47 protein-coding genes (2 of these 47 running past the window's edge) are annotated in these 56,944 nt (G+C 73.9%); 24 read left to right on the forward strand and 23 right to left on the reverse strand.

Features of this window, described 5'->3' with window-relative positions:
- The 4 genes from LCH29_RS13510 to LCH29_RS13525 form a co-directional block, all read right to left on the reverse strand.
- Positions 1-1,988, reverse strand: partial view of an adenylate/guanylate cyclase domain-containing protein gene (locus LCH29_RS13510; protein ID WP_446462081.1) — the 5' portion only. Its footprint begins 1,117 nt before the window's first position; only the first 1,988 of its 3,105 coding nucleotides appear in the window; its start codon is at positions 1,986-1,988; its stop codon lies beyond the left edge, outside the window.
- Between the two features lie 64 nt (positions 1,989-2,052).
- Positions 2,053-3,552, reverse strand: coding sequence for an MFS transporter (locus LCH29_RS13515; protein ID WP_446461955.1), 1,500 nt, complete (start codon positions 3,550-3,552; stop codon positions 2,053-2,055).
- Positions 3,552-4,247, reverse strand: coding sequence for an iron-containing redox enzyme family protein (locus LCH29_RS13520; RefSeq protein ID WP_446461956.1), 696 nt, complete (start codon positions 4,245-4,247; stop codon positions 3,552-3,554). The genes LCH29_RS13515 and LCH29_RS13520 overlap by 1 nt, the downstream gene beginning before the upstream one ends.
- A complete protein-coding gene (locus LCH29_RS13525; RefSeq protein WP_446461957.1) occupies positions 4,244-5,599 on the reverse strand; it encodes a radical SAM protein in 1,356 nt (451 codons plus the stop codon). The genes LCH29_RS13520 and LCH29_RS13525 overlap by 4 nt, the downstream gene beginning before the upstream one ends.
- 195 nt (positions 5,600-5,794) lie before the next feature.
- On the opposite strand from LCH29_RS13525, the gene LCH29_RS13530 reads away from it, so the two are divergent.
- On the forward strand, positions 5,795-6,484 hold the full coding sequence (locus LCH29_RS13530) for a FadR/GntR family transcriptional regulator (protein ID WP_446461958.1): 690 nt from the start codon (positions 5,795-5,797) through the stop codon (positions 6,482-6,484).
- Entirely contained in the window at positions 6,481-7,371 is an 891-nt protein-coding gene (locus LCH29_RS13535; RefSeq protein ID WP_446461959.1) for an ABC transporter ATP-binding protein, read from the forward strand. Before LCH29_RS13530 ends, LCH29_RS13535 begins: the two co-directional genes overlap by 4 nt.
- Here the strand turns inward: LCH29_RS13535 and LCH29_RS13540 are convergent.
- From LCH29_RS13540 to LCH29_RS13550, 3 genes are all read right to left on the reverse strand, one after another.
- Complete coding sequence (locus tag LCH29_RS13540) at positions 7,320-8,570, reverse strand: SAV2148 family HEPN domain-containing protein (protein WP_446461960.1); 1,251 nt, start codon at positions 8,568-8,570, stop codon at positions 7,320-7,322. The genes LCH29_RS13535 and LCH29_RS13540 overlap by 52 nt on opposite strands.
- 94 nt (positions 8,571-8,664) lie before the next feature.
- The gene (locus LCH29_RS13545) at positions 8,665-9,975 is read right to left on the reverse strand and encodes a copper amine oxidase (RefSeq protein WP_446461961.1); all 1,311 of its coding nucleotides are present in this window, start codon (positions 9,973-9,975) and stop codon (positions 8,665-8,667) included.
- Between the two features lie 54 nt (positions 9,976-10,029).
- Complete coding sequence (locus LCH29_RS13550) at positions 10,030-10,839, reverse strand: Tat pathway signal sequence domain protein (protein ID WP_446461962.1); 810 nt, start codon at positions 10,837-10,839, stop codon at positions 10,030-10,032.
- A gap of 252 nt (positions 10,840-11,091) precedes the next feature.
- On the opposite strand from LCH29_RS13550, the gene glgX reads away from it, so the two are divergent.
- The 4 genes from glgX to LCH29_RS13570 all read left to right on the forward strand — a co-directional run bounded on the left by glgX (position 11,092) and on the right by LCH29_RS13570 (position 17,863).
- Positions 11,092-13,230, forward strand: a complete 2,139-nt coding sequence (gene glgX, locus LCH29_RS13555; protein ID WP_446461963.1) for a glycogen debranching protein GlgX — start codon at positions 11,092-11,094, stop codon at positions 13,228-13,230.
- Positions 13,231-13,372: 142 nt separating this feature from the next.
- Complete coding sequence (locus LCH29_RS13560) at positions 13,373-14,134, forward strand: class I SAM-dependent methyltransferase (protein ID WP_446461964.1); 762 nt, start codon at positions 13,373-13,375, stop codon at positions 14,132-14,134.
- Positions 14,135-14,209: 75 nt separating this feature from the next.
- A complete protein-coding gene (gene treY, locus LCH29_RS13565; RefSeq protein WP_446461965.1) occupies positions 14,210-16,609 on the forward strand; it encodes a malto-oligosyltrehalose synthase in 2,400 nt (799 codons plus the stop codon).
- 147 nt (positions 16,610-16,756) lie between these two features.
- The gene (locus tag LCH29_RS13570; protein WP_446461966.1) at positions 16,757-17,863 is read left to right on the forward strand and encodes a lytic polysaccharide monooxygenase auxiliary activity family 9 protein; all 1,107 of its coding nucleotides are present in this window, start codon (positions 16,757-16,759) and stop codon (positions 17,861-17,863) included.
- A 229-nt stretch (positions 17,864-18,092) separates the two neighbouring features.
- Here the strand turns inward: LCH29_RS13570 and LCH29_RS13575 are convergent, their stop codons facing one another.
- Complete coding sequence (locus LCH29_RS13575; protein ID WP_446461967.1) at positions 18,093-19,016, reverse strand: LysR family transcriptional regulator; 924 nt, start codon at positions 19,014-19,016, stop codon at positions 18,093-18,095.
- Between the two features lie 89 nt (positions 19,017-19,105).
- Here LCH29_RS13575 and lpdA point away from each other — a divergent pair, with 89 nt between their 5' ends.
- The 3 genes from lpdA to treZ all read left to right on the forward strand — a co-directional run bounded on the left by lpdA (position 19,106) and on the right by treZ (position 23,482).
- Positions 19,106-20,518 (forward strand): dihydrolipoyl dehydrogenase, encoded by a 1,413-nt coding sequence (gene lpdA / locus LCH29_RS13580; protein WP_446461968.1) that lies wholly within the window; start codon positions 19,106-19,108, stop codon positions 20,516-20,518.
- A 189-nt stretch (positions 20,519-20,707) separates the two neighbouring features.
- On the forward strand, positions 20,708-21,616 hold the full coding sequence (locus LCH29_RS13585) for a GNAT family N-acetyltransferase (protein ID WP_446461969.1): 909 nt from the start codon (positions 20,708-20,710) through the stop codon (positions 21,614-21,616).
- A gap of 96 nt (positions 21,617-21,712) precedes the next feature.
- Positions 21,713-23,482 carry a malto-oligosyltrehalose trehalohydrolase gene (gene treZ / locus LCH29_RS13590; RefSeq protein WP_446461970.1) on the forward strand — a complete coding sequence of 590 codons (1,770 nt, stop codon included), beginning with the start codon at positions 21,713-21,715 and terminating at the stop codon, positions 23,480-23,482.
- Positions 23,483-23,503: 21 nt separating this feature from the next.
- Here treZ and msrB read toward each other — a convergent pair whose 3' ends face one another.
- The 4 genes from msrB to LCH29_RS13610 form a co-directional block, all read right to left on the reverse strand.
- Entirely contained in the window at positions 23,504-23,911 is a 408-nt protein-coding gene (gene msrB / locus LCH29_RS13595) for a peptide-methionine (R)-S-oxide reductase MsrB (protein ID WP_123103251.1), read from the reverse strand.
- Between the two features lie 13 nt (positions 23,912-23,924).
- Complete coding sequence (murC, locus tag LCH29_RS13600; RefSeq protein WP_446461971.1) at positions 23,925-25,394, reverse strand: UDP-N-acetylmuramate--L-alanine ligase; 1,470 nt, start codon at positions 25,392-25,394, stop codon at positions 23,925-23,927.
- 152 nt (positions 25,395-25,546) lie between these two features.
- Entirely contained in the window at positions 25,547-26,032 is a 486-nt protein-coding gene (locus LCH29_RS13605) for an indole-3-glycerol phosphate synthase (RefSeq protein ID WP_446462082.1), read from the reverse strand.
- Between the two features lie 86 nt (positions 26,033-26,118).
- On the reverse strand, positions 26,119-26,916 hold the full coding sequence (locus LCH29_RS13610) for a pyrimidine reductase family protein (protein WP_446461972.1): 798 nt from the start codon (positions 26,914-26,916) through the stop codon (positions 26,119-26,121).
- A 66-nt stretch (positions 26,917-26,982) separates the two neighbouring features.
- On the opposite strand from LCH29_RS13610, the gene zapE reads away from it, so the two are divergent.
- Both zapE and LCH29_RS13620 read left to right on the forward strand, forming a co-directional pair.
- Complete coding sequence (gene zapE, locus LCH29_RS13615; protein ID WP_446461973.1) at positions 26,983-28,089, forward strand: cell division protein ZapE; 1,107 nt, start codon at positions 26,983-26,985, stop codon at positions 28,087-28,089.
- Between the two features lie 116 nt (positions 28,090-28,205).
- Positions 28,206-29,618 (forward strand): alkaline phosphatase PhoX, encoded by a 1,413-nt coding sequence (locus LCH29_RS13620; protein WP_446461974.1) that lies wholly within the window; start codon positions 28,206-28,208, stop codon positions 29,616-29,618.
- A 53-nt stretch (positions 29,619-29,671) separates the two neighbouring features.
- Here the strand turns inward: LCH29_RS13620 and LCH29_RS13625 are convergent, their stop codons facing one another.
- Positions 29,672-30,340 (reverse strand): ABC transporter, encoded by a 669-nt coding sequence (locus LCH29_RS13625; protein ID WP_446461975.1) that lies wholly within the window; start codon positions 30,338-30,340, stop codon positions 29,672-29,674.
- The gene (locus LCH29_RS13630) at positions 30,337-31,434 is read right to left on the reverse strand and encodes an ATP-binding cassette domain-containing protein (protein ID WP_446461976.1); all 1,098 of its coding nucleotides are present in this window, start codon (positions 31,432-31,434) and stop codon (positions 30,337-30,339) included. Before LCH29_RS13630 ends, LCH29_RS13625 begins: the two co-directional genes overlap by 4 nt.
- Here LCH29_RS13630 and LCH29_RS13635 point away from each other — a divergent pair.
- On the forward strand, positions 31,433-32,275 hold the full coding sequence (locus tag LCH29_RS13635; RefSeq protein ID WP_446461977.1) for an aminoacyl-tRNA hydrolase: 843 nt from the start codon (positions 31,433-31,435) through the stop codon (positions 32,273-32,275). The two genes, LCH29_RS13630 and LCH29_RS13635, sit on opposite strands and share 2 nt — an antisense overlap.
- A 304-nt stretch (positions 32,276-32,579) precedes the next feature.
- Here the strand turns inward: LCH29_RS13635 and LCH29_RS13640 are convergent, their stop codons facing one another.
- Positions 32,580-33,497: a class I SAM-dependent methyltransferase gene (locus tag LCH29_RS13640; RefSeq protein ID WP_446461978.1), complete on the reverse strand. Its 918-nt coding sequence runs from the start codon at positions 33,495-33,497 to the stop codon at positions 32,580-32,582.
- Between the two features lie 236 nt (positions 33,498-33,733).
- Here LCH29_RS13640 and LCH29_RS13645 point away from each other — a divergent pair, with 236 nt between their 5' ends.
- Complete coding sequence (locus tag LCH29_RS13645; RefSeq protein WP_446461979.1) at positions 33,734-34,822, forward strand: NAD-dependent epimerase/dehydratase family protein; 1,089 nt, start codon at positions 33,734-33,736, stop codon at positions 34,820-34,822.
- 201 nt (positions 34,823-35,023) lie between these two features.
- On the opposite strand, the gene LCH29_RS13650 is transcribed toward LCH29_RS13645, so the two are convergent.
- Positions 35,024-36,136 carry a sensor histidine kinase gene (locus tag LCH29_RS13650; RefSeq protein WP_446461980.1) on the reverse strand — a complete coding sequence of 371 codons (1,113 nt, stop codon included), beginning with the start codon at positions 36,134-36,136 and terminating at the stop codon, positions 35,024-35,026.
- A complete protein-coding gene (locus LCH29_RS13655; RefSeq protein WP_446461981.1) occupies positions 36,129-36,926 on the reverse strand; it encodes a response regulator transcription factor in 798 nt (265 codons plus the stop codon). The genes LCH29_RS13650 and LCH29_RS13655 overlap by 8 nt, the downstream gene beginning before the upstream one ends.
- A gap of 115 nt (positions 36,927-37,041) precedes the next feature.
- On the opposite strand from LCH29_RS13655, the gene LCH29_RS13660 reads away from it, so the two are divergent.
- Genes LCH29_RS13660 through LCH29_RS13670 form a run of 3 tightly spaced genes read left to right on the forward strand, consistent with a single transcriptional unit; the run spans position 37,042 to position 39,124 of the window.
- Complete coding sequence (locus LCH29_RS13660) at positions 37,042-37,767, forward strand: glycosyltransferase family 2 protein (RefSeq protein WP_446461982.1); 726 nt, start codon at positions 37,042-37,044, stop codon at positions 37,765-37,767.
- Positions 37,764-38,426: a TIGR04282 family arsenosugar biosynthesis glycosyltransferase gene (locus LCH29_RS13665; protein ID WP_446461983.1), complete on the forward strand. Its 663-nt coding sequence runs from the start codon at positions 37,764-37,766 to the stop codon at positions 38,424-38,426. Before LCH29_RS13660 ends, LCH29_RS13665 begins: the two co-directional genes overlap by 4 nt.
- The gene (locus LCH29_RS13670) at positions 38,423-39,124 is read left to right on the forward strand and encodes a methyltransferase domain-containing protein (RefSeq protein WP_446461984.1); all 702 of its coding nucleotides are present in this window, start codon (positions 38,423-38,425) and stop codon (positions 39,122-39,124) included. Before LCH29_RS13665 ends, LCH29_RS13670 begins: the two co-directional genes overlap by 4 nt.
- On the opposite strand, the gene LCH29_RS13675 is transcribed toward LCH29_RS13670, so the two are convergent.
- Positions 39,072-39,542, reverse strand: coding sequence for a hypothetical protein (locus LCH29_RS13675; RefSeq protein WP_446461985.1), 471 nt, complete (start codon positions 39,540-39,542; stop codon positions 39,072-39,074). The two genes, LCH29_RS13670 and LCH29_RS13675, sit on opposite strands and share 53 nt — an antisense overlap.
- On the reverse strand, positions 39,539-40,807 hold the full coding sequence (locus LCH29_RS13680; protein ID WP_446461986.1) for a molybdopterin-dependent oxidoreductase: 1,269 nt from the start codon (positions 40,805-40,807) through the stop codon (positions 39,539-39,541). Before LCH29_RS13680 ends, LCH29_RS13675 begins: the two co-directional genes overlap by 4 nt.
- A gap of 163 nt (positions 40,808-40,970) precedes the next feature.
- On the opposite strand from LCH29_RS13680, the gene LCH29_RS13685 reads away from it, so the two are divergent.
- Together LCH29_RS13685 and LCH29_RS13690 are read left to right on the forward strand one after the other, a co-directional pair.
- Positions 40,971-42,380 carry a hypothetical protein gene (locus tag LCH29_RS13685; protein WP_446461987.1) on the forward strand — a complete coding sequence of 470 codons (1,410 nt, stop codon included), beginning with the start codon at positions 40,971-40,973 and terminating at the stop codon, positions 42,378-42,380.
- 96 nt (positions 42,381-42,476) lie between these two features.
- Positions 42,477-43,805: a hypothetical protein gene (locus LCH29_RS13690; RefSeq protein WP_446461988.1), complete on the forward strand. Its 1,329-nt coding sequence runs from the start codon at positions 42,477-42,479 to the stop codon at positions 43,803-43,805.
- A 78-nt stretch (positions 43,806-43,883) separates the two neighbouring features.
- On the opposite strand, the gene LCH29_RS13695 is transcribed toward LCH29_RS13690, so the two are convergent.
- Positions 43,884-45,701 carry a transglycosylase domain-containing protein gene (locus LCH29_RS13695; RefSeq protein WP_446461989.1) on the reverse strand — a complete coding sequence of 606 codons (1,818 nt, stop codon included), beginning with the start codon at positions 45,699-45,701 and terminating at the stop codon, positions 43,884-43,886.
- Between the two features lie 577 nt (positions 45,702-46,278).
- Here LCH29_RS13695 and LCH29_RS13700 point away from each other — a divergent pair.
- The 4 genes from LCH29_RS13700 (at position 46,279) to LCH29_RS13715 (ending at position 51,394) form a co-directional block, all read left to right on the forward strand.
- Positions 46,279-47,583, forward strand: a complete 1,305-nt coding sequence (locus LCH29_RS13700) for a DUF692 domain-containing protein (RefSeq protein WP_446461990.1) — start codon at positions 46,279-46,281, stop codon at positions 47,581-47,583.
- A gap of 5 nt (positions 47,584-47,588) precedes the next feature.
- Positions 47,589-48,632: a TIGR04222 domain-containing membrane protein gene (locus LCH29_RS13705; RefSeq protein ID WP_446461991.1), complete on the forward strand. Its 1,044-nt coding sequence runs from the start codon at positions 47,589-47,591 to the stop codon at positions 48,630-48,632.
- 81 nt (positions 48,633-48,713) lie between these two features.
- Positions 48,714-49,526 (forward strand): TIGR04222 domain-containing membrane protein, encoded by an 813-nt coding sequence (locus tag LCH29_RS13710; RefSeq protein ID WP_446461992.1) that lies wholly within the window; start codon positions 48,714-48,716, stop codon positions 49,524-49,526.
- A gap of 110 nt (positions 49,527-49,636) precedes the next feature.
- On the forward strand, positions 49,637-51,394 hold the full coding sequence (locus tag LCH29_RS13715; RefSeq protein WP_446461993.1) for an alpha/beta hydrolase: 1,758 nt from the start codon (positions 49,637-49,639) through the stop codon (positions 51,392-51,394).
- 63 nt (positions 51,395-51,457) lie between these two features.
- Here LCH29_RS13715 and hemQ read toward each other — a convergent pair whose 3' ends face one another.
- The 3 genes from hemQ to LCH29_RS13730 are packed head-to-tail and all read right to left on the reverse strand — an operon-like array spanning position 51,458 to position 55,397.
- Positions 51,458-52,207, reverse strand: coding sequence for a hydrogen peroxide-dependent heme synthase (gene hemQ / locus LCH29_RS13720; protein ID WP_446461994.1), 750 nt, complete (start codon positions 52,205-52,207; stop codon positions 51,458-51,460).
- Between the two features lie 5 nt (positions 52,208-52,212).
- Positions 52,213-53,661, reverse strand: a complete 1,449-nt coding sequence (gene hemG, locus LCH29_RS13725; RefSeq protein WP_446461995.1) for a protoporphyrinogen oxidase — start codon at positions 53,659-53,661, stop codon at positions 52,213-52,215.
- Entirely contained in the window at positions 53,658-55,397 is a 1,740-nt protein-coding gene (locus LCH29_RS13730) for an IclR family transcriptional regulator domain-containing protein (protein WP_446461996.1), read from the reverse strand. The genes hemG and LCH29_RS13730 overlap by 4 nt, the downstream gene beginning before the upstream one ends.
- An 81-nt stretch (positions 55,398-55,478) precedes the next feature.
- Here LCH29_RS13730 and LCH29_RS13735 point away from each other — a divergent pair, with 81 nt between their 5' ends.
- The gene (locus LCH29_RS13735) at positions 55,479-56,669 is read left to right on the forward strand and encodes a 4-hydroxybenzoate 3-monooxygenase (protein ID WP_446461997.1); all 1,191 of its coding nucleotides are present in this window, start codon (positions 55,479-55,481) and stop codon (positions 56,667-56,669) included.
- Positions 56,666-56,944: the start of an IclR family transcriptional regulator gene (locus LCH29_RS13740; RefSeq protein WP_446461998.1), read on the forward strand. The gene runs 534 nt beyond the window's last position; the window shows 279 of its 813 coding nt (coding positions 1-279); it begins with the start codon at positions 56,666-56,668; its stop codon lies beyond the right edge, outside the window. The genes LCH29_RS13735 and LCH29_RS13740 overlap by 4 nt, the downstream gene beginning before the upstream one ends.

A 56,944-nucleotide genomic window follows, 5' to 3' on the forward strand; every position in this document is an offset into this window, starting at 1 on the left:
CGCGCCTCGGCGAGGGCGGTCCGTACGGCGAGCCCGGCGTGCGGCTGGGGTTCCGGGAGGGCATCGGTGAGGGCCAGCGCCCGGCGCAGCAGGTCGACGGCCCAGCGGACGTCGCCGCGGCCGAGCGCCGCGGTGCCCGCCGCCGCGAGGTGGTCGGCGGCGCGGGCGCCGGTGCTCCGGGCGGTGTCGTCGGCGGGGCCCAGGTCCAGCCGGAGCCGGAACGCCTCCTCCAGGTGGGTGCCGATGGTGTGGTGGCCCTCGGGGGCGCGTTCGGCGTGGTACTCCGCGAACCGCTCGTGCTGCCGGGCGCGCACCAGCTTGGACATGCCGCTGTAGACCTCGTCGCGGATCAGCTGGCTGACGAAGCGCCGGCGGGCCGCGCCGGGCTCCGCCGGGTCGGGCGCCCCGGCGGCCTCCAGCAGGCGGCGGCGCACCAGGGTGCGGACCGCGTGCTCGACCGGACCGGCCCCCGGGGGCAGCAGCGCGGTGAGGTCCGCGGCCGTGAACTCGGCGCCGGTGACGGCCGCGCACTCCAGCACCGCGCGTTCGGCGGGCTCCAGCCGGTCCAGCCGGGCGGCGACGACGGCCCGCACCGAAGGGGGGACGAAGCGGGGGTCCTCGCTCTCGCTGACCATCCCCACGATCTGCTCGACGAACAGCGGGTTGCCCTCGGAGCGGTGCACCAGCCGCTCCACGACCTCGTCGTGGGCGACGGTGGTCGCGTGCGGCACCACCTCGGGGTCGGCCGCGGGCTCGTAGAGCCGCAGTACCAGTTCGCGGCAGTCGTCGGCGGCGAGCGGCGGCACCACCAGTGCGGTGGCGTTGAGCTTGCCGCTGCCCCACTGGGGGTGGCGCTCCAGCAGATCCGGGCGGGCGACGCACAGCAGCAGCACGGGCGCGCCCTGGACCCAGTCGGCGAGGTGGTCGAGCGCGCCGAGCAGGTCCTCGTGCGCCCAGTGCAGATCGTCCACGACGGCGACCAGCGGGCGGGTCCCGGCCAGCGCGGTGCACAGCAGTTGCAGCGCCCAGCGCGTCTCGTCGAAGGACGTGCCGGAGACGCCGGTGCGGGCGAGCCGCGCCAGCGCGGTGGCGGCGTCCCGTTCGGCCTCGCCGCCGCCCAGCACCTCAACCAGCCGCGCCCGGGGGTTCGGTCCCAGCGCCTGCGTCAGCAGCGGGGCGAGCGGGGCCAGCGGCCCGGCGCTGCCGTACGGCGGGCAGTGGGCGCCCGCGACCAGCGCGCCGTCGCGTTCCGCCTCGGCCGCGAACGCGCGCGCCAGCCTGCTCTTGCCCACCCCCGGGTCGCCGAACAGCGTCACCAGATGGCAGGACCGGTCGCGCACCACCCGGGCGAACGCCATGCGCAGCTGGGCCAGTTCGTCGCCCCGGTCGACCATGGGGACGCCCGGCGGCCCGGCGAGCGCCCGCGCCTCGTCCCGTATCCCGGTCAGCCGCCAGGCGGGCACCGGCTCGGACTTGCCCCGGACGGTCAGCGGCTCCACTCCGGTGGTCTCGGCGTGTGCCGCGATGAGCCCGTGGGTGTCGGCGCCGATGAGGATCTGCCCGGCGGGGGCGTGCTGTTCCAGCCGGGCGGCGACGTTGACCGCCTCCCCGGAGACCAGGGCGTGGCCCGCGTCGGCGGCGCCCGAGGTGACCACCTCGCCGGTGTGGATGCCGATGCGCACCGCGATCCGGGCCCCGGTCTCGCGCTCCAGCTCCTCCCCCGACTCCTCGACGGCGGCCAGCATGTCGAGGGCGGCGCGGGCGGCGCGCAGCGCGTCGTCCTCGTGCACCACGGGGATGCCGAAGACGGCCATGACCGCGTCCCCGATGAACTTCTCGACGGTGCCGCCGTGCCGCTCCAGGCAGGCGCGCAGCAGGTCGTAGTAGCGCAGCATCACATGGCGCAGCGCTTCCGCGTCGAGCCGCTCGCTGAGCGCCGTGGAGCCGACCATGTCGCAGAAGACGACGGTGATGGTCTTGCGGCTCATGTCGTGCACGGCGCCCCCTTCGGCCAGGTCGAAGCTCAGAAGGTCGATGCTCGGAAGGTCGAACTCAGAACAGCACCCCGCCGATGATGGGCTCCCCGCTGTGCGCCTCCACCTCGTCGGCGGTGGCCTGGAGCCGCAGCTGTACGGAGATCAGCAGGTCGGCCTCTTCGTCGCTGAGCCCGTGGAGCGCCTCCCGCTGCCCCGGGGTGAGTCCGTCGACGGGGAACCCGGCGGCCCGCAGGGCGTCCAGGCGCTGTGTGTCCGGCATGGTGTCGGCCCTCCCGGTGGGGGGTGGTGGGGGTTGTTCATCGTCGCTGCGCGGGCTCCGGCGCCGTACGCGCAGCCCGTAGAGCCAGACCACCGCGCCGAGCGCCGCGAGCGCCGGTCCGGCGGTCAGGAACACGAAGCCGACGCCCGACCAGCTCGCGAGCGCCGCGCCCAGCGGCGGGGCGGCCAGCTGGAGCAGCACCGGGAACGCGTTGGCGATGGCGGTGACCCGGCCGGTCAGCTCCGGGGGCGTCTCGCGGTGCAGGACGTACGGGAAGACGACCATGATCCCGGCGGCGGCGAAGCCGAGCACCCCGGCGATCGGCATCCACAGCCAGACCATGCCGTGGGCGTCGAGGCCCAGCCCGGTGCCGATGCCGCTGACCGCCGCGCCGACCACGATCTGCGCCACGCCCAGCACCACGAACGGCCCCGCCTCCATGACGCGCCCGCTGATGGCGAGGGTGCCGAGGGCCGCGCCGAGCCCCACCGCGGCCACCACGTAGCCCAGGGACGTTTCGCCGACGCCCAGTTCGCGCATGGCCAGCGGGGAGAGGGTGTCGAAGGTGAGGACGAGGAAGAGGGTCGCCGCGACGCTGCCGATCAGCGCGATCAGCGCGGGGGTGCGGGCGATGAACCGCATCCCCTCGGCGATGTCGGCCCGCAGCCCGGTGGGCTCGCCCTCACCGGCCGGCGCCTCGGTCTTCGGGTCCGGCCGCCGCGGCAGCCGTACGGCGGACAGCAGCGCGGCCGAGGCGACGAAGGTCGCGGCGTCCACCACGAAGGCCGCCCGCACCCCACATCCTGCGATGATCAGCCCGCTGAGCGCCGGTCCGGCCACCTTGGCGGCCTGGTGGGTGAAGACCGTGAGCGACATCGCGGAGAGCAGGTCCTTCTCCGGGACGACGGAGCGCAGCGTGGACTGGTGGACGGGGTTGAACAGGGCCCCGAACGACACCTTGCACACCACGAGCACCAGCAGCACCGGCAGATTGGGCGCGGCGAGATAGCCGAGCGCCAGCGCCGCGCGGATCAGATCGCAGCCGACCAGCACCCGTATCCGATCGCTCATCCGGTCGGCGAGCGCCCCCGCCACCGGGGCGAGCGCCACCATCGGGACGGCCACCGCCACGCTGAGCGCGGCGAGCGCGCCCGCGCCGTGGCCCCAGGTGTAGGTGAGGAGGACGACGAGGGCGAGGTAGTCCAGCCAGTCCCCGACGCTGGAGATGGCCTGGCCGCCGTAGAGCAGCCGGAAACGGGGGTGGCGCAGGGCCGCGGTGAGCGAGAGCCGTTCCATCACGCGCTCCTGTCGCCGAGTGGTGTGAACCGGTCGGCGAGGGCGCCGAAGGCGGCGACCAGCAGCTGGACGGTGTTCAGGGCGGACACGCTCACCCCGCGCCGCAGCCGGGCGTCCAGCGGCAGGGTGTCGAGGAGTCGGCGCAGCGCGTCCCGGTGGCCGGGGTCCTCCTCGGCGTGGCGGGCGAGCGTACGGAACGCGGCGCGCGGATGGCCGGTGCGCGCGCTCAGCCGCTCGGCCGCCCGGGGGTGCGGAGGGTCGCCCTCCAGTACGGCGATGTAGCCGAGCAGACAGACCGGGTGGAGGCGTTCGATCCAGAAGTACTGGGCACCCGCCAGCGCCGCCACCGGGGCGGGCGGAATCCGCCGCCAGGGCTCGCCGGGGTCCTGGCCGAGGGCGGCCAGGTCCTCGCACACCCAGGCGTCATGGCCGCGCTCCTCGGGGATGTGGCGCGCCCAGTACGGGACGAGCGCGGCCGCCACCGGATCGGCCGCCCGGTCGGCCAGCTCCCGGCTGCGGGCGGCGGCCGCCTCCATCACGGGGACGGTCGCGCGGATGATCTGGTGCGTCAGATGCAGGTATTCGGGATAGACGGCGGCCGGGTCGGGCACCGCCCAGACCCGGGCCAGCGTCGCCCGCAGCCCCGGCCGCAGCAGCCCGATCCTGGCGTCGAGCGCGGCGGTGGTGGCGGTCACGGCGCACCTGCTTCGTGGCCGAGAGCGGCCAGTTCCCGATACCCCTCTGTCCCGTAGCGCCGCAGGAACGCCTCGGCTCCGCCGTCGCGTATGAGCCTGTCGATCCGCCGCTCCACCGCCCGCACCCCCGGCCGCTCCAGCAGCGCCCCGGCCCGCGCGCCGGTCCCGGGCTCGCCCAGGGCGGTCACGCACGCCGCGCAGTAGCCGTCGCAGTCGGCGCCCGCGAGCGAGGCCAGATGCCGGGGCCCGAAGGCCCGGATGCCGCGCAGCAGTTCGCGCTCCAGAAGCCGTTCGCGGATCGTGGCCCAGTCGTCGTGGGCGATGTGCCCGAGCCGCAGATGGGCCGGGAGGCGGCCGAGGGCGGCGGCGTCGACCACGTCCTGGTTGCAGCAGGCCGCCACGGTCCCGTCGAAGCACACGACGGGCCACGCGGCCAGCGAGCAGGGGGCGGGCACGGTGCGGTGTGCGACGGCCCCAGGTTCCGGTGCCGCCGCGAGCGCGGACACGGGCGCGGCCGAGGCGCCCCCGGGCGCGGACAGGACTTCTGGCCCGGCCACAGACACGGGCCCGGCCCCGCCCCGGGCGTCGGCCCCGGCTCCGTGCGCGGGCGCAGACGCAACTCCGGCCCCAGGCCCCGGCGCGGGCTCACCCCCGGCCACATGCGGGAACGTGTCGGCCCCAAGCGCGAGCCCGGGCGCGGCCCCTGGCGCGGGCGCACTCCCAGTCCCCGGCGCGGGCGCAATCCCCACCCCTGGCTCCGGCAGCCACGTACGGGCGCGCCCGGCGCTCCGTACGACGGTGACCAGGACCGGCACCCGGTCGTCCAGCTCACGGCGGATGTCCTCGGCGGCGTGCCGGAGATACGGGTCGTCGGGCGTGAGCCCGGTGAGCTGGACGCTGACGTCCTTGCCCTCGTCCAGGAGGCGTCGCAGCACGCGCAGCACCGCGGTGCGCGGTACCTCGCGTTCGTGGAACGCGTCGATGCTGGCGGCGAAGTGGTCGACCGCGTCGATGGCCCGCCGCACCGGCGCGGGGGTCCGGCCGTGGGCCGCGAAGAACATCCCGGACAGCAGCTGGGTCCGGCCGCCCACGTCCCGTACGCGCTCCGCGATCTCCGCGACCAGCCGGGGCCGCAGCAGCGGTTCGCCGCCCGTCAGCAGGACGTACTCGGGGCGGTCGGCCGGGGTGAAGGTTCCGACGAAACGCTTCAGCACGGCGGCCTCGATCTGTTCGCTCGCCATCGAGGAGGCGGTCGAGCAGTGCGCGCAGGCGAGCGGGCAGCGCCGGGTGACGGTCAGCAGGACCGCGGCCGCCGGTTCGGCACGGGCCGCGAGCAGGTCGAGCAGATGCACTGGACCACTCCCCCCGGTTCCGTGCTGGCATGTGACCCAACGGCAGCTTGGGCCGGACCGCTTGGGCGCCGGTTTGCGGGCGGTTGCGCACCTCTTGTGCCCCCTCCCCCACCCGACTCCTCAGACGTCTGAGGACTTCTGTTAGAGTCCGCGAGACCATCGGACATGATCAACAGCCCGCCGGGGGGGGACGAGATGGCGGAAACCTCACCGCTGCGGCACGGCCGCGTGGTGCCGCAGGTCGAGAGCGCACTGCGCGCGATGCTCGCCGAGGGGCGCTGGCGCCCCGGCCAACGCCTCCCCAGCGAGGTGACCCTCGCCGCCGAGCTGGGCGTCGGCCGCTCCTCGGTGCGCGAGGCCGTGCGGCTGCTGGCCCACGACGGCCTGCTGGACGTACGCCACGGCTCGGGCACCTACGCCGCCGAGGAGCCACGGGAGTCGCGCGACGTACGGCAACTGCTGCGCCGCGCCCGGCTGCTGGAGGTCTACGAGGTCCGCCGGGCGCTCGAGGTGGAGGCCGCCCGGCTGGCAGCGCGGCGGGTGCGCCCCGAGGACCTCACCCGGCTCACCGACGACCTCAAGCGCCGCCAGAAGGCGGCCGGAGCCGGTCCCGCCGCCTTCGTGGACGCCGACCTGGCCTTCCACCGCACGGTCGTGGAGCTGTCCGGCAACGCCGTGCTGCTCGGCCTGTTCACCTCCGTCCTGCCGGTGCTGCGCGAGGAGCTGGTCGAGATGGTCGTCCACGAGACCGGGCTGCCCGATCTGACCTGCGCCCATACGGCGCTGCTGGACGCCCTGGCGGACGGCGACCCCGAGGCCGCGATCGCCGCCACCGTCACGAACCTGGAATCCGTGATGACGCTCATCGCCGAGGAGGCACGATGACCGGCGCCCCCGCCCCGAACGCCCCGGCCCCGAACGCCCCCGTCCTGAGGGCCGACGACGTCGACGTGGTCCGCGACGGTGCCCACCTGCTTCGCTCGATCTCGCTGACCGTCCGCCAGGGCGAGCACTGGGCCCTGCTCGGCCCCAACGGCGCGGGCAAGTCCACCCTCCTCAGCCTGCTGGGCGCGCACGCCCACCCCACCCGGGGCGCGGTGGAGGTGCTGGGCCGCACCCTGGGCCGGGTGGACCTGCGGGAGCTGCGCGCGTACGTGGGCCATGTCGACCCCCGGCATCCGCTGCGCTCCCCGCTGCGGGCGCGGGACGTCGTCCTGACCGGGCTGACCAACACCATCGAGCCGGTCCCCCGCCGCCACCCCGACTCCGCCCAGCGCGAGCGGGCCGAGCGGCTGCTGACCACCCTGGGCATGGCCGACAAGCTCGACGCGCGCTGGCCGACGCTCTCCCAAGGGCAGCGCGGCCGGGTGCTGATCGCCCGGGCCCTGATGCCCCGACCCCGGCTGCTGCTGCTCGACGAACCGGCCACCGGCCTCGACCTGGCCGCCCGCGAACAGCTCCTGGACAGCCTGGACGCGCTGCGGCTCGCCCACCCGGAGCTGGCCACGGTCCTGGTGACCCACCACCTGGAGGAGCTGCCCGCGTCCACCACTCACGCGATGCTGCTGCGCGACGGGCAGTGCCTGGCGTCGGGCGCGGTGGACGAGGTGGTGACCACCGACGCCATCACCAAGTGCTTCGACCACCCGGTCCGCATCGCCCGCACCGACGGCCGCTGGACGGCCCGAACCGTGCGCGCCGTACGGGACGGCGCCAGGGTTCAGGACACCGGGCGGGAGTCCGACCAGACGCTCTCGAACTCCTCGCGGTAGGTGCCGAAGAGCCCGCCGTCGCCCTCGTTCGGGTCGCGCCCGTCGCGCACCACATCGCGGTCGCGGCCGCCGCCGCGCAGGACCAGGACCGGGGCCTCCATGCCGCGGGCCTTGCGCAGGTACGACTGGACGACCGCGAGGCCGTCGGTGCCGTCGCCGTTGACCAGGTAGGCGGTGAAGCGGGGGGTCTCGTCGAAGACGTGGATCTCGAAGGCGCCCGGGTCGCGCAGGGCGGCGCGCACCCGGCGCATGTGGAGGATGTTCATCTCCACCGAGCGGCTCAGCTCGCCCTTCTTCAGCCCCAGCTCGCGTTCCCGCCGCCGGACCGCGCTGCTCGCGGGGTTGAGGAACAGCAGCCGGGCCCGGCAGCCGGACTCGGCCAGGCGGACCAGGCGGCGGCCGGAGTAGTTCTGGACCAGGAGGTTGAGCCCGATGCCGACCGCGTCCAGCCGGCGGGCGCCCGCGAACAGGTCCTCGACGGGCAGCTGCCGCTGGAGCCGCACCCGGTCGGAGTGGACACCCACCACGTCCGCGTACCGGTCGCCGACCAGGTCCTCGACCGCGTCGATCGGGAGCCGGTCGGTGGCGGGGTTCCCGGTGCCGCTGCCGAGGATCTCCAGCAGCCGGGCCGAGGCGCGCTCGGCCTGGGCCAGCACGGTCCCGGACAGGGCGCGGTTGCGGGAGACGACGTTACGGGCGACCTCCAGCTCGTCCAGGGCCAGCTCCACCTCGCGCCGGTCGTCCAGGTAGGGCTCGAAGCACGGCCAGTGCTGGACGAGGAGTTCGCGCAGCTGGGGCAGGGTGAGGAAGCTGAGCACATTGTCGTCGGCCGGGTCGAGCAGATAGCCCTTGCGGCGGCTCACCTCCCGGACCGCCACGGCCCGCTGCACCCACTCCTGGCCGGCCGGTCCGGCGGCGGCGATGACCCAGTCGTCGCCGTGGACCGGTTCGTAGATCGGCCGGAGCACCGCGCCGACCACCGCACGCAGCCGCTGTTCGACCAGATTCAGCCAGATGTAGGCCCGTCCGGCCCGGCGTGCGCGCGTCCGCACCTCGTCCCAGGCCTCGGCGCCCCAGTCCAGTTCCGCTCCGATCTCCATCGGACGCACCAGGGACACCGCACCGGGGGGTGCCTCGGTGGAGCCGTCACCCCCGGGACCTCCGTCACCAGGGGGCAGCTCCAGCCCGCCCGAGCTCACCTGTGCACCGCCTTCCGCCCCCGCTCCAACGATCACCGCAGACTACTGCTCGGGCGGGGGCGGTGCGACACTCCGGTCGGCCCGAAGGTCAACCTTAGTCTTCCGTATGGCCGTTGTGACGGGAGAGTGCAGGGGGCGTAAGGGGACTCATCGCGGTCACGTCGCGGGGCGCGAGCTGGAAGCCCTGCCAGTGCACCGGCATCGGTTCCTGGTCCTCATCACGGGCGATGTGGTGGAACCCGATGTTGACCCACACCACGGGGTGGGTGAGCGTCTGGCCGTTGACCCACTTGTCGACGCTCTTACCGGCCCCGGCGCCGCAGTTCGCCAGATTGTTGCTCGCAAACTGTTCACATTTGTTGTACTGCGTGAAGTAGACGTCGTGCTTGGTGTAACTGCGTCCCTGGTACTTGGTGGTGTGGCCGGGCACGATCTCGTAGCTGCGCGGATGGCCGTCCTTGTTCTTGCCCGCCGTGCTCACCACGCGCCACCAGCGCGCCCCCGCCGCGTCGCCCGCCAGCTCCTTGCCGACCTTGGTGCGAGTGGTCTTGGTCGTGGGGATGCGGCCTGCGGTGGCCGTGGTCTTGGAGTCGTACTGCTCGACCTTGCTCTTGGCCGAGCCGTCGAGGCCGAAGTTCAACCGCCAGAAGACGTTGTGGGCGTGGCTGGTGGCGTAGTCCTTGGCGCCCTTGCCGATCGGCCAGCCGCGGCCGTCGCCCGCGTCGTAGTCCATCGGGGAGAGCGTGCCGGTGGCGCCGACCTGCATCGACATGGTGCCGTCACCCGAGAACCGCCACTCGGTGATGTACTCGTACCAGCCGACCTGGTTGACGGTGTAGACCAGCAGGTCCTTGCCCTGGGCCTGGTAGAGCTTTTCGCCGTCGTTCATGCGGTAGGCATGGCCGCGGGCCCGGGTGGTGGCGCACAGCCCCTTGACGTCGGGGTGGTCGGGGTCCCAGGCGTCCGGCACCCGCACGGTCTTGATGGTGCCGCCGGGGCATTCGGCCGGGCTCAGCTGTTGCAGCCCCTGGGCGAAGCCCTGGCCGGTGAGGTCGTCGTACTCGTTCTTTCCGTCGTCGTACGGGACATGGATCTGGCCGAGCTTCCCCGACGTCAGCACCTTGATCGGGCGGGCCTCGCCCTTGGGCTGGTACGACACGTTGTCGAGGACCAGCCCGGCCTTGCTCTCGTAGTGCCAGCACATCCGCCAGGTGGTGCCGCCGTCCAGGGTCTCCTGGATCGTGTACGGGGCGCTGCACTGCGCGGCGGCCGCCGGTGCCTTGGCCGGTACCCGCGGCGCGGCCTGGGCCGGTCCGGCGGCGACCGCCGCCGAGCCGACCAGCGCCGAGGCGCCGAGGACCGCCGCGAGCCGGGCACGGGCCCGGCGCAGCCTTCTTTCAGGCATGGGTGACTCCTGTTACTGAGAGGGAGGGGTGGGGGCGTGCGCCTGAGCCGGGGGCTACGAGCCCAGCCGGGCGACGGAGCGGGCGCTCAGGTCGATCACCAGTTGCCGGGTGTCGATCCAGGGCCCGCCGTCCGTCACCTTGGTGAACAGCCGTACGCAGCGGTGCTTGCCGCAGTCCCGGGTGGCGGCGGGGCCGGGGCCGTCCACGCCCGTGCGGTAGACGAAGCCGGTGACGGTCAGCTGGTCGGGGCTGGTCAGCGCCTTGCCGGTGGCGTCCTCGAAGTCCTTCTTCAGCTCCTGGCCGAGCTTGTCGGCGATCAGGAGCCGGGCCGCCTCGCGCGCCTCGTCCCGGTTGGGCGGCGGCTGGACGCCGCGCTGGGTGTCGGTGCGCTCGACCTTGCCGGAGCCCAGGTTGACGGTCTTCGTCACATAGGTGTCGTCGCTGTAGTCGTAGTACGTGACGTCGGCCCGGCGGGGCGGGTCGGCGGCGCCGACCTCGTCGGGCGACAGTTCGGCGAGGTCGGTGGAGAGCTGCTCCGGGCCCTTGCCGCCCGTGACGTCCTCACCGCTCTCCCGGAAGGACTGGCCGAGCGTGAGCGTCCGGGCGCGCTTCCGCTCGGCGTCGGTGAGCGGGTCGCGGCCCGTGCCGGTCTTCGCCTGCGCGGGCGGGGACTCGACCACGCCGGGCAGCTGACGGGCCACCTGCCCCTGCTCCGCCGCGGAACCCTGTGGTCCGCCGCCCGACCCCTCCCCGCCGGACGCGCTGTCCGGCAGCGTCACCCCGATCAGGACCGCCGTCGCCGTGGCGGCCACGGCCGCGCCCGCCAGCACTCTGCCCAGATGGCGATGGTTCACTGTGCGCACATTCTTCCCCAATCCCCCCTGTCAGCGCATCGAGATGTATGCCCCCGCATACCCCCGCATAACGGGAAATCGCATACGTCAAGGTCACCCGGTAGGACGAACCGATATGGCCGTAGGTTGCCTCCCCTTCGAGGAAGTTCCGCTGAAACTGCCGTTCTCCCGCCCGAGTTGGGAAAGGATGCGTCGTCGGTCGGTTCCGGCCGGGGCCCGCGGTGCTCGCGGCCCCGGGAGAAGAAGTGGAAGAGTCGGCGTATGCAGGTCTGGCCGGGACACGCTTATCCCCTGGGCGCCACGTACGACGGCGCCGGAACCAACTTCGCGGTGTTCTCCGAGGCCGCCACGCGGATCGAGCTGTGTCTGCTGCACGACGACGGCTCGGAGACGGCGGTCGAGCTGCGCGAGACCGACGGGTTCGTCCGCCATGCCTATCTGCCGGGCATCATGCCGGGCCAGCGCTACGGCTTCCGGGCCCACGGCCCGTACGCACCGGAGAACGGCGACCGCTGCAATTCCGCCAAGCTGCTGCTGGACCCGTACGCCAAGGCCATCAGCGGCAAGATCGACTGGGGCGAGGAGGTCTACGGCTACCACTTCTACCGGCCGGACAAGCGCAACGACCTGGACTCGGCGCCCCACACGATGGCCTCGGTCGTGGTCAATCCGTACTTCGACTGGGGCGACGACCGGCCGCCGCGCACCGACTACCACCGCACGGTCATCTACGAGGCCCATGTGAAGGGCCTGACGATGCGCCATCCGCGGCTCCCTGAGGAGCTGCGCGGGACCTATGCGGCGCTGGCCCATCCGGCGATCATCGAGCATCTGACGGAGCTGGGCGTCACCACGCTGGAACTGATGCCCGTACACCAGTTCGTCCACGACCACCGGCTGGTCGACGCCGGGCTCGCCAACTACTGGGGCTACAACACCATCGGCTTCTTCGCCCCGCACAACGCCTACGCGTCCTGGGGCGACCGGGGGCAGCAGGTGCTGGAGTTCAAGTCGGCGGTGCGGGCCCTGCACCAGGCGGGCATCGAGGTCATCCTCGACGTCGTCTACAACCACACCGCCGAGGGCAACCACCTGGGTCCGACGCTCTCCTTCCGGGGGCTGGACAACGCCTCGTACTACCGGCTGACCGAGGACCGGCGGTACTACATGGACACCACCGGCACCGGGAACTCCCTGCTGATGCGGAGCCCGCACGTGCTCCAGCTGATCATGGACTCGCTGCGGTACTGGGTGACCGAGATGCGGGTGGACGGCTTCCGCTTCGATCTGGCGGCGACGCTGGCCCGCCAGTTCCACGAGGTGGACCGGCTGTCGTCGTTCTTCGACCTGGTGCAGCAGGACCCGGTGGTCAGCCAGGTGAAGCTGATCGCCGAGCCGTGGGACGTCGGCGAGGGCGGCTATCAGGTGGGGAACTTCCCGCCGCTGTGGACCGAGTGGAACGGAAAGTTCCGGGACACGGTGCGCGATCTGTGGCGCGGTGAGCCGCGCACCCTGGCCGAGTTCGCCTCCCGGCTCACCGGCTCCTCCGACCTCTACCAGAACGACGGCCGCCGCCCGCTCGCCTCGGTCAACTTCGTCACCTGCCACGACGGCTTCACCCTGCGCGACCTGGTGAGCTACGACGAGAAGCACAACGAGGCCAACGGCGAGTCCAACCAGGACGGCGAGAGCTACAACCGCTCCTGGAACTGCGGCGTCGAGGGCGAGACCGACGACCCCGCGGTGCGGGCCCTGCGCAGCCGCCAGATGCGCAACTTCATCGCCACCCTGATGCTCTCCCAGGGCGTGCCCATGCTCAGCCACGGCGACGAGTTCGCCCGCACCCAGGGCGGCAACAACAACGCGTACTGCCAGGACAACGAGACCTCCTGGGTGCGGTGGCCCGTCCCCGGCAAGGACGCCACCGAGGGCGACCGGGAGGCCCTGGAGCTGCTCCGCTTCACCCGCTCGCTGATCTGGCTCCGCCGCGACCACCCGGTCTTCCGCCGCCGCCGCTTCTTCCACGGCCGCCCGGTGGAGGGCACCCACGACGAGCTGTCCGACATCGCCTGGTTCACCCACGAGGGCGAGGAGATGCGCCAGCGCGACTGGCAGGCCGCCCACGCCCAGTCCCTCGCGGTGTTCCTCAACGGCAACGCGATCTCCGAGCCGGGTGTGCGGGGCGAGCGCATCACCGACGACTCGTTCCTGCTGCTGTTCAACGCCCACCACGAGCCGCTGGACTTCGTCGTGCCCGTCGGCCACGGCAAGCAGTGGCAGGTCATCGTGGACACCGCTGCCCCCGAGGGCGTGGAGCCGGGCAGCGGCCAGAAGGTCGCCGCGGGCGACCGGCTGACCCTGGTGGACCGCAGCCTGATGGTCCTCCAGCGCCCGGCATAGCCATATCGACTCGTTCCGCTCCGGGCCCCGGCGTAAGGGGGTGTCCGCACAGTCCCGCCGGGCCCGCGACGCCTGGCACGCTCCCCCAGCTACCGCTGGGAGGTGCCCCCTGACGCCGCGGGCTGACCCGACGCATGGGCCCATGCCTGCCGTCTCGCGCGCCCACTCGTTCAACGCGGCCGCCGCCCAGTACGCCGCGAACCGCCCTTCCTACCCGCCCGCCCTCCTGGATGCCATCGAGGAGATCTCGGGACGCCCCCTCGCGGGCGCCCGTGTGGCCGACATCGGCGCGGGCACCGGGATCGCCACCGCCCTGCTGCACGAGCGCGGCGCCGATGTGATCGCCGTCGAGCCGGGTGAGGGCATGGCGGTCCACTTCCGCCGCACGCTTCCGCACCTGCCGATCGTCCGGGGCGACGGCAATGCCCTGCCGCTCGCCGACGACTCCCGCGACCTGATCACCTACGCGCAGTCCTGGCACTGGACCGATACCGGCCGGTCCGTCCCCGAGGCGCTGCGCGTCCTGCGTCCGGGCGGCGCGCTGGCACTCTGGTGGAACACCACCGCCTACGACGTGCCGTGGATCGCCGCCCAGGCCGAGCGCATCACGGCCCACTGCGGAACGGGGTCGGTCCCCCGGCGGCAGCCCGACGACAGCCTTGCCGCGCGGCTCGCCGGCCTCTCCGATCTCCCCGTCACACGTCGGCACGTGTGCTGGAGCCGAGCCGTCTCCCTCGACACGCACCTCGCCAACATCACCAGTCACTCAGCGTTCCTCGTTCTCGGCGAGGCCGGCACCCGGGCGTTTCTCGCCGAGGAGCGCGGCCGCCTGGGCGAGACCTTCCCGGACGGGACCGTGGAGGAGACCTACCTGGTCGACCTGCTGGTGGCCGCCGCTCCCTGAAACCGCGGGGGCCCGGCGCACCCGGATGGGTGGGGAATGCCCCATGGGGCGCCCCGTGTGGGTACGTACGTTCATATGACGGCTGACCGCACCGTGCCCACCGCCACCTATCGGCTTCAGCTCCAGCCCGGCTTCCCCTTCGCGGCCGCCGAGCGGTCCGTGCCGTACCTGGCCTCGCTCGGCGTCTCCCATCTGCATCTGTCGCCCGTGCTGGAGGCCCGGCCCGGGTCCTCCCACGGCTACGACATCGTGGACCACACCGCCGTACGGGCGGAGCTGGGCGGCGAGCGGGGGCTGCGCGCCCTCGCCCGTACGGCCCGGGCGCACGGCCTCGGGCTGATCGCCGACATCGTGCCGAACCACATGGCGGTGCCCGTGCCGGAGCGGCTCAACGGGCCTCTGTGGGAGGTGCTGAGGGACGGGCCCGAGTCGCGTTGGGCGCGGTGGTTCGACATCGACTGGGCCGAGCACGGCCGCAAGGTGCTGCTGCCCGTGCTCGGCGGGCCGCTCGGCGACGAGTGGGAGCGGCTGCGGCCCGGCGACGACGGGGTGCTGCGCTACTACGACCACGCGTTCCCGCTGCGGCCCGGCACCGAGCGGCTGCCGCTCGCCGAGCTGCTGGACGCCCAGTGGTACCGGCTCGGCTGGTGGCGGCTGGCCCGCACCGAGCTGAACTACCGCCGCTTCTTCACCATCTCCGAGCTGATCGCGGTGCGCGTCGAGGACCCGGAGGTCTTCGACGCGACCCACGGCACGCTGCTGCGGCTGCTGCGCGACGGGGTGCTCGACGGGCTGCGGGTGGACCACCCGGACGGCCTCGCCGACCCCGGGGGCTATCTGCGGGCGCTGGACGAGGCGGTGCGCGCGGCGACGGGCGGCGAGGGGCGCTGGACCGTCGTGGAGAAGATCCTCGCCCGCGACGAACCGCTGCCCGCTCACTGGCCCGTCGCCGGGACGACCGGCTACGACGCGCTCCACCACATCGACGGCCTCTTCGTCGACCCGGACGGGCTGGAGAAGCTGATCGCGGCCTACCGGAGTTTCACCGCCGCCCCGCCGGACCGGGGCGGCGACTGGGCGGCCACCGTCCGCCGCGCGGCGCGGCACGTCGTGACGCACGAACTGGCCGCCGAGGTGGAGCGCCTGACCCGCACCGCCTCCCGGATCTGCGCCGCCTCGCCACCGCTGCGCGACCACGCGCCCTGGGCGCTGCGCACGGCGATCCGCGCACTGCTCGTACGGCTGCCGGTGTACCGGCCGTACGCCACCGTCGACGCCCCGGCGGGCGAGGCGGACGCCGCGATGCTGCACCGGGCCGCGGAGGACGCCCGTACGGCCTTCCCCGCCTCCACGGTCGAGGCGGAGCGCCGAGTGGTGGAGACCGTACGGGACGCGGCGCTCGGCAGGCTCGGCGACGGCCCGGACCACCGCGACTTCTGCGACCGCTTCGCCCAGACCGCCGCCGCGCTGCGCGCCAAGTCCGTCGAGGACACCGCCTTCTACCGCTACACCCCGCTGCTCTCGGCGGCGGAGGTGGGCGGCGACCCGGGGCACCCGGCCGTCTCCCCCGAGGAGTTCCACGCCTTCGCCGCCCGGCTGCTGCGCGACTGGCCCGCGACCGGCACGGTGCTGTCCACCCACGACACCAAGCGCAGCGCGGACGTACGGGCGCGGATCGCCGCCCTCACCGAGACCCCGGCCCGGTGGGCGCGGCTGCTGGCAGACCTGTCGGCACAGCCGGAGGCCCCCGATCCGCAGCTCGCCTGGACGGCCTGGCAGACCGCGCTCGGCCTGGGCGCCGCGGATGCGGAACGCCTCGTACCGGCGGTGCTGAAGGCGGTCCGGGAGGCGGGGCTGCACACGACCTGGACCGAGCAGAACGCCGCGTACGAGGACGCCGTGACCGCCTTCCTGGAGTCCGGCCCGTGGGCATGGCTGGACACCTTCGAGGCCGACATCGCCGCCCCCGCCCGGGTCAACACGCTCGGCGCGGCCCTGCTGCACCTGACCATGCCGGGCGTGCCCGACCTGTACACGGACACCGAGCGTGGCTACCGCGCCCTGGTCGACCCCGACAACCGCCGCCCGCCCACCCCGGACACCCCGGTGGCTGACGGGCTGTCCGCCGAGAAGCTGCTGCTCACCCGGGCGGCGCTGCGGCTGCGCCGGGACCACCCGGAGTGGTTCGGCCCCGGGAGTGCGTACACGCCCCTGATCGCCGCGGGCCCGGCGGCCGCCCACTGCCTGGCCTTCCTGCGCACCGTCGGCACCGACGGCACCGACGGCGGCGCCATCACCATCGTCACCCGCCTCTCCCGACGCCTGGCGGAGGCGGGCGGTTGGGACCCCCGCACCCGCCTCCCCCTCCCTCCCGGTCCCTGGCGGGACCTGCTGACCGACCGCACGACCGAAGGACCCGCCCCGCTCGGCGACCTGCTGGACCGGCTCCCGGTGGCCCTCCTGGTCCGTACCTGAGGTGGTCCGTACCTGAGGACGGGCGCGCGGGTTCGCATCCTGAAGCATTTACAGTCACACCCCCGCGCGCTACGTTCACAAGGAAATTGGGAGCGCTCCCATATCGACGGTTTCTGATCCGATCGCGTCGAAGGGAAGACCAGCGCCATGGCTCGACGATTACTGGCCCCCGCACGCCCCCCACACCCGCCGGGCAGCCCCCGCGCCCGCAGATCCGTCCTGCTGGTACTGCTCTCCGTACTGCCCGCCCTGGGCCTTGTCTTCTTCTCCGGAGGCAGCGCCTCCGCCCACGGCGCGCCCATGGCGCCGGGCAGCCGCACCTATCTGTGCTGGAAGTACAGCCTGTCCAGCACCGGTGAGGTCAAGCCGGCCAACCCGGCGTGCAAGGCCGCGTTCGACAAGAGCGGCGCGACGCCGTTCTACAACTGGTTCGCGGTGCTCCGCTCGGACGGCGCGGGCCGGACCAAGGGCTTCATCCCCGACGGCAAGCTGTGCAGCGGCGCGGCCACCGTCTACGACTTCTCCGGCTTCGACCTGGGCAGCAGCTCCTGGCCGGTGACCCATCTGACCTCGGGCAAGTCGATGCAGTTCTCGTACAACGCCTGGGCCGCGCACCCGGGTTCGTTCCGCAGCTACGTCACCAAGAACCCGATCGACCCGACGAAGCCGCTCACCTGGAACGACCTGGAGGACCAGCCGTTCGACACGGTGACCAACCCGCCGCAGACCGGCCCGGTCGGCACGGTCGACGGCAAGTACACGTGGAACGCCACCCTGCCCTCGGGCAAGAGCGGCCGCCACATCATCTACACCGTGTGGACCCGCTCGGACAGCCAGGAGACCTTCTACAGCTGCTCCGACGTGGTCTTCGACGGCGGCAACGGCGAAGTGACGGTCCCGGGCGCGAGCTCCGGCGGCGGTGACCCCACGGACCCGACCGACCCGCCCACCGCCAAGTGCACCGCGGCCCAGAAGACCACCAGCACCTGGAACGGCGGCTACCAGGCCGAGGTGAAGGTGACCAACACCGGCGCCACGCCCATCTCCTCGTGGATGGTCGACTGGACCCTGCCGTCCGGCCAGCGGGTCGACAGCGTCTGGAACGGCAAACTGGCCAGCGGCAGTACGGCGGCCTCGGTCACCAACGCCGACTGGAACGGCTCCCTCGCCGCCGGTGCCTCGACCACCTTCGGCTACGTCGCCAGCGGCGGTCCCCCGGACACCGCGGCCGCCCCGATCTGCATGGTGCACTGACCCTGCCCGAGAGTGCCCCTGATCCGCTCCTCAATCTGTCAGGTGCACCTCACCCAGCCGGTCTGCCGCCCCCGTCCCCTACGGCCGGCAGACCGGCTTCTCAGGCGAGACCGCGCTTGGCGCGCTCGGCGTCGATCACCAGCATCGTGCGCAGGTCGTCCGGGATCGGACGGCCGTCCAGACGCTCGCGGGAGAACTCGGCGAGCCGTTCCTCGTACATGGTCCCTCGTCATGCGTCGGAACTCGTGGAAGCAGGATGGTCAGATGACCTTAAGGTCACCCCCTGACACCCGGCCCGGCCGAGCAGGGTGACGAACGCGGCGGCCGCACCGGTGAGGCGGACTCGGGAGAACGCCGTCACCTCGCGGCGCCACGGCGGGTCCAGGGGCAGCGTCACGCAGTCATGCCGCGCCGCCGCGTGGGCGGCGGTGATGAGGACGCCGACCCCGGCGGCCGCCATGCTCACGGCCGTGGAGCTGTGTGCGGTGTCGACGGCGGTGCGCGGGGTGAACCCGGCGCGTTCGCAGGCCAGGTCGAGGAAGCGGCGGCCGTCGACGACGGGTTCCAGGGCGCAGCGCACCCAGTCGCGGTCGGCCAGGTCGGTGAGGCGGACGACGGACCGCCCGGCGAGCGGGTCGCCCGGGGCCACGACCGCCACCAATTGCTCCTCGCCCAGGGACACCACGGGCCCCGGCCAGTCCTTCGGGCGGTGGCCGACCGCGAGGTCCGCGACGCCGTGTTCCATGGCGTCGCGCAGCTCCTCGCCGGTGGCGTACTCGTGCACCACCAGGCGCATGCCCGGGCGTTCGCGGCGCCAGCGGGCGATGAGGCCGGGGAGGACGCCGACGGCGAGGGCGTGCAGCGTCGCGAGGTGCAGTTCGCCGCCCTCCGCCCCGGCGGCGGCATGGGCGGCGCGCCAGGCCCGGCCCGCGCTGCGTACGGCCAGTTCGGCGTGCGGGAGGAAGGCGCGCCCCATGGGAGTGAGCCGTACGCCGCGCGGCAGGCGCTCCAGCAGCGGGCCGCCCGCCTCCCGTTCCAGGGCCTTGATCTGGTGGGAGAGCGCGGACTGGGTGACGCCCAGCAGGTCGGCGGCGCGGGTGAAGGACGCCTCCTCGACGACCGTGACCAGGTATTCCATCTGACGCAGACTCATGCGGCTCCCCCAGGGCATGAAGGGTGTTCATGGGACTCATAGAGACAATGCCTTGGACTCATGGCATTCCCCGGGCGGATTCTGAGCCCATGCATGAGCATGAGACGGACGTCATCGTCATCGGGGGCGGCACCGGCGGTTACAGCACCGCGCTGCGCGCCGCCGCCCTGGGCCTGCGGGTCGTCCTCGCCGAGCGGGATCTGATCGGCGGGACCTGTCTGCACCGCGGCTGCATCCCCAGCAAGGCGATGCTGCACGCGGCCGAGTTGGTGGACGGGATCGCGGAGGCGCGCGAGCGCTGGGGGGTGAAGGCCACGCTGGACGCGGTGGACTGGGCGGCGCTGACCGCGACGCGCGACGACATCGTGGCCCGTAACCACCGCGGGGTGGAGGGCCATCTCTCCCACGCGGGTGTCGAGGTGGTCCGGGGCGACGCCGCCCTCACCGGTCCCCGCACGGTGCGGATCGGGCCGCACCGGGAGTGGACCGCGCGCCGCGGCGTCGTCGTGGCGACCGGGTCCCGGCCCCGCACCCTGCCGGGCCTGGCGCCGGACGGGCGGCGGGTGGTCACCAGCGACGACGCGCTGTTCGCGCCCGGCCTCCCGGCGTCCGTGCTGGTGCTGGGCGGCGGCGCCATCGGGGTCGAGTACGCCTCGCTGCACCGTTCCATGGGCGCGCGGGTGGTGCTGGTCGAGGCGGCGGACCGGCTGCTGCCGCTGGAGGACGCGGATGTCAGCCGTCAGCTGACGCGCGGGCTGAAGAAGCGCGGCGTGGAGGTGCTGACCGGGGCCCGGCTGGAGGCGGCCGAGCCGTACGAGGACGGGGTGCGCGCCACGGTCCGTACGGGGCGTGGAGAGACGAAAGAGCTGGACGTCGAGCGGCTGCTGGTCGCCGTCGGCCGCGCGCCGGTGACGGACGGGCTGGACCTGGCCGCCGCCGGGCTCGCCACCGACGCGCGCGGCTTCCTGGCGCCCGCCGACTGGTCGCGGCTGGAGACGGCGGTGCCGGGCGTCCACGCCGTGGGCGACGTACTGCCGCCGCCGTCCCTGGGGCTGGCGCACGCGTCGTTCGCGGAGGGGTTGTTGGTGGCCGAGACGCTGGCGGGCGGTTCTCCCCGCCCGGTGGACTACGACGCGGTGCCGCGCGTGACGTATTCGAGCCCGCAGACCGCCTCGGTGGGGCTCACGGAGGCCGAGGCCCGGGACCGTACGGGCGGGCGGGCCGTCGCCAACACCATGCCGCTGACCGCCGTCGCCAAGGGCATGGTGCACGGACAGGGCGGGATGGTGAAGGTGGTGACCGAAGGGCCGGGCGGTCGCGTCCTCGGCGTCCATCTGGTGGGCCCGCACGTGTCGGAGATGATCGCCGAGAGCCAGCTCGTCGTCGGCTGGGACGCCGAACCGGCCGATGTGGCGCAGCACATTCATCCGCACCCCACCCTCTCGGAGGCGGTCGGCGAGGCGTATCTGACGCTGGCGGGGCGGGGGTTGCACCAGCAGTAGCCACAATGGCGTGGACGGGGGCGCGTTGGCGCTCATAGGGTGAGCGCCAACGCCCGTACGGACGAGGAAGGAGGCGCCGAGCCATGCGTACGTACGTCACTCCGCGCTCCCGCCCCCTCTCCCCCGGGCGTACCCCCGTCTGATCAGGCGATCCGACCGGGAGCGCGCACGCCTCCTGGAAGGAACCCCATGACCGGACTGGTCATCCGCGCGCTCACCGAGAGCGACGCGCATCTGTTTCACGCACTGTCCGTCCCCGCGCTCGTCGGCCGGGGCCGCTTCGGGCACACCTACGCCACCGTCGGCCGGGGCGGCGAGTACCGCCCGGAGTGGACCTGGGTGGCGCTGCGCGGGGAGCGGGTCGTGGCCCGCGCCGCGTGGTGGGGCGGGCCGAACGACGACGCGCCCATCGCCCTGGACTGGTTCGACTTCGCCGAGGGCGAGGCCGCTGCCGCCGCGGAGCTGCTGCGCACCGCGCCCCTGCGCACCGAGTACTCCCTGCTGGCGCCGCCCGGCTGGCGCGACCGGCCGGACGAGAGCGCGGCGGTGCGGGCCCGGGTCGACGCGGCCGTGGCGGGCGGCCTCAACCCCCTGGTCGAGCGCTACCGCTACGACTGGACGCCCGACCTCGGACTGCCCGAGCGGCCGGGACGGCTGGAGTTCCGGCCGGAGCCCGACGACGCGGTGATCGCCGACGTACTGCGCCGCGTCCACCAGGGCACCCTGGACGCACACGACCGGCGGGCCATCGCCGAGGGCGGCGTCGAGGCCGCGGTCCGCGAGAACCTGCGGCTGTTCCACTGGTTCCCGTCGCCCCGCGACTGGTGGCGGCTGGCGTGGACGCCGGGCGGGGAGCTGGTCGGCATCCAGGTGCCCGCACACAATCCGGCCGGGCCCTGCGTCGGCTTCATCGGGGTCGTGGCCGCGCAGCGCGGCCACGGGTACGCGTACGACCTGCTCGTGGAGTGCACCCACGACCTGGTGGAACGGGGCGCGACGAAGATCGCCGCCGCGACCGACCGGGGCAACCGGCCGATGGCCGCGCACTTCGCCAAGGCGGGCTATCCCGTCACCCAGGAGCGCATCGACCTGGTCTGACACCCCGTCCGGCCGGTGCCGCCCTGCTGCGCGCCCGCTGCCGTATCCCCCAGCATGGTCCCGAACCCGTCCGCAGGACGATGTGAGGAGACATCAGTGCTGTTCGAGGTGTGGGCACCGCATGCCGGACAGGTGGGGCTTCATGTCGTTCGGGGCGAGGGCCGTACGCATCCCATGGAGCGCGACCCCGGCCGCGAGGGCTGGTGGCGGACCGAGGCCGCGGCGGGGCACGGGTCGCTCTACGGCTTCGCGCTCGACGACGGCCCCCCGCTGCCCGATCCGCGCTCCCGCCGCCAGCCGGACGGCCCGGAGCGGCTGAGCGCGGTGGTGGACCCCTCCCGGTTCCCGTGGGAGCGGGAGTGGTTCGGGCGGCCGCTGCCGGGCGCGGTGCTGTACGAGCTGCACATCGGGACGTTCACCCCGGAGGGCACGTTCGACGCGGCGGCCGGGCGCCTTCCGCATCTGGCCGGTCTCGGCGTCACCCACGTGGAGCTGATGCCGGTGTGCCCGTTCCCCGGGACGCATGGCTGGGGCTACGACGGGGTCGCGCCGTGGGCCGTGCACGAGCCGTACGGCGGCCCCGAGGGGCTGGCCCGGTTCGTGGCCGCCGCGCACCGGCACGGCCTCGGCGTCGTCCTGGACGTGGTGCACAACCACCTGGGCCCGTCCGGCAACCGGCTGCCTGACTTCGGGCCGTACTTCACCGACACCCACCACACCCCGTGGGGCGCGGCGGTCAACCTGGACGCGCCCGGCTCCGACGAGGTCCGCGCGTACTTCATCGGCAGCGCGCTCGCCTGGCTGCGCGACTTCCGGCTGGACGGGCTGCGGCTGGACGCCGTGCACGCGCTGCACGACACCCGGGCCCGGCACTTCCTGGCCGAGCTGTCCGCCGCGGTGGACGCGCTGGCGGCCGAGGTCGGCCGCCCGCTGTTCCTGATCGGCGAGTCGGACCTGAACGACCCGCGCACCACGACCCCGCGCGAGGCGGGCGGCCACGGTCTGCACGCCCAGTGGAACGACGACTTCCATCACGCCCTGCACACGTTCCTCACCGGCGAACGGCAGGGCTACTACGCCGACTTCGCCGCCGCGGGCCCCGCGGCCCTGGCCAAGACGCTGAGCGGCGGCTTCTTCCACGACGGCACGTACTCGGCGTTCCGCGGACGCCGTCACGGCAGCCCGCTGAACCCGCTCACCACCCCCGCGCACCGGCTGCTCGGCTACGCCCAGACCCACGATCAGGTGGGGAACCGCGCGACCGGCGACCGGCTGTCCGCCCGGCTCTCCCCCGGGCTGCTGGCCTGCGCGGCGGCCGTGGTGCTGTGCGCGCCGTTCACCCCGATGCTCTTCATGGGCGAGGAGTGGGGCGCGGGGACGCCCTGGCAGTACTTCACCGACCACCGGGACCCGGAGCTGGCCGAGGCGGTACGGCGCGGCCGCCGCCGCGAGTTCGCCGCGCACGGCTGGGCGGAGGCGGACATCCCGGACCCGCAGGACCCGGCGACCCGGCTGCGGTCCTGCCTGGACTGGACGGAGCCGCACCAGGAGCCGCACCGGGCGCTGCTGGACTGGCACCGGCGGCTGATCGCGCTGCGCCGCACCGAGCCCGCGCTGACCGACCCCGCGTGGTCGTGCGCCCCGCTGGCGACGGGGCCGGACTGCTTCGGCTTCCGGCGCGGCCCGCTGTGCGTCGTCCTCAACCCGCACGACCGCCCGGCGGACGCCCGGCTGGAGCCGCGCCCCGCCGGGGTCCCCGGGACGGTCCCCGAGGTGGTCGCCGCCTGGCGGCCGGTCGAGCCGCCGGGCCGGGACGGCACGGTGCGGCTGCCGCCGGAGTCGGCCGTCGTGCTCAGGCTGCGCTGACGGTGCTGCGGGGGCTGCGGCTCAGCCCTCCTGGGGGGCGAGCCGCAGGGAGATGGAGTTGATGCAGTACCGCTGGTCGGTCGGGGTCGGATAGCCCTCCCCCGCGAAGACGTGGCCGAGGTGCGAACCGCAGCGGGCGCACCGCACCTCGGTGCGGACCATGCCGTGCGAGCGGTCGTCGATCAGCTCGACCGCGGACGAGTCCGCGGGGTCGTAGAAGGACGGCCAGCCGCAGTGGCTCTCGAACTTCGTCTCGGAGCGGAACAGCTCCCCGCCGCACGCCCGGCAGGAGTAGACGCCCTCGGTCTTGGTGTCGGTGTATTCACCGGTGAAGGGGCGCTCGGTGCCCGCCTCGCGCAGGACGTGGTACTCCTGCGGGGTCAGCTCCGCGCGCCACTGCTCATCCGGCTTGTCGATCTCGTACGCCATGAACGGACCCTCCTCAGCTCTCCCGGCTCGCCGGGCTCCTCAGGGCGCTCCGGGCTCGCCGCGTCTGTAGACGGGCGAGGATCTCCGGACCGAGGTCGGTGACGTCGCCCGCGCCCATGGTGAGAACAAGGTCACCGGGCTTGGCCATTCCGGCGATCAGGCCCGGGATCGCGGACCGGTCGTGCTCGGCGGTCACATCCGCGCCGTGGCGGGCGGCGGCGTCGATCACCAGGTCGCTGGTGATGCCGGGGACCGGGTCCTCGCGGGCCGGGTAGATGTCGAGGACGACGGAGGCGTCGGCCAGCGCCAGGGCCTCGCCCATCTCGGCACCCAGCTCCTGCGTACGGCTGAACAGATGCGGCTGGAAGACCACCAGGACCCGGCCCTCACCGGCGCCGCCGCGGATCGCCTCCAGGTCGGCGGCGATCTCGGTGGGGTGGTGCGCGTACGAGTCGATGACCTGCACCTCGGCCGCGGTGCCCTTGAGCTGGAGGCGCCGCTTGACGCCGGTGTACGAGGCGATCGCGGGAGCGAGATCGCGGGCGGGGACGTCGAGGGCGGCGCCCGCGGCGAGCGCGGCGACGGCGTTGTGCGCGTAGTGGCGGCCGGGCACGGAGACGGTGAAGGTGATCTCCCCGCTCCCCGAGCCGCCGCCCGGGGCCTCCGCGAACCGCACGGTGACCTCGCTGGTCAGCCCGTGCGGGACGACGTCCAGGACCCGTACGTCGGCGTCGGCGGCCTCACCGTAGGTGAGCACCCGCAGGCCCTCGCGGCCCGCGACCTTGGCGGTCAGCTCGCGGGCCCCGGGGTGATCGGCGGAGATGACCAGGGTGCCGCCGGGCCGGACCCGCTCCACGAAGGTCCGGAACGAGTCGTAGATCTCGTCCATGGAGGCGTAGTTGGCGTGGTGGTCCAGCTCCACGTTGAGGATGATCGCGACCTCGGGCGCGTACTTGTGGAAGCTGCGGTCGCTTTCATCCGCCTCCGCGACGAAGATCTCGCCGCCGCCGTGCTCGGCGCTGGAGCCGGGCGCGTCCAGGTCCCCGCCGATCACGTACGACGGGTCGAGGCCGAGGGTGCGCAGCGAGACGGCGAGCATCGAGGTCGTGGTGGTCTTGCCGTGCGTACCGGCGACCGCGATCGGGCGGTGGCCGTCCATGAGGGCGGCCAGCGCGTCGGAGCGGTGCACGACGGGGATGCCGCGCTCGCGCGCCGTGACCAGCTCCAGGTTGTCGGCGCGGATGGCGCTGGAGACGACGACGCTGGTGGCGTCGGGCGCGACGTTCCCGGCGGCGTGCCCGATGTGCACGGTCGCGCCCAGCTCGCGCAGCGCCGCCACGATCGGGGAGTCCTTGGAGTCACTGCCCGCGACCCGCGCGCCGCGCTGGACGAGGACCTTCGCGACGCCGGACATACCGGCGCCGCCGATGCCGATGAAATGCGGACGGTCCAGCGCGTCGGGGGCAATGCCGGCCGGTGCCATGTACGGGTCTCCCCTGGGTGAGCGGTCTTCTTGGTTCTGTCCGCCCGATTCTCGCACCCCGCCGCGTCCCTTCCGTACGCCGTCCGCACGGTCCCGCGCACCCCGTCCGTACGGTCCCGCGTGCCCCGTCCGCACGGTCTCCCGTACGGTGCTCAGCCGCCCGTGGTGGCCTGCCCCTCGTCGACCTCGTCGTCCGTGTGCGAGAACAGCTTCAGCACCGGGACGCCGACCGTGTGGCGCGCCCGGGAGGCCCAGTCGCGGTGGAAGAACTCCTCCACGAAGTGCGGCGCGGTGAGGACGATCACCTCGTCGGCGCCGGTCTCCTCCACCACCCCGCGCAGGACGTCCAGCGGGCGCCGCTGCACGACGTGGCCGCGGGCCTCGCTGCCCGCCGCGCGCAGGGCCGCCACCGAGTGGTTCAGGGCCCGCTCGGCGGGCTCCAGCGCCGCGCTGCCCTCCGGCTCCTCGCCTTCCTGGGCGGCCTGTTCCAGCTCGCCGAGGGCGATGTCGTCGATGGCGCGGAGCAGCCGGTCCTTGCTGCCCCGGGGCTGCATCAGCACGACGAAGGAGACCTGGTCGTCGCCGTGCAGGGTGGTGACGAACTCCACGTCGGCAGGGGTCAGCGGCTTTTCGATCATCAAAATGCTCGTGAACACGGCGTGCGCCCTTCTCGTTCTTCAAGCCTTCATCGAAGCGGTAGGAATGCAGTCCGTTTAGCGCAAAACTATGGGTAAATCCGACGGTAGCGGGTGAAAAGGAAACCGGCGTCCTCCAGCACGGAAGCGAGAGCGAACTGCTCCGGTTCGGCGGCCAGGGGACCGTTCGCGATCCGTGCCGCGTCGCCCGCGACCATCAGCGGGGCCACCGCCAGGCACAGCTCGTCCAGCACCCCGGCGGTCACGAACTGCGCCAGCAGCCGGGGGCCGCCCTCGGTCAGCAGCCGGGTGTGGCCCAGCTCGGCGAGGGCCGGCGGGATCGCCGCCACGTCGACCCGCCCCGAGGGCCCGGCTCCCGCGCGCACCACCCGGGCCCCGGCCGCCTTCGCCGCCTCGACCCGGTCCTCCGCGGCCTGCGCGCCGGTGATCACCACGGTCGGCACCAGCGGCCCGGTGAACAGCGGAGCTGCGAAGTCCAGCTCCAGGCTCGCGCTGACCACGGCGATCGCGGGCGCCGGGGGCTGACCGAGCGCGGCCCGGCGCTCGGCGAACGCCTCCCGGGCGCGGGCGGGCCGGTAGCCCTCCCGGCGCACGGTCTCGGCGCCGACGACCACCGCGTCGGCGAGCCCGCGCAGCATCCCGAAGATCCGCATGTCGGTCTCGGACGACAGCGGCTTCGACCGGCCGTCGTGGTGCGCGGCGCCATCCAGCGAGGACACCATGTTGGCCCGCAGATACGCCCCCGAGGCGCTCTGCGGCCGCTCCGGGTAGGCGTACGCGTCGGCCAGCTCGTCGAGCCCCCACTCGCGGTCCGGGGCGGCGGGCGGAACGGACGGTTCGGTGGGCAAGGGGAACAGGCGTCGCATGGCCGCAGTGTGACATGGCTCCCTCCGGGACGGTCCTCCGGGGAAAAGCGACTACCCTGGACACCCGTGTCTGCACCAACCACCACATCCGGCTCGGCAGGCTCCATAGCCGCCGAAGCCCCCATCGCCCTCACCGCCCGCGCGCCGCAGGTGCCCGCCGAGCGCCTGGTGGCCGAGATGGTGCCGCCGCCCCGGTTCGCCACGGTGAGCTTCGACAACTACATCCCCGACCGCAACCAGCCCAGCCAGGCCGAGGCCGTCGCCGTGCTGCGCGGCTTCGCCGAGCGGCTGAGCGGCGGCGGGGCGGGCGCGGGCAAGGGCGGCCGCAGACACTGGTTCCGCCGGGCGGCCAGGCCCGCCGCCCCCAGCGGTCCGCGCGGGGTGTACCTCGACGGCGGCTACGGCGTCGGCAAGACCCATCTGCTGGCCTCCCTGTGGCACGCCACCCCGGCCCCGGCCGAGCGGAAGGCGTTCGGCACGTTCGTGGAGCTGACGAACCTGGTCGGCGCGCTCGGCTTCCAGCAGACCGTGAAGACGCTGAGCGAGCACCGGCTGCTGTGCATCGACGAATTCGAGCTGGACGACCCGGGCGACACCGTCCTCGTCTCGACCCTGCTGGGCAAGCTGGTCGAGGCGGGCGTGGCGCTCGCCGCGACGTCCAACACCCTCCCCGGCAAGCTCGGCGAGGGCCGGTTCGCCGCCGCCGACTTCCTGCGCGAGATCCAGGGGCTGTCCGCGCACTTCCAGCCGGTGCGCATCGACGGCGAGGACTACCGCCACCGCGGGCTGCCCGAGGCCCCCGCCCCGCACACCGACGAGGTGGTCACCCACGCGGCCAAGCACACGCCCGGCGCCTCCCTGGACGCCTTCCCCGCCCTGCTGGAGCACCTGTCGCGGGTGCACCCGAGCCGTTACGGCGCGATGTGCGACGGCGTCCAGGCCGTCTGCCTGACCGGGGTCGGCCCCGTGCCGGACCAGTCGACCGCGCTGCGGCTGGTGGTGCTGGCCGACCGGCTGTACGACCGCGAGGTGCCGGTGCTGGCCTCCGGGATGCCGTTCGACCAGCTGTTCAGCGAGGAGATGCTGAACGGCGGCTACCGCAAGAAGTACTTCCGGGCGATATCCCGCCTCACCGCGCTCGCCCGGGACGCGAGGCAACTGGCCGAGGCCTAGGAGGGTGTCCGGCCGGGGCACCCGCGCGTCGTATTGATCAGATGGTTCCCGCGCGCCGGGGCCGCGTGATACACACGTGCGGTCATCTTTCCTGTCCGCCAGCAGGGAGTTACCGCATGTCAGCGACACGACGTCAGATCCTGGGCCGTACCGGTGCGCTGGGCGCCTCCATCGCCTTCACCGGCAGCATCCAGGAACTCTTCGCCGGTACGGCCACGGCCGACAGCCCGGACCGGGCGGCCGCGGCGACCGCGGACGCCGCCGGGAGGGGCGGCTACGGTCCGCTCGTGCCCGATCCGGACGGCCTGCTCGACCTCCCCGAGGGCTTCCGCTACCGCGTGCTGTCCCGCGAGGGCGACGCGCTGCGCTCCGGTGAGGGCAAGGTCCCCAGCCACTGCGACGGCATGGCCGCCTTCCCGGGCCGGTCGAGCGGCAGCGGTGCCCGTACGCACCTGGTCCGCAACCATGAGAACCGCAAGGACGCCGCGATCCGCGTCCCCGCCGTCAAGGGCCTCACCTACGATCCGATGGGCATGGGCGGCTGCACCGCCCTCGCGCTCGACTCCGCCAACCGGGTGCAGTCGGAGCGGGTCGCCATCGCCGGTACGGCCGTCAACTGCGCCGGCGGCCCGACCCCCTGGCACACGTGGCTGACGTGCGAGGAGACCGAGGACAAGGCCGGGACGAACGGCTACACCAAGGACCACGGGTTCATCTTCGAGGTCGACCCGTACGATCCGCGCCGCACCGGCGCCGTCCCGCTCACCGCCATGGGCCGCTTCCAGCACGAGGCGATCGCCGTCGACCCGCGCAGCGGGGTCGTCTACGAGACCGAGGACGCCTTCGAGAAGCCCTTCGGGCTCTTCTACCGCTTCCTGCCCCGTAAACCCCTCGGCGGGACCGGGTCGCTGCGCGCGGGCGGAAAGCTCCAGGCCCTGCGGGTGCCGGGGGTGGCCGACCTGTCCACCGTCCAGGAGCCGGGGACGTCCTTCAGCGGCATCGAGTGGGTCACCGTCCCCGATCCGCTCGCGGCGGAGACCCCCATCCGCTTCCAGGACTTCGGCCCGGGCGGCATCACCCACGCCCAGAAGCTGGAGGGCTGCTACTGGGGCGGGACGTCGGTCTACTTCGTCTCCAGCTTCGCCAAGAGCGCCGACGGCTCGGCCGCCGACCACTTCGGCCAGATCTGGCGCTACGACCCGCAGCGGCACCGGCTCACCCTGGTGATCGTCTTCGGCCCGGACACGGACGTCCAGCTGCCCGGCGAGTCCCCCGACAACATCACCCTCGCGCCCAGCGGCGGGCTGATGGTGTGCGAGGACGGCGAGGGCGCGCAGCACGTCTTCGGGCTGACGCGGCGCGGCGAGGTCTACCCGATGGCCCGCGGACGCCAGAACATTGGCACCGACGAGGAGCCCGAGTGGGGTGAGTTCGCGGGCGTCACCTTCGCCCCGGACCGCCGCACGATGTACGTGAACTGCTACACCCCTGGCACCACCTTCGCGATCACCGGACCCTGGCAGCACTGAGCACGCGGTGCGCTTGCCTCCTGCCCCCGTACGGACGGGCAGGAGGCACACCGTCACTGCCGCCGTGAACTGAGCCCACAGGCGATCGCCGTCGCCCCGGCGGCGAGCACGGCGGTCACGGCGAGGGGCAGCAGCGGCATGGTCACGGTGCCGCTGCGGGAGCCGTTGACCAGCCCCGATACGGCGGCGTTCGCGGGCGAGGCGCCGACCACGGACACCAGCAGCGCGGCGAGCGCGGTCGACAGGATGGCCCAGCCGGGGCGGCGCAGCAGCGGCCGGTTGCACAGCGCGCCCACGGCCGTGCCCAGCAGCGCGCAGGCGAGCGCGGCCAGCAGCCCGGCGACGGTCGCCGGGGCCACGGGCACCCCGACCCGGCCGTCCGCACTGCGGGGATCGCCGACCAGCGCGACGAACAGCGTCCCGGCACCCCCGAGGACGACCGCCGCACCCAGCGCGGTCAGCACCCCGGCCAGGTGCACCCGGCCCGGACTCTGCGCGGCGGCCGCGCAGGACCGCGCCGCGGCGGGCTCGCCTGTGACGCACACCCGCACCAGCCAGGCGGCGACCGGCAGCACCCCGGCGGCGGCGAACCCGAGGGAGTCCAGGATCGGCTGCCCCGCCTGCACCCCGATGCCCATGAAGGCGACGTAGAGCAGCAACGGCGGCAACCAGCGCTGCGACCGGACCAGCAGCGCGGCCTGATAGCGCAGCAGGGCGATCATGAAGCCTCCGGATCCGGATCGGCGGGAACGTCGGTCACCGCGCGGATGTGCCAGGGCGGCCGGGCGGCGAGGAGGGCCCGGAGCAGGTCATCGGAGTCCGCGGCCCCGACGGTCAGCCGTACGACCCGCGGGTCGCCGTCCGGCGCGGGCTGCACGGGGTCACCGGGGGCGGGTTCGTCGCCGAGGCCCGCCACGGCTTCGGCGTGGGACCCCGGCGCGGGCCGGGCGTCGGCACCCGGCACGGCCCTGTCACCGCGGCCCGGCGCGGGCTGCGCGCCCTGCGCGACGTGTCCGCCCTGCCCGGGTCGCACGCCCCGCGCGGGTGGTGGGACGGGGATGGGCTCGTACAGCGGCGCGCCGGGGAGGTCCGTGGGGAGCGCGGCTCCCGGCGGGCGCTCGGCCTCCACGCGGACCCGCGGTCCGGCGGCGGCCGGGGGCTCGCCGGGGTCCGGCGAGGGCCCGGCCGCCGGGACCGGCACCGGCACCGGCACCGGCTCCAGGCGGGCGTCCGCGACGCGGAACACCGCGTCCGGGGCCCCGGCCAGGCGGCGCGGGTCGTGGTCGACGAAGACGACCGCGGCGCCGTCGGCGACCCGCTCGGCGACCGCGGCGTCCAGGACGCCGCGCGCGGTCCGGTCGAGGCCGGTCCAGGCCTCGTCGAGGACGAGCAGGGCGGGCGCGGCCAGCAGCGCCTGGGCGACGGCGACCTTCTGGCTGGTGCCCTTGGACAGCTCGGCGAGCGGGGTGGCCGCGTACTCGTCCGCGCCGAACCGCTCCAGCCACTCCCCCGCCCCGCGCGCCGCCTCGGCCCGGCGCAGGCCGTGGATCCGGCCCAGGTGCGTGAGGTAGCCGAGGACGGAGAAGGGCAGCTCGGCCGGGAACCGCTCGGGGACGTACGCGGTGCGCGGGCGGCCGGTGATCCGGCCGGAGGTGGGGGCGTCGATTCCGGCGAGCAGCCGCAGCAGGGTGGATTTGCCGCTGCCGTTCGTCCCCACGACCCGGGTCAGCGAGCCGGGCGGCACCTCGAGGTCGACGCCGCGCAGCACCCAGGGCCCGGCCAGGCCGTAACGGCGCCCGACTCCTCGCAGTCTCATGCCGGTTGAGCATAGGCACTCGGGCGGCGGCCCGCCGCCGCTGTCGGCGGGTGCTGGCAGACTGGAGCGCGTGACCAGATCGGACGCCCTCCCCACCAGCCCACCGCCCGTCCCCCGCAGCAGTCCGTTCCGGCACGCGGAAACGGACCGGGACGCGGCGCCGCAGTTCGTGCTGCCCCTGGTGGTGCGGATCGAGAAGGCCGCGCCCCCGGCCCGTACGGACGCCCTGGAGACGGCGGCGCGGGCCGTGCTGGTGCTGCTGTCGGACGAGCGGTCGACGGCGGAGGACGGCGAGTGGGCCGAGGCCGTGCGGGACTGGCAGGACGCCCGGATCCGCAAGGTCGTACGGCGGGCGCGGGGCGCGGAGTGGCGGCGCGCCCAGACCCTGCCGGGCATCACGCTCACGGGCCGGGCGGCGCCGAACAGTGAGGGCCCGGCGGCCGAGGTGCGGGTGTTCCCGCCGGTGCCGCTGGACGGGTGGCCCAAGGAGCTGGCCAAGCTCCAGGTCTCCGGCACCGACCTGGACGACCCCGCGCCACCGCCCCCGCCGGACCCGGCCGGGCCCATCCTGTGGCTGAACCCGGACGTGGGGATGTCGGCGGGCAAGGCGATGGCGCAGGCCGGGCACGGTGCGCAGCTGGCGTGGTGGGAGCTGGACGACGCGCAGCGGGCGGCCTGGCGCGAGGCCGGGTTCCCGCTGGCGGTGCGGACCGCTCCGGCCGAGCGGTGGAGCGCGCTCACCGCGAGCGGTCTGCCGGTCGTACGGGACGCGGGCTTCACCGAGATCGCACCGGGCTCCTGCACGGTGGTCGCGGACCACCCGGCCCTGCGGCGGCCCTAGGAATCTTGTCGATCAGGCCGGATCAGCGAGCGGCGTCAGGGGCACCTCCCAGCGGTAGCTGGGGGAGCGACAAGCGCGGGGCCGCGAGGTGCCGCCCGCCGCGGCAGCGGCTGATGTCACAGCGGCGTCGGGAGCCCGGCATGACCGGCAAGACACCCCTAGGGGGTGTCGGGTGGCGACCGTGGCGACGGGGTACGAGGAGGTCGACGACCCCGACGTAGCGGTCCCAGAACGCCCCGGCGTGGCCGTCACCGGAAGGCGGCGGCCAGCCGGGCGCGGGGCCGGGGCGGGCGGCGGGGCCGGGTCAGGCGCGGCGGCGCTTGCGGATCGCGCGCGTCACCACCGGCGGCAGCACATCGGCGGCCAGCCGCCGGACCTGGCTGGGGCGGCGCGGGGCGGACGCCGGGGCGGCGGCGGCCGGGCCCGGCTTGGCGGCGGGGGCGGCGGCGGGTGCCTCCAGGGCGTAGCGGGACCGCGGCGCCGCCGGGTTCTTGGGCTTTCCGGAGAACCTCAGCACCCGGCTGCCCGCGATCTCCTGCCTGCTGGTCTGCATCCCGCGGCGCCATGCGTCGTCCGCGAGCATCTCCTCCTGGATCGGCCCGGGGTCGCCCCACATGCCGTACATCTTCTGGGTGGTCAGGCAGATGGGCCGCAGTCCGCGGTTGAAGACGGCCTCCCACGCGGCGGCGGCCACGCCGGGGGTGTGCTCGGAGCGGAAGTCGTCGAGGACGACGATGCCGCCGGGCAGCAGGACGTCACGCGCGGCACCGATGTCGCCCTCCACGTGCTCGTACAGGTGCGAGGCGTCGACGTGGACGAAGCGGCAGGTGTCGTCGTCCACGAGGCTGGGCACGACGGAGGTCGTGCCCTGGATGATGTCGGGCAGCTCGTCGTGGAACGCCAGGTAGTTCTGCTCGAAGGCGGTGCGGGTGAGGGTGGAGTACGACTTCCGGGCCTCCGCCGCGTTGTTCTCGTCCGGCGCGTCCTCCGCGTCGAAGAGGTCGCAGACCGTGAAGCGCTCGTCAGCCCGCAGGTACGCGGCGGTGAAGATGGCGCTCTTGCCCATGTAGGCGCCCATCTCCATGAGGTCCCCGTGCTCCCCGAGGCGCTCCTGGCGCCTCAGGAAGAAGTCGAACAGCACTTGGTCAAGGCTGGGGAACCACCCCTTGACGTCATTGAGGCTGCGGGGGCGCTGCGCTGCTTCGGCGGTGGTGGCCGTCATGGTGCTCTCTGTTCCTCGGAGGCGGTCGGGAGAGACGTTGAATCGCGGGCCACGCTGGCAGTGACAAGCAACGCCGGGACGTCACGGTTGTGTGTTTTATGTGACCGGAACACCGGGCGAGCGGGCGGGCACAGGAGGTAAGCGGACGGAGCGCGTCCGGAATGAGGTCTTACGGACCGATGACGGGACGGCGCGGCCACGGGCCCGGCGGCCGGTGAACGCCTAGCGTCGGGGCCATGCGCGTACTCGTCACCGGCGGCGCGGGCTTCATCGGCTCGCACGTCGTCACCGCTCTCACCGACCGCGGCCATGAGCCGGTCGTCCTCGACGCCCTGCTGCCCGCCGCCCATCCGGCGCCGCCGCGGCCGTCCGGCGCCGAGTGGGTCCACGCCGATGTGCGGGACCGGGCGGCGGTGGAGGAGGCGCTGCACGGGGTGGACGCCGTCTGCCATCAGGCGGCGATGGTCGGCCTCGGCAAGGACTTCGCCGACGCGCCGGACTACGTCGGCTGCAACGACCTGGGCACGGCGGTCCTGCTGGCGGCCATGGCCGAGCGCGGGGTGCGCTCCCTGGTGCTGGCCGGGTCGATGGTGGTGTACGGGGAGGGGCGCTACGACTGCCCCCGGCACGGCCGGGTCCGCCCCGGCCCGCGCGCCGAGGCCGACCTGGCGGCGGGGCGGTTCGAGCCCGGCTGCCCGGACTGCGGCACCCCGCTGCGACCGGGCCTCGTCGACGAGGACGCACCGGCCGACCCGCGCAACGTCTACGCCACCACGAAGCTGGCGCAGGAGCATCTGGCGGCGGCGTGGGCGCGGTCCGTGGGCGGCCGCGCGGTCTCGCTGCGCTACCACAACGTCTACGGTCCTGGCATGCCGCGCGACACCCCGTACGCGGGCGTCGCCTCCTTCTTCCGCTCGGCCCTCGCCCGCGGCGAGGCGCCCACGGTCTACGAGGACGGCGGGCAGCGCCGCGACTTCATCCACGTGCGGGACGTGGCCTCGGCCAACGCCGCCGCCCTGGAGGCGGTCGCCGCCACGGCGGAGCCGAGCGGCCTCACCGCGTACAACACCGGCAGCGACGACCCTCATACGATCGGCGAGATGGCCGAGGCCCTGGCGGCGGCCTGCGGCGGCCCCGCGCCGCAGGTCACGGGCGCGTACCGGCTGGGCGACGTACGGCACATCACCGCCTCGTCGCGGCGGCTCCGCGAACGGCTGGGATGGCGACCCGCGGTCCCGTTCGACGAGGGTATGACGGAGTTCGCCCACGCACCCCAGCGCGCGGCGGCCACCCCGGCGCCGCGCCCGCTCCGCCCCGTCCGGTAACGGCGTTCCGCGCCCCGCCCCGGGCCATCGGCGCACCCGCGCCGCCTCCCCCCGCTCCGGCAGGGCCACCGGCAGACGGGCGGCCGCGCCCGAGCACCGCGACGCTGCCGGGGGCGCACCGGCATCCGCGGCCACCGGACGCGCCCTTCCTCGACCCCGAGTGCGCGACCCCACCGGAACCGGAGGACCGCCCGGGCGTGCCTACGCCCGGGCGGCGGGCAGGCGGACCTCGAAGCGGCAGCCGCCGTCGACGTTCCGCACGGCCGCCTGGCCGTGGTGGGCCTCGACGATGCCGCGGACGATGGCGAGGCCCAGCCCGGCGCCCGCCGGGGGCGTACGGGCGTGGGTGCCGCGCCAGCCGGTGTCGAACACGCGCGGCAGGTCCTCCTCCGGGATGCCGCCGCAGCCGTCGGTGACGGACAGCACCACCGTGTCGGCCTCGCGCCGGGCGGCCACGGCGACCGTGCCGTCGGCCGGGGTGCGGCGGATGGCGTTGATGAGGAGGTTGCCGAGGACGCGGGTCATCTCCTTCCCGTCGACCTCGACCGGAATGGGGTCCACGGGGTCGCCGATCAGCTGGACGCCCAGCTCGCGGGCGACCGGGTAGACGCCCGCGAGCGCGTCGCCGATCAGGTCGTAGACGGAGATCCGGGCCGGGGCGAGGGACAGCGCCCCGGCGTGGATGCGGGACAGTTCGAAGAGGTCGCCGACCATGGTGTTGAGCCGCTCCACCTCGGTGCGCATCTGGCGGTGGTAGCGGGCCGGGTCGTCCACCATGCCGTCCTCCAGCGCCTCGGACATGGCCCGCAGTCCAGCCAGCGGGGTGCGCAGATCGTGCGAGATCCAGGCGACCAGCTCGCGGCGGGAGGATTCCAGGGCGCGTTCGCGTTCCCGGGACTGGGCCAGTTTGGCGCTGGTCGCGGCCAGTTCGCGGCCGAGCTCGGCGAGTTCGGCGGTGGCCGCGCCGTCGGGGGCCGCGAAGCTGCCGCCGTCCCCGAAGGAGCGGGCGGCGAGGGTCAGTTCATGGCTGCGGGCCACCACCCAGCGGCCCAGCAGCAGCGCGGTGGCCAGGGACACCACCGCGGCCATGGCGCAGACGGTGGTGACGACCGTCAGGTCGTGGGTGGACAGGAACATCGCCCAGGCGACCGCGAGCGTCCCGGCGAGCATGGCCGTCACCGCGACGGCGGCCACGACCGCGAGGGACACGACGACGGACCGGCCGCGCAGCAGCCGCAGGGCGAGCGCGCCGAGCAGTCCGGCCGCGGCGGCGCCGAGGAACGCGAACAGCGCCATCAACAGGACGTCACGCATGGCGGTCCGGCTCCTCCGCCCCGGCCGGTGCTTCGTGCGCGTCCGGCTCGTCGAAGCGGTAGCCCACGCCCCAGACGGTCTGGATGAGGCGTGGCGCGGCGGGGTCGTCCTCGATCTTTCCGCGCAGCCGCCGCACATGGACGGTGACGGTGGACAGATCGCCGAAGTCCCAGCCCCATACGTCCCGCATCAGCTCCTCGCGGGTGCAGGCGACCCCGGGGTGGCGCAGCAGGAAGGCCAGCAGGTCGAACTCGCGGAGGGTGAGGGCGAGTTCCCGGCCGTCCCTGGTGGCGCGGCGGGCCATCGGGTCGAGGGTGATCCCGGCGCGCCGGAGCACGGTGTCCGGCCGCTCGGCACCGGAGCCCCGCGCACCGGCGGGAGCGGCGGAGGTGGCGGTGGTACGCGGTCCGGTACGGCTGCGGCGCAGCACCGACTCCACCCGCAGCACCAACTCGCGCGGGCTGAACGGCTTGGTGACGTAGTCGTCCGCGCCGATCTCCAAGCCGAGGATCCGGTCGTCCTCGTCGCCGCGGGCGGTCAGCATGATCACGGGCACCGGGCCCTTGCCGCGGAGCGCGCGGCACACGTCCAGGCCGTCCATGCCGGGCAGCATCAGGTCGAGGACGACCAGGTCGGGCCATTGGGCGTCGGCGCGGGCGAGCGCGCCGGGGCCGTCGGCGGCCCGGTCGACGGCGAAGCCGGCGCGGGTGAGGTACCCGGCGACGACCTCGGCGACGGTCGGATCGTCGTCCACGACGAGCACGCGGCCGGGAGGAGGGGTCTGCTGCATGCCCTCCAGCCTGACACCGACCCGGGCGGACCGTCCCGCCCACGACCGGGGACGGCGGCGACGTCCGCGTTTCGTAAGGACCTGAAGTCCGGAATGCGGCTTTTTCGTTCGTAGGGTGGGCCGGGTGACAGACTCGACCGCTCCTCGTGCGGACATCGTCCTTCCGTGTCTGGACGAGGCCGCCGCCCTGCCCTGGGTGCTGGAACGCATCCCCGCCGGCTGGCGCGCCATCGTCGTCGACAACGGTTCGACGGACGACTCGGCCGCGATCGCCCGCTCCCTCGGCGCCACCGTCGTCCATGAGCCCCGCCGCGGCTTCGGGGCCGCCTGCCACGCCGGGCTGCTCGCCGCCGACGCCGACGTCGTCTGCTTCTGCGACTGCGACGCCTCGCTCGATCCCGGGCTGCTGGCGGGCTTCGTCCGCAGCGTCGCCGACGGCGACGCGGATCTCGTCCTGGGGCGCCGCCGCCCGCAGGAGCGCGGCGCCTGGCCCGTGCACGCCCGGCTCGGCAACATCGCGCTGTCCCGGATGGTGCGGCGGCGCACCGGAGCCGCCCTGCACGACCTCGGCCCCCTGCGGGCCGCCCGGCGCGCACCGCTGCTGGCCCTGGGCCTCACCGACCGCCGCAGCGGCTATCCGCTCCAGATGGTCGTGCGGGCCGCGGACGCGGGCTGGCGGATCGAGGAGCGCGACGTGCCGTACCGGCCGCGCACCGGAAAGTCGAAGGTCACCGGCACCTGGCGGGGCACCTGGCACGCGGTGCGCGACATGCGGGCGGTCCTGCGCCAGCCAGCGCCCGCGGCCGCCTCCTCCGGCGACCGCGCGGGGGCCGCCCGGTGACCGGGCCGGACGCCGGGCGGCGCGCGGAGTCCACGGTGGTCGTCATCGCCAAGGAGCCCGTCGCCGGGCGGGTGAAGACCCGGCTCACTCCCCCGTACACCCCGGCGGAGGCGGCGGCGCTCGCCGGGGCCGCCCTCGCGGACACCCTGCACGCCGTGCTCGGAATGCCCGCCCGGCGCCGGGTGCTGGCGCTCGACGGGGCTCCCGGGCCCTGGCTGCCGCCGGGCATCGAGGTCGTGCCGCAGGGCGGCGGCGGCCTGGACGAGCGGCTGGCCGCGGCCTTCGCCGGATGCCAGGGGCCCACGCTGCTGGTCGGCATGGACACCCCGCAGATCAGCCCCGTCCTGCTGGCGCCCGCGCTGGGCAGGGGCGGCTGGCGGGACTGCGACGCCTGGTTCGGCCCCGCCGCCGACGGCGGGTTCTGGGCCCTGGGCCTGGCGGAACCCGATCCGGAGCTGCTGCGCGGCGTGCCGATGTCCACGCCCACCACCGGCGCCGCCCAGCGGCGCCGTCTGGTGGACGCGGGGCTGCGGGTGCGCGAACTGCCCGTGCTGCGGGACGTCGACACGGCGGACGACGCCGCGTGGGTGGCGGCCCTCACCCCGGGCAGCCGGTTCGCCCGTACCCTCGCCGGGCTGCCCCGGGCCGCCGCCCGATGAGCACGGCGATACGCGACGACGCGGGCGGCACCAGGGGGTCCTGGCGCGCCGACCCCTATACGCGGGCGCTGAGCGCGGGCCGGGGCCCGCTGTTCCTGCGCCGTGCGGACGGCTGGCTGCTGCCCCTGGAGGTCGAGCGCTGGTGCGCGGACGCCGACGCGGCGGACCGCACCGTGCTGCGCCGGTGCCGGGGGCCCGTCCTCGACATCGGGTGCGGCCCCGGGCGGCTGGTGGCCGCGCTCGCCCCGCACGGCCGCACCTGCCTCGGCATCGACGTGAGCCGGGCGGCGGTCGCCCGTACCGTCCGCGCCGGCGGCCCGGCCCTGTGCCGCTCGGTCTTCGAGCCGCTGCCGGACGAAGGGCGCTGGGGCACGGCGCTGCTGCTCGACGGCAACATCGGCATCGGCGGCGACCCCCGGGCCCTGCTGGCGCGGGTGACGCAACTCCTCGCCCCCGAGGGGCTGCTGATCGTCGAGGCGGCCACCGCCGACGTCGACGAGCGGGTCCGGGTGCGGGTGGACGACGGGCGCGGCCCGGTCGGCACGGCGTTCCCCTGGGCCCGGGTGGGCGCCCCCGCGCTGCTGCGCCACGCCCGCGCGGCGGGCTGGACCGCCGTCGAACGCTGGACGGCCCGGGGCCGCGACTTCATGACCCTGCGTCGCGCCGCCGTGCCCGGGACCGCCGCACCGCCGTCCTGACCGACAGCCAGAGCGCGGAGACGGCGAACAGCCCGGCGGTGATCAGCAGCCAGCGCGGCAGGAAGACATCGGCGGACAGCCCGGCCGCACGCTCGTAGCGGCTCCGCTGCGTCCCCGCGATCAGCGGGAACCACACCAGCAGCAACAGTCCCGAGACGAAGGCGGGCACCCGAACGAAGTTGACGTACGAGGCGGGCGCCGGGACCGCCCGCCGGAGCGCCCGGTCGGCGAGCCCGTACAGCGGCAGCAGCACCAGGTCGTGCAGGACGGCCGCGCCGACGAACCACAGCACGATCCCGAGCCAGTCGCCGCGCAGCAGCCGCACCCCCGCGTAGGCGGTCAGCGCGAAGGAGCACAGAAGCAGGAGCAGATGCAGGGGCGAGTCGCCGTAACGCCGCCGGAAACCGGAGCTCTTCATGCCGTCTCCCCGGTCTCTCCGAAGCTCAGCCGGGCCACCCACTTGGTGTTGTGCACGCCCGGGGCGTTCGGGACGATCACGCGCGCCGGGTAGCCGTGGTCCGGCGACAGGTCCGCGCCGTTGACCCGCAGGGCGAGCAGGGAGCGCGGATCGCGGACCTGGTTGTCGCGCAGCACGACCGAGCGGAACGAGCCGTGCCGCTGGAGCGATTCGACGAGGACGCCCGGCGGCCGCTCGCCCAGTCCGACGAGCCCGGCGAGGTCGGCCAGCCGCACCCCCTCCCACCGCTGGTCGGGGGTGGACCACCCCTCGACGCAGGCGATCGGCAGCGCCGCCCCGTGCCGCGGCAGCCGCAGCAGCTGCTCACGGGTGAGGACGACCTCACGTCCCGGGCCGCGCACCACCAGCCGCCAGCCGGGGCCGATGTCGCGGGCGCGGATGCCGACGGCCGCGGCGGTCTTGTTGATCTGGAAGCCGTTCGGCCCCCGGCCCGGCTCCCGGCCGTGCGGGGCGAGCAGCGCGGTGTTCCGCAGCGGCCCGTCGAGGCTCTGCCCGGCCGTCACCACCAGCAGCGCGGCCGAACCGGTGCCCACCATGGCGAGCGCGCCCCGCCGCGACATGGTGGGCGGGGCGGGATCCGGGCTGACCAGACCGGTCTCGTCGGGCGGTTCCGGACGGGTGCGGGAGACGGGGGTGCGCAGCTCCGCCCGCAGGTCGCGGCCGCGCAGCGCGCGCACCATGCGCGGGAAGCGGAGCGCCACGTGGACGGCGAACGCGCCCATGAAGATCCACGCGCCGTAGAAGTGCAGCGGGTAGAAGGACCCGGGAAAGACGTACTCCAGCTGGACGTTGAGCACCCCGGTCACGAACTCGAACAGCCCGCCGCCGACCAGCGCGAGCAGCGACAGCCGCTCAAGACCGTGCCCGAGGGACCGCACCGGCGGCCGCTCGAACAGCTTGGGGACGACGGACCACAGCTTGGCCAGCAGTACCGGGACCAGTACGACGCCGAGCGTGACGTGCACCCCTTGGGTGACGCGGTAGAGCCAGACGGGGTGGGTCGGCCAGGAGAAGAGGTAGAAGCCGAGCAGCCCCTTGTCCGGCGTCTTGTCGTTGACCGGCGACAGATCCGGGTTGTACGCGGCGTACGACAGCAGCCCGGTGACGAACAGCACCGGAATCCCGAACAGCAGGATCAGGCCGAAGACGGACGTCAGCCAGGGGCCGCGCAAGGGGCTGCGCCAAGCGGGGGAACGGTGACTCATGGCACGACGGTAGGGCCGCCGGACCGGTCCTCAGGGGCTCCGACGCATGACGAAATTCTGACGTCGGCCCACCCGGCCGTACCTCACCCCCAGGATCTGACGGTTCGGTGACATCACGCGCCGCAGCGGCCATTCCGGCAGGTCACCGGCATAGCGTGAGGCCGTGAAGCTCCCCCTCCGCACCGATGACCCGACCCTTCGTACCCCGGGTGGCGACGAGCGGACCGGCCGCCGCCGGGATGTGCTCGCCGCGGCTGCCGCCGCGCTCCTCTTCGCCGTCGCGGCCGTCGTCGGCACCCTGATCCAGCGGACCGACCACACCCTGTACGTCGACTGGGCGCCGCTGTACGCCGACTGGCTGCCCCACGCGGGCCCCGGCACGCCCGCCGCCGTGGCCCTCGCCGTGGCCGTCGTCGCCCACGGGCCGCGGATCGCGGCGACGCTGCCGTGGCGTCGGCTGCTGTGGGCGGGCTGGGCGACCGCGATGGCCTGGACCTGGTCGCTGGCGCTCGTCGACGGCTGGGGGCGGGGCGTCGCCGGGCGGCTGACGCAGCGCCATGAGTATCTGCGCGGCATCGACCGCTTCCAGGACGTCGGCGCCGCGCTCCGCGGCTTCACCGGTCACATCCTCCTCACCCAGCCCGACCACTGGCCCGCGCACATCGCCGGGCATCCGCCGGGCGCCGTGCTCACCTTCGTCGGGCTGGACCGCCTCGGGCTCGGCGGCGGCGGATGGGCGGGGGCGTTCTGCATCACCGCCGGAAGCTCGGCGGTGGCCGCCGTCCTGGTCACGCTGCGCGCACTGGGCCAGGAGCGCGCGGCGCGCACCGCCGCGCCCTTCCTCGTACTGGCCCCGGCCGCGGTGTGGGTGGGGGCGTCGGCGGACGGCTATTTCGCGGCGGTCGCGGCCTGGGCACTGGCGCTGCTCGCGCTGGCGGCGACCCGTACGACCCGGGCGCCGGGGGCCGTCGCGCTGGCCGCCGGGCTGCTGCTCGGTCTCACCGCGTACGTGTCGTACGGGCTCACGCTCATGGCGCTGCCCGCCGCGGCCGTACTGCTCCTCGCCCGTACGGCACGGCCACTGCCCGGAGCGCTGGTCGGCGCCGCGGTGGTGGCGGGCGCGTTCACTTTGGCCGGTTTCGCCTGGTGGGAGGGGTACGACCTGCTGGTCGAGCGCTACTACCAAGGGGTCGCGGCGGACCGCCCGTACGGCTACTGGGTGTGGGCCAACCTCGCCAACGCGGCGATCGCGGCCGGTCTCGCCTCCGTCGCCGGGGCCCGCCGGGCGGTGGGGGCCGCGCCGGGGGCGGTACGGCGGCTGCGCCGCGGCGATCTGGGCGATGAGGGCGGGGCGGACGGGCTCGTGGTGCTCGTGTTCGCCGCGCTGCTCGCGCTGGCCACCGCCGATCTGTCCGGGATGAGCAAGGCCGAGACGGAGCGCATCTGGCTGCCGTTCGTGCTCTGGCTGCTTCCGGCCGCCGCGCTGCTTCCCGCCCGTGACCTGCGCCGCTGGCTGGCGGCGCAGGCCGGTCTCGCGCTGCTGGTGAACCATCTGCTGCTGACCGGTTGGTGAGTGCCGGTCAGTGAGTAGCCGATGTGAAGAGCAGGTGATACTTCTGTGATACTGAGCGGGGCACACAACTGAACCGTTGCCAGGGGGCGGGACCCGTTGAAGGCGTTGAAGACCTTGAAGGCATCACGATCCTTGAAGGCGTTGAAGGCATTATCGGCGCGGAACGCCTATGGCATGGCCGCGCCCCTGGGCGCGCTGACGGCCGTGGCCGTGGTCGTGGCGCTGCTCATCGCCCTGACCTCGCCGGGCGATACGAGCGGCGCGGTGGACGGCAGCGTCCAGGCCGCCGCCCCCGTGCCGCGAGGGGACAAGGTCCCCAGGGGCACCAAGAAGAAGAACAAGTACGCCGACTGGGACGGCAAGGTGAAGGTGATCGGGGACGGCTCGACGTCCTACACCGGCCCCCAGCCGAAGCAGCCGAAGATCGAGAAGCTGAAGCCGGGGCAGAAGCCCCCGCAGTTCGTGGTCTTCTCCTGGGACGGCGCGCTGGAGAACGGCGATCACCTCTTCTCCCGCTTCCGCCGGGTCGCCAAGGAGAGCGACGCCCGGATGACGTTCTTCCTGAGCGGCATGTATCTGCTGCCCAAGTACAAGAGCAGCCTCTATCGTCCGCCGATGCACAAGCAGGGCGCGGCCGCCATATCCTTCCCCACCGATGAGCACATACGCGAGACGCTGGAACAGCTGCGCGGGGCGTGGCTGGAGGGCAATGAGATCGGCTCGCACTTCAACGGGCATTTCTGCGGCTCCAAGGGCGGCGGCGAGTGGACCACCCGGCAGTGGAAGAGCGAGACCGAGCAGGCGTACTCCTTCGTGAAGAACTGGAAGACCAATACCGGCTTCACCGACATCGAGCCGCTGCCCTTCGACTATGACGAGGAACTGGTCGGCGGCCGTGCCCCCTGTCTCGAAGGACAGAAGAATCTGATCCCGGCCATCAAGTCGATGGGCTGGCGCTACGACGCGAGTTCTCCGGGCGACTTCCAGATCTGGCCGTCCAAAATCGACGGCATATGGAACTTCCCGCTCCAGTTGGTGCCGTACCCGGAGAGCGAGAAGCAGGTCCTCTCCATGGACTTCAACTTCCTCTTCAATCAGTCCGGTGACAGCACCGACGGCGATCCGGCGAAGTACGCCGAATGGGAGCGGCTGACCCGAGAGGGCTATCTGAACGGTTTCGAGCGCGTCTACAACGGCAGCCGGGCACCGCTGTTCATCGGCAACCACTTCGAGACCTGGAACGGCGGCATCTATATGCAGGCCATCGAAGACGTGATGCGCAGCGTGTGCAAGCGCCAGGGTGTGCGGTGCGTATCGTTCAAGCAGCTCGCGGACTGGCTGGACGCCCAGGATCCGAAGGTCCTGGAAAAGCTGCGGATGCTCGACCCGGCGGAATCTCCGGACTGGAAGTCGTACACCAAGTAGCGATACGGCGAGAAACACAGAGCCCGGCCCGGTGCGTTCCGTTCGACGCACCGGGCCGGGCTTCTATCTGTCTCCCGGCTACTTCTTCCCCGCACCCGCCATATAGCGCGTCCAGATGTCCAGCGGATAGGTGTCGCTCGCCTTTCCGGTGGCGTCTCCGCCCATTCCCTTCAGCGGCAGCAGTTCCTGGGTCTTGGGGTCCACCCGCGACAGCGACACGGCCGTGGACACCTCGTCGGTGTAGCCCACGAACCAGGACGAGGTGCCGTCCTGTGCCGTGCCCGTCTTACCGGCCGCATCGGGCCCGACCACCGCCGCCGCCTGCCCGGTGCCGCCCTGGACCGCGCCGTGCAGCGCGTCGTCCACCTGCGTCGCCACCTGGGCGCTGAACGCCCGCTTGGCGCGGTCCTTGCGCAGGGCGAACTTCTCGCCGTTGCGGGTCAGTCCGCTCACCGAGAACGGCGGCACATGGGTGCCGTTCGCGGTGAACGTCGCGTAGGCGCTGGCCATCCGGATGGAGCTGGGCGTCGCTGTGCCGAGCGAGAACATGGGCACGCGCGCGCCGAAGCTGCTGGGCAACAGCCCCGCGTCGATGGAGGCCTGGCGGACGCGGTCGAGGCCGACGTCCATGCCGAGCTGCATCATCGGGGTGTTGATGGACTGGACGATCGCCTGGCGCAGGCTGACCTGCCCATAGGACTGCTCGCCGTCGTTCTCGCCCCGCACGATCTTGCCGCTGCGGTCCCAGTAGGGCCCCTCGGGGGTCTTCACGGCGACCTTGTTGTTGCCGTCGTAGAGCGTGGTGGGGGCGACGGGTGTGCGGGGGCTGTTCCGCTCCTTGAGCACGCCGTCGCGCAGCGCGGCCGCGTAGACGAAGGGCGTGAAGGCGGTACCGGCCGGGACGACGGAGGCGTTCGCGTCGTTGAAGCCCTGTTCCAGATAGCCGGGGCCGCCGTACAGCGCCTCGATGCGCCCGCCCGGTGTCACGGAGGCGGCGCCGATGCGTACGTACCGGTCCTCCCGGCGGTTCTTGGGGTCGAGGCCGTCGCGGGTCTTCTTCACCGAGGCGGCGAGCGCCGTGACCTTCGCCTTCTCGAAGGTGGTGTGGATCTGATAGCCGCCCAGGTCGAAGTCGGCGTCGGAGATGTCGGTATGGGAACTCACATACGCCTTGGCGGTCTCCACCAGATAGCCGACCTGTCCGGTGAGCCCGGCCGGCCGGGGCGCCGGATGGGGGTCGGGGAACGTGGTGTACTTCGCCCGCTCGGCCTTGGAGAGCTTCCCGATGTCGACCATCCGGTCCAGCACCCACTTCCAGCGCTCGACCGCCCGTTCGTGGTTCTTGGCGCTGAGCGTCGGGTCGAAGGTTCCGGCGCCCTTGAGCAGTGAAGCGAGCATCGCGCCCTCGCTCGCGTTGAGCCGGGAGACGTCCTTGCCGTAGTACGCGTAGGAGGCCCGCTGAATGCCGTAGGTGCCGCGCCCGAACCAGCTGGTGTTCAGATAGCGTTCGAGAATCTCCTGCTTGCTCATCCGGTCGTCGAGCTTGATGGCCATGAACATCTCGGTGAGCTTGCGGGAGAACGTCTGGCGCTGATTCAGATAGGCGTTCTTCACATACTGCTGGGTGATGGTCGAGCCGCCCTGGGTCTCACCGCCCGTCACCATACGGGTCACGGCGCGCATCAGACCGCTCGGGGAGATGCCGCTGTCCGAGTAGAAACTGGCGTTCTCGGCGGCGAGGATCGCCCACTGGACCTTTTCCGGCACCTTGGACAACGCCACCTCCTGACGGTTGACCGGGCCCGTGCGGGCCATCTCGGAGCCGTCGGCCCAGTAGTAGACGTTGTCCTGCTGGGTGGCGAAGTCGTTGAGGTTCTTGGGTATCTCCGTCTGCATGTAGAGAAAGCTCAGGACACCGGTCAGACTCCCGAGGCAGAACACGAAGAGGAGACCCATCTGACGCCACGACGGCAGCCACCGCCGCGCGCCCCGTCTCCCGGCCCGGGGGTAGTCGATCCGGATATGGCGGGCCGCCCAGCGACGCAGCTGCAACCCGCGCCCGACCGACGACGGCGGTGGCTTACGGTGTGCGTTACGGCGGTGCTTCCCCATGGCATTGTTGCTGCCCAGCACGTGTGTTCCCCCACGCTCGCTCCGCGCGCGGGCGCGGCACAAAGGTGTGATCTTCCATCCCCCCAGACCACACGACCTTATTCTCCCTTCCGAACATCTGTCGCCACAGGGCCCCAAAATTTTGTAACAGTGCAGATATTCCGCAACTCACCGCCCCACCACGGCCGTCGGAGACCGTGAAGGCGGGCGACGCGGGGCGCGCCGAGGGGCGTAGCGTGACACCCCGAAGCTCAAATGAACCTCTGAACCACAAGCGCCGTGGATTCGTCCTCCCCTCCGGGGGTCATTACCCCGGCAGGTGAGAACGCCCGGCAAGAGACCGGCAGGAGAAGGGGGAGCCATGACGCGTCTCGGTACCGGAATCGGCTGGCGACCGGAAATCGCCGAGGACATCGCGCGCCTGCCCGGCATCGACTGGGTGGAGGTGGTGGCCGAGAACGTCTGCCCCGGCCATGTGCCGGACGCGCTGCTGCGGCTGCGCGAGCGCGGTACGACGGTGGTCCCGCACGGCGTCTCGCTCGGCCTCGGCGGCGCCGAGCGGCCGGACCCGGAGCGGCTGAGCGCCCTCGCGGAGCGGGCGGAGGCACTGGGCTCGCCGCTGGTCACCGAGCACATCGCGTTCGTACGGGCCGGGGGGCCGCTGACCGGGTCACCCGCCATCGAGGCCGGGCATCTGCTGCCGGTGCCGCGTACCCGGGACGCGCTGGACGTGCTGTGCGAGAACGTGGCGATGGCCCAGGAGGCGCTGCCGGTGCCGCTCGCCCTGGAGAACATCGCCGCGCTGATCTCCTGGCCAGGCGAGGAGATGACCGAGGGGCAGTTCCTGGCCGAGCTGGTCGAGCGGACCGGCGTGCGGCTGCTCATCGACGTCGCCAACCTGCACACCAACCACGTCAACCGGGGCGAGGACCCGGCGAAGGCGCTGGACGAGCTGCCGACCGAGGCCATCGCGTACGTCCATGTGGCGGGCGGCGTCGAACGGGACGGGGTGTGGCACGACAGCCACGCCCACCCGGTGACGCAGCCGGTGCTCGACGTGCTCGCCGGGCTGTGCGCCCGTACCACGCCGCCCGGGGTGCTGCTGGAGCGGGACGAGGACTTCCCGGCGGCCGAGGAGCTGGCGGGCGAGCTGGACGCGATCCGCGCGGTGACGGCGGCCGGGGTGACGGCCGCCGATGCCGCGCCCGCGCCGAAGCACGGCCCGCACGGAAACGGCGTACCGGACATCGACGCCGCGCGGGAGCGGCTCGCGCGCGCCCAGACCGCGCTGCTGTCGGCGCTCGTCGCGGGCGCCCCGGCGCCGGAGGGCTTCGACCGGCGGCGGCTGGGGGTCCAGAGCCGGGCGCTGACGTCCAAGCGGGCCGGGGTGGTCGCCAAGGTCGCCCCCGAGCTGCCGGAGATCCTGGGCGACGGCTACCGGCGGGCGTTCGGGGGGTACGCCGACGGCCGTCCGATGACCGGCGGCTACCGCCGCGACGCGATGGCGTTCGTCGAGCATCTGCTGGCGGCCGATGACGTCCGGGACGCCGCGACCCGGCGCCGGCTGACGCTGTGGTGGCAGGAGCGCTCCGGGCCCGCCCCGCTGTCCTCGCACCCGCTGGCGCGCTTCGCCCGCCGGGCCCGGCTCGTGCTGAGCGGGGGGTGACGGGCATGGACGCGATCGTGATCCTCGTGTACGTGGTGGTGGCCGTGTCGTCGGCCGTGGTCATCACGGGCGTCGCACGGACCCGGCGGGCCGCCGCGGGGGCGCCGGAAACCGGCGTCGACGACCTCCTGGAGGCCGCGTTCCTGGCGGGCGGGCCCGGCCGGGTGGCCGACACCGTGATCAGCGAGATGCACACCGATGGCCGGCTGGCGGTCGGCGGGCCCGGGGTGGTCTCGATACGGCAGCCGGTCGCCCGCACCCCGATCGAGAACGCGCTTCTCACCGTTCTCACCAACTCCCCGAACGGCGCCCTCGACCGGCTGCGCCGGGAGCTGATGCGCGCCCCGGAGGTGCAGGCCATCGGGGACGACCTGGCGGCGCGCGGGCTGCTGATGCGCCCCGCCGCCCTCCGTCCGTGGCGGAGCGCGGCGCAGGCGCAGGTGGTGGCCTGCTGGCTGGGCGTGCCCCTGGGCATCTGGCTGACCGTCCGGCAGAACACGGACGGGAGCGACGCGTTCCCGGTGATCTTCCGGATCCTTCCGGCACTGTTCCTCGGCTTCGGGATCGGCGGCGTCTGCGCGAGCCTGGCCAAGGGCCGGCTGACGTCGGCCGGGAGGCGGGCCCTGGACGCCTTCCGGAGGGACATCGAGATGGGCACCGCCGAGCGGCCCGGAAGGCTGCCCGGCGGGCACTGGTCGTCCGCGCCCGGCGTATCCTCCGCGAACTCCGCGGCGAGGGCGGCGCCCGCCGTCGCGGTCGCCGTGGCGCTGGGCGGCGCGGCCACCATCGCCGCCGACACGGTGCTGCGGGACCAACTGTTGCAGGCGCACCGGGTGACGGGCGCGTCCTCGGGCAGCGGTTCGGGCTCGTCGGGCGTCTCCGACTTCTCCGGCGGCTCGTGGTGCGGCGGGGGCTCCGGGGGCTCCGGCTGCGGCGGCTCGTCGTGCGGAGGCGGCTCCTCGTGCGGGGGCGGCGGTTCCGGCTGCGGCGGGGGCGGTTCGGGCTGTGGCGGGGGCGGCGGCGGGGGCGGCTGCGGCGGAGGCAGCTGACCGCTCACGCGTCGTGGCACCGAATCGCGCATTTCGCGAAATCTCTGGCGTGGAAGCGGTCGGGTCCAGTAGAACTCGGCCATGTTGTGGGTCCTGTTCCTGCTCGTCGCATGGGGCTCTGCGGTGGTCAGCTGCACCCGCCTGTGCCTCGCCGCGGTCGCGGCCGCCCAGCCCATGGAAGCCACCGCCGGTCCGCGGCCCGACGGGCGGACCCTGAGCCTGTACGAGGCGGCGTTCCTGGCAGGCGGGCCGCGGCGGGTCGCCGATCTCGCCCTGGTGTCGATGTCCCGTGAGCGCCGCCTGCTGCTCGCCCACACCGGCTGGGTCACCGTCGTGGACCCGGACGGCCGGAACGATCTCGAACGCTCGGTCATCGCCGCGATAGGCCCGCGGGGCCAGTCCCCCGTGCCGCCGGTCCGCAACCTCCTGACCACCGCCGACCCGGTGCGGGCGCTGGCCGACCGGCTGGTGGCGGCGGGGCTCGCGGTACCCGCGGGAGCCCGCGCGAACGTCGCGGCCGCGGTGCGGCAGGTGCGGCTGGCGTGCGGCGTGATCCTGCTGACGGGCGTGGTCGCGCTGCTGATGGTGCCACCCGCGTCGGGCCCGGGACCGGCGCTGGCGTGGTTCGCGCTTCCGCTGCTCCTCACCGCGAGCTGCCTGGTGATCGCGCGGGTCGAGGTGCATCCGTACTCGCGCTGGGCCTCGCCCGCCGGACAGCAGCTGCTGGGCCGGATCGACGTGCCGCCCCGGCGGCCCGTCGCCCAGCGCACCGGGGGCGGGGCCGACGAGGAGCCCGACGACGGCGAGCTGCTCACGGCCCTCGCCGTCCACGGCACGGCCGCCCTGCCCGATCCGGCGCTGCGCGCCGCGCTGAGGGCGCATTGGGGTCATTGACCCGACACCTTGGGGTCCAATGGCCCCGACACCGCGGCCCGGTGCTTTACATGGTCAATCTCCGCACCAAGTATCCCTTTTGTTGCGTTATGGGCGGAGAGGGACGGCTTGTGAGAGCAGCAGCGCTGTACGGCATCCTCGGACCGCTGTCCCTGTCCCTGGCGATGACGGCGCTGCTCGCCACCCCCGCCACCGGCAGACCGCTCGCCGCGCCGCCACCCGCGCACCCCACCGCCGCGGCCGCCGCCGGGCCCCCGGCGCCGACCGCCGTCGCGGCGGCGCCCGCCTGGTCCGGCTCCCCCGCCTCCGCCGTGCTGGCCTCGCCCACGCTGGTCGTGCCCCGGGGCGGCGCCGCCCAGGCCCGCGGGGTGACCGTGGCGGCCCGGGAGGCGGCCGCCCGGGGCATCACCTTCGGCAGCTGCCCGAGCTCCGAGGAGCTGTCGTCCGACGTCCGCTGCGGCACCGTCTCCGTACCGCTGGACTACGCGCGGCCGCACGGCAGGCACATCCGCCTCACCGTCAGCCGCGTCCGCGCCTCCGGGCCCGAGGCCCGGCGGCAGGGCGCGCTGGTCTACAACCCGGGCGGGCCGGGCGCGTCCGGCATGACGTTCCCCGAGTACGCCGCCCAGGACGGCTTCCGCAAGACGGCCGCGGTCTACGACTTCGTCGGCTACGCGCCCCGCGGAGTCGGCGGCTCCGCGCCGGTGTCCTGCCGACGCCCGGAGTCCTTCGCCAAGACGCCGACCAGCTCCCCGCAGCACCCCTCCGCCGCGTATCTGCGGGCGATGCGCACGCGGGCGCGCGCGTACGCCCGGGGCTGTGTGCGCCGTACGGGGGCGGCCCTGCGGCACATCACCACGCTGAACAACGCCCGCGACCTCGATGTGCTGCGTGCCGCGCTCGGCGAGAAGCGGCTCACCTTCGTGGGCGCCTCGTACGGCACGTACTACGGGGCCGTCTACGCGACGCTCTTCCCCCGCCATGTGCGCCGCATGGTGTTCGACAGCGTGGTGAACCCCGGCCCCGCGCAGATCTGGTACCGCAACAACCTGGACCAGTCCCTGGCCTTCGAGCGGCGCTGGGCCGACTGGCGCCGCTGGGCGGCCCGGCACCACGCCGTCTACCGCCTCGGCACGACGCCCGCCCGGGTACTCGCCGCGTACCGGAAGGCGGCCCACCGCCTGGCCCGGAAACCGGCGGGCGGCCGCGTCGGCACCGGGGAGCTCCAGGACGCGTTCGTGCGGGTGGGCTACAACGACGCCTACTGGGACCCCAGCGCGCGGGCCCTGTCCGCCTATCTGCGCGGCAATCCCCGGCCGCTGATCGCGCTGGCCGCGTCCGAGTCCCGGAACGCGGTGGCCGACGAGAACAGCACCGCCGTCTACACGGCCGTGGAGTGCAACGACGCGCCCTGGCCGCGCCGCTGGGCGAGCTGGAACCGGGAGAACACCGCCCTCGCGCGCCGGGCGCCCTTCGAGACCTGGGACAACGTGGCGATGAACCTGCCCTGCGCCTACTGGCCGCTGGGGCACGACACCCCCATGGACGTGACCGCCCGGCCGGGGCTGCCGCCGGTGCTGCTGCTGGCGGCCGAACGGGACGCGGCCACTCCGTACGCGGGCGCCAAGGAGCTGTGGCGCAGACTCCCCGGCGCCTCCCTGGTGACCGAGCGGAAGGCCGGTACCCACGGCCTGTGGGGCGGCCCCAACGCCTGCGTCAACCGCAAGGTCGACACGTATCTGCTGACCGGGAAGACGCCGGGCCGGACCGCCTCCTGCGCACCGCGCCCGGCACCGGAGCCGCGTCCGGCCCCGGTGCCCGGGTCCGGCAAGCAGCCCGCGCTCCCCGGAGGCCCGGGGGCGCCGTGACGGGCAGGGCCGTGACGGGCAGGGCCACGGCCGTCAGGGCGGTGACCGTCAGGGCCGTGACCGTCAGGCCAGACCGGCGACCAGTTCGGAGACCGGCTTGCGCCGCCCGGTGTAGAACGGCACCTCCTCGCGCACATGACGGCGCGCCTCGGAGGCGCGCAGATGGCGCATCAGGTCGACGATCCGGTGCAGCTCGTCCGCCTCGAAGGCCAGGATCCACTCGTAGTCGCCGAGGGAGAACGACGCGACGGTGTTGGCGCGCACATCGGGGAAGCCGCGCGCCATCTTGCCGTGGTCGGCGAGCATCGTGCGGCGCTCCTCGTCGGGCAGCAGATACCACTCGTAGGACCGCACGAAGGGGTAGACGCTGACGTAGTCGCGCGCGTTCTCGTCCGCGAGGAACGCGGGGATGTGCGACTTGTTGAACTCCGCCGGGCGGTGCAGCGCCATGTTCGACCACACCGGCTCCAGGGCGCGGCCGAGCCGGGTGCGGCGGAAGAGGTTGTACGCCTCCTGAAGCGCGTCGGAGGTCTCCGAGTGCCACCAGATCATGACGTCCGCGTCCGCCCGCAGCCCGGAGACGTCATAGGTGCCGCGCACGGTGACGTCCTTGGCGGCGAGCTGTGCGAAGAGCTGCTCGACCTCGTCGGCGTAGCCGGTGCGGTCCTCCGGCAGCACGTCGCGCAGCCGGAACACCGACCACAGGGTGTAGCGGATGACCTCGTTGAGGTCCTTGGCCTTCTTCCCCGCGTTGGGCGCCTTGGGCGACGGGACGGTCTCGGGGGTGTCGGGGGTCTCGGGAGCAGCAGTCATGGTGCCTATTCTCGCTCTCCGCCGTGCGAGCCCGCCGCCAGGGTCGCCGTCAGCAGCTCGTCGGCGGCCGTGCGGGCGGATCCGATGCACGCGGGGATGCCGACGCCGTCGTAGACCGCGCCGCACACCCGCAGCCCGGGCAGCTTGGCGACCTCCGCGCGGATCCGGGCGACCCGGTCGAGATGGCCGACCGGGTACTGCGGCAGCCCGCCGTCCCAGCGGCTCACCCGGGTCGCCACCGGCCGGGCGTCGAGTCCGGTGGCCGCGCCGAGATCGGCGAGCGACATCTCCACCAGGTCGGCGTCGTCGCGCTTCAGATGCTCCTCGTCCTCGAACCGCCCGATCGAGGTACGCAGCACGAAGAGGTCGGGGGCGGCGTCGCGGAGCCAGCCCCATTTGCGGCTGGAGAACGTGGCCGCCTTGATCGTGCGGCCGTCGACCGGCGGGACCAGGAAGCCGCTGCCGTCGGCGAGCGACGCCGCGTCGTCGCGGCGGAAGGCCATGGTGATCAGCGCCATGGAGGCGTAGTCGACGGTGGCCAGCTCGGCGGAGGCGGCCGGGGAGTCGGCGGCCAGGAGCCGGGCGGCGGCGGGCGCGGGGGCCGCCACCACGACCGCGTCGGCCCGCAGCACCTCGTCGTCGGTGACGACGGTCCAGCCGTCGACGGTCCGCCGCAGCTCCCGTACGGGCGCGCCGGTGCGGATCTCGCCGCCCCCGGCCCGTACGGCGTCGGCCACCGCGAGCGGCAGCCGCCCGATGCCGCCGTCGATGCCCATGAACACCGGCCCGGCCCCGCCCTGCCGCTGGGCGGCCCGCTCGGTCAGCTCCCGGACCCCCTCGGCCAGCGGGCGGTTCGCGCGGGCCAGTTCGAAGAGGGTGGGCACCGCGGCCCGCATCGAGGTGCGGTACACATCCCCCGCGTACACCCCGCCGAGCAGCGGCTCGACCAGCCGGTCCACGACCTCCCGGCCGAGCCGGGCCGCGATGAACTCGCCGAGCGCCACGTCCTCGCCGACCGGTGTGGGCGGCAGCTCCGCGTCACGGGCGATGCGCGCCAGCCCCTCGTCCGAGATCACCCCGGACGCGGCGAGCGGCGCCACGTCGCCGGGCACGCCCATCACATGGCCCTTGGGCATCGGCCGCAGGGTGCCGCGCGTCCACAGGGAGGCGGTCGCGGTCGCGGGCGGCTGGAGCCGCTCGCCGAGGCCGACGGCGCGCGCAAGATCCACCGCCTCCGGGCGCCGGGCGAGCATCGATTCGGCGCCCAGGTCCACGGCGACGCCCTCGAGCTCGCCCGCGCACAGCTTGCCGCCCAGCCGCCCCGACGCCTCCAGCACGGTCACCCGCGCCCCGCCGGCCTGGAGCCGGTGGGCGGCCGCGAGACCCGAGATCCCGCCGCCGATGACGACGGCATGGCCGGTGTGCCCCGGGGGCGGGGAGGTCACTGCGCTCATGCCCCCACTCTCTCACCCGCCCCCAGGAGGTGATGGGCCGAGGCCGTGGCGAGGTCGGCCTCGATGCGGGCGGCGGCGGTCCGCAGCGCCGGGAGCAGCTCCTCGACGGCTGCCTCCGCGCTGCCGCGGCCCGCGTGGGTGGCGATGTTGAGCGCGGCCACCACCCGGCGGTCCGCGCCCCGCACGGGCACCGCGAGCGACCGCAGCCCCTCCTCCAACTCCTCGTCCACCAGGGCGTAGCCGTCCCTCCCGGTCCGCTCCAGGACGCGGGCCAGCTCGGGCACGGCGGTCACGGTGTGCCGGGTCAGCGGCTTCGGGTCGAGCCCGGCGAGATACTCCGCGCGCCCGCCCGCGTCCAGCCCGGCGAGCAGCACCCGGCCCATAGAGGTCGCGTAGGCGGGGAAGCGGGTGCCGATGGTGATGTTGACGCTCATGATCCGCACGGTCGGTACGCGCGCCACATACCGGATGTCGTCGCCGTCGAGGACCGCCAGGGACGCCGACTCGTGGACGGTGCGGACGAGTTCGCGCATATGGGGCCGGGCCAGCTCGGTGAACGACAGGTCGCCCAGCGGTGCGTAGCCCAGCTCCAGCACCCGCGGCAGCGGGCGGAAGGCCCGGCCGTCGGCCTCCGCGTACTCCGCGTATCCCAGCTCGACGAGGGTCAGCAGGGAGCGGCGCGCGGTGGCCCGGGGCAGCCCGGTGGTCTCGGCGACGGCGGTGAGCGTGCGCCCGCGCCGCGCGCCGTCGCCCTCCTCCCCCTCCCCCGGCGTGCCCAGCGCCCGCAGCACGGTGAGTCCGCGCGCGAGCGACTGGAGATACCCGGTCCCCAGCTCCCGCTTGGCCGCCCGCGCCGGATCCTCGGCGCCCCCCGCCGCGGCCGGTCCGTGCCCGTCTTCCGGCGGGCGGCGGACGGGCGGGGACGCCAGGGCCGCCTCCATCGCCGGGAGCTCCGCGCGCAGCGGGCCCAGCACGGCGGCCCGCAGCGAGGCCACGTCATGGCGGCTGGTGTGGCTGACGACGTTCACCGCGCACACGGTGCGGCCCGAGGCGTCCCGGACCGGAACGGACACCGCCACCAGGCCGGGCTCGATCAGCTGGTCGTCGGCCGCCCAGCCGGTCCGGGCGGCCTCCCGTACGCGCGCCTCGAACCCGGTGTCCGCGGCGGGCCGGTGGCGCGGCGGAACGGCGGGGAAGGCCGCGTCGAGGGGGTCGGCGGCGCGGCGGGCGCGCCAGGCCGCCCACGCCGGCTCGTCCCACTCGGCGGCGAAGAGCGCGCCCGGGGCGCAGCGCTCGGCGGGGAGCAGGTCGCCGATGCGGAAGGCGAGGGACATGGTGCGGCGGCGGGTGGCCTGGACGACGAACCGCGCCCCGTCGCCGTCCGGCACGGCGACCGAGACCGATTCGTCGAGCCCGTCGGCGAGCCGCTCGGCGAACGGACCGAGCGCGTCCGGCAGGCCGCTGGCGGCGAGGTAGGCGTTGCCCAGCTCCATGAGCCGGGTCGCGAGGCTGATGTCGCGCCCGTCGAGCCGCACATACCCCAACTGCTCGAGCGTGCCCACGACGCGGTCGACGACGGACCGGGCGAGCCCGGTGCCGCGCACGAGGTCGCCGGGCCGGACCGCGCCCTCGCCCCGGTGCGCGGCCAGCCGGGTCAGCTCGCAGAGCACGGCGAGGCCGCGCTCGAGAGGACCGACGGGGCCATTGACAGGTGGGGTCACCGGACCGAGACTCATCACAAGCTCGATTATGAACGAAGTTTCACTCCGCGAACAAGTGGGTCCTCGCTTCACCGGATCCGGACGAAGGGACTTTCGATGCACACGACGGTCGGGATCATCGGCGCGGGGCCCGCCGGGCTGCTGCTCGCCCGTCTGCTGCACCGCGCGGGGGTGGACTGCGTGGTGCTGGAGAGCCGGGACCGGGCCTATGTCGAGCAGCGGCAGCGGGCCGGAATCCTGGAGCAGGGCACGGTGGACGTGCTGCGGGAGTGCGGCGCGGCCGAGCGCCTGGACCGCGAGGGGCTGCCGCACCAGGGCATCGAGCTGCGCTTCGAGGGCCGCGGCCACCGCATCGACTTCCCCGCCGCCACGGGTGGCAAGGCAGTGACGGTCTACGCGCAGACGGAGATCGTCAAGGATCTGGTCCGGCTCCAGCTCGCCGACCCCGGGGGCCCTCCCCTGCTGTTCGGGGCCGAGGCCCTGGCGATCGAGAAGCCGGATTCCGAGGCCCCGGTCATCCGCTTCCGCCACGAGGGCCGGGAAGCGACGCTGAGCTGCGACTTCGTGGCGGGCTGCGACGGCTTCCACGGCATCGCCCGGCGCGCGGTCCCGGCCGACCGGGTCCGCACCTTCGAGCGCACCTATCCCTACTCCTGGCTGGGGGTGCTGGCCGATGTGCCGCCGTCCTGCGAGGAGTTGATCTACGCCCGCCACCAGCGCGGCTTCGCGCTGCACAGCATGCGCTCCCCGCAGGTCTCCCGGCTCTACCTCCAGGTGCCGAACGACACCGACCCCGCCGACTGGTCCGACGAGCAGATCTGGGACGAGCTGTCCGCCCGCTTCGCGCTCGACGGCGGCGACGCCGCATGGCGCCTGGAGCGGGGCCCGATCACCGCCACGTCGGTGACCCCGATGCGCAGCTTCGTGCAGGAGCCGATGCGCCACGGCCGCCTCTTCCTGGCGGGCGACGCGGCGCACATCGTGCCGCCGACCGGGGCCAAGGGGCTCAACCTCGCGGTCAGCGACGTGGTCACCCTGGCCCGCGCGCTCGCCCAGCACCACACCACGGGGTCGACCGAGCTGCTGGACGGCTACTCAGCGACCTGCCTCGCCCGGGTGTGGCAGGCCGAGCGCTTCTCGTACTTCATGACGGACACCCTGCACCGCCGCCCGGAGCAGAGCCCGTTCGAGGACCGGCTCCAGATCGCCCAGCTGGACCGGATCGCCACCTCCCGCACCGCATCCGCCGAGCTGGCCGAGAACTACGTCGGCCTCCCGCTGTCATGACGGCCCCGACGGGCCCCCGGATCGGCCACCGCCCGGACGCCGGGCGGTCCGTGGCGGGCCGGGTGCTGGCCGTACTGGACGCGTTCGACGCCTCGCACCGGTCGCTGTCCCTCACCGCCCTCGCCCGGCGCGCCGGGCTGCCGCTGGCCACCGCGCACCGGCTGGTCGCCTCGCTCACCCGCTGGGGCGCCCTGGAGCGCGACACCTCGGGGGCGTACCACATCGGGCTGCGGCTGTGGGAGGTGGCGACGCTGTCGCCGCGCGGGGTCGGGGTG

This window comes from Streptomyces sp. BRA346, from assembly GCF_052851135.1.

Excerpts from the sequence above, each read along its gene's own strand:
- LCH29_RS13545 (WP_446461961.1), bottom strand. The coding sequence starts at position 9,975 with ATGCCTGAAAGAAGGCTGCGCCGGGCCCGTGCCCGGCTCGCGGCGGTC.
- LCH29_RS13560 (WP_446461964.1), top strand. The coding sequence starts at position 13,373 with ATGCCTGCCGTCTCGCGCGCCCACTCGTTCAACGCGGCCGCCGCCCAG.
- LCH29_RS13575 (WP_446461967.1), bottom strand. The coding sequence starts at position 19,016 with ATGAGTCTGCGTCAGATGGAATACCTGGTCACGGTCGTCGAGGAGGCG.
- LCH29_RS13585 (WP_446461969.1), top strand. The coding sequence starts at position 20,708 with ATGACCGGACTGGTCATCCGCGCGCTCACCGAGAGCGACGCGCATCTG.
- LCH29_RS13645 (WP_446461979.1), top strand. The coding sequence starts at position 33,734 with ATGCGCGTACTCGTCACCGGCGGCGCGGGCTTCATCGGCTCGCACGTC.
- hemQ (WP_446461994.1), bottom strand. The coding sequence starts at position 52,207 with ATGACTGCTGCTCCCGAGACCCCCGACACCCCCGAGACCGTCCCGTCG.
- LCH29_RS13535 (WP_446461959.1), top strand. The coding sequence starts at position 6,481 with ATGACCGGCGCCCCCGCCCCGAACGCCCCGGCCCCGAACGCCCCCGTC.
- LCH29_RS13530 (WP_446461958.1), top strand. The coding sequence starts at position 5,795 with ATGGCGGAAACCTCACCGCTGCGGCACGGCCGCGTGGTGCCGCAGGTC.
- LCH29_RS13670 (WP_446461984.1), top strand. The coding sequence starts at position 38,423 with ATGAGCACGGCGATACGCGACGACGCGGGCGGCACCAGGGGGTCCTGG.
- glgX (WP_446461963.1), top strand. The coding sequence starts at position 11,092 with ATGCAGGTCTGGCCGGGACACGCTTATCCCCTGGGCGCCACGTACGAC.
- LCH29_RS13570 (WP_446461966.1), top strand. The coding sequence starts at position 16,757 with ATGGCTCGACGATTACTGGCCCCCGCACGCCCCCCACACCCGCCGGGC.
- LCH29_RS13635 (WP_446461977.1), top strand. The coding sequence starts at position 31,433 with ATGCCGGTTGAGCATAGGCACTCGGGCGGCGGCCCGCCGCCGCTGTCG.
- LCH29_RS13695 (WP_446461989.1), bottom strand. The coding sequence starts at position 45,701 with ATGCAGACGGAGATACCCAAGAACCTCAACGACTTCGCCACCCAGCAG.
- LCH29_RS13680 (WP_446461986.1), bottom strand. The coding sequence starts at position 40,807 with ATGAGTCACCGTTCCCCCGCTTGGCGCAGCCCCTTGCGCGGCCCCTGG.
- LCH29_RS13605 (WP_446462082.1), bottom strand. The coding sequence starts at position 26,032 with ATGATCGAAAAGCCGCTGACCCCTGCCGACGTGGAGTTCGTCACCACC.
- LCH29_RS13610 (WP_446461972.1), bottom strand. The coding sequence starts at position 26,916 with ATGCGACGCCTGTTCCCCTTGCCCACCGAACCGTCCGTTCCGCCCGCC.
- LCH29_RS13700 (WP_446461990.1), top strand. The coding sequence starts at position 46,279 with ATGACGCGTCTCGGTACCGGAATCGGCTGGCGACCGGAAATCGCCGAG.
- LCH29_RS13625 (WP_446461975.1), bottom strand. The coding sequence starts at position 30,340 with ATGATCGCCCTGCTGCGCTATCAGGCCGCGCTGCTGGTCCGGTCGCAG.
- LCH29_RS13655 (WP_446461981.1), bottom strand. The coding sequence starts at position 36,926 with ATGCAGCAGACCCCTCCTCCCGGCCGCGTGCTCGTCGTGGACGACGAT.
- LCH29_RS13620 (WP_446461974.1), top strand. The coding sequence starts at position 28,206 with ATGTCAGCGACACGACGTCAGATCCTGGGCCGTACCGGTGCGCTGGGC.
- murC (WP_446461971.1), bottom strand. The coding sequence starts at position 25,394 with ATGGCACCGGCCGGCATTGCCCCCGACGCGCTGGACCGTCCGCATTTC.
- msrB (WP_123103251.1), bottom strand. The coding sequence starts at position 23,911 with ATGGCGTACGAGATCGACAAGCCGGATGAGCAGTGGCGCGCGGAGCTG.
- hemG (WP_446461995.1), bottom strand. The coding sequence starts at position 53,661 with ATGAGCGCAGTGACCTCCCCGCCCCCGGGGCACACCGGCCATGCCGTC.
- treY (WP_446461965.1), top strand. The coding sequence starts at position 14,210 with ATGACGGCTGACCGCACCGTGCCCACCGCCACCTATCGGCTTCAGCTC.
- LCH29_RS13675 (WP_446461985.1), bottom strand. The coding sequence starts at position 39,542 with ATGAAGAGCTCCGGTTTCCGGCGGCGTTACGGCGACTCGCCCCTGCAT.
- LCH29_RS13705 (WP_446461991.1), top strand. The coding sequence starts at position 47,589 with ATGGACGCGATCGTGATCCTCGTGTACGTGGTGGTGGCCGTGTCGTCG.
- LCH29_RS13730 (WP_446461996.1), bottom strand. The coding sequence starts at position 55,397 with ATGAGTCTCGGTCCGGTGACCCCACCTGTCAATGGCCCCGTCGGTCCT.
- LCH29_RS13630 (WP_446461976.1), bottom strand. The coding sequence starts at position 31,434 with ATGAGACTGCGAGGAGTCGGGCGCCGTTACGGCCTGGCCGGGCCCTGG.
- LCH29_RS13735 (WP_446461997.1), top strand. The coding sequence starts at position 55,479 with ATGCACACGACGGTCGGGATCATCGGCGCGGGGCCCGCCGGGCTGCTG.
- LCH29_RS13640 (WP_446461978.1), bottom strand. The coding sequence starts at position 33,497 with ATGACGGCCACCACCGCCGAAGCAGCGCAGCGCCCCCGCAGCCTCAAT.
- LCH29_RS13515 (WP_446461955.1), bottom strand. The coding sequence starts at position 3,552 with ATGGAACGGCTCTCGCTCACCGCGGCCCTGCGCCACCCCCGTTTCCGG.
- LCH29_RS13710 (WP_446461992.1), top strand. The coding sequence starts at position 48,714 with ATGTTGTGGGTCCTGTTCCTGCTCGTCGCATGGGGCTCTGCGGTGGTC.
- lpdA (WP_446461968.1), top strand. The coding sequence starts at position 19,106 with ATGCATGAGCATGAGACGGACGTCATCGTCATCGGGGGCGGCACCGGC.
- LCH29_RS13650 (WP_446461980.1), bottom strand. The coding sequence starts at position 36,136 with ATGCGTGACGTCCTGTTGATGGCGCTGTTCGCGTTCCTCGGCGCCGCC.